General features: G+C 72.1%; 50 protein-coding genes and 2 tRNA genes (1 of these 52 running past the window's edge). 39 read left to right on the forward strand and 13 right to left on the reverse strand.

Annotated features, from left to right (window positions below; genetic code table 11):
* Positions 1-340: 340 nt before the first annotated feature.
* On the reverse strand, positions 341-1633 hold the full coding sequence (locus VHW64_RS14270) for a GNAT family N-acetyltransferase (protein ID WP_329651236.1): 1293 nt from the start codon (positions 1631-1633) through the stop codon (positions 341-343).
* A gap of 74 nt (positions 1634-1707) precedes the next feature.
* Between VHW64_RS14270 and VHW64_RS14275 the strand changes: the two genes are divergently transcribed.
* The 11 genes from VHW64_RS14275 (at position 1708) to clpX (ending at position 12349) form a co-directional block, all read left to right on the forward strand.
* On the forward strand, positions 1708-2199 hold the full coding sequence (locus tag VHW64_RS14275) for a ribose-5-phosphate isomerase (protein WP_329651237.1): 492 nt from the start codon (positions 1708-1710) through the stop codon (positions 2197-2199).
* Positions 2192-3037 (forward strand): Fpg/Nei family DNA glycosylase, encoded by an 846-nt coding sequence (locus VHW64_RS14280; protein ID WP_329651238.1) that lies wholly within the window; start codon positions 2192-2194, stop codon positions 3035-3037. The genes VHW64_RS14275 and VHW64_RS14280 overlap by 8 nt, the downstream gene beginning before the upstream one ends.
* A 28-nt stretch (positions 3038-3065) precedes the next feature.
* Positions 3066-4148, forward strand: a complete 1083-nt coding sequence (locus VHW64_RS14285) for a PP2C family protein-serine/threonine phosphatase (RefSeq protein WP_329651239.1) — start codon at positions 3066-3068, stop codon at positions 4146-4148.
* A gap of 55 nt (positions 4149-4203) precedes the next feature.
* Positions 4204-4274 (forward strand) — tRNA-Gly (locus tag VHW64_RS14290).
* Positions 4275-4285: 11 nt separating this feature from the next.
* Positions 4286-4358: transfer RNA gene (locus VHW64_RS14295), tRNA-Pro, on the forward strand.
* Between the two features lie 55 nt (positions 4359-4413).
* The gene (locus tag VHW64_RS14300) at positions 4414-6660 is read left to right on the forward strand and encodes an EAL domain-containing protein (RefSeq protein ID WP_329651240.1); all 2247 of its coding nucleotides are present in this window, start codon (positions 4414-4416) and stop codon (positions 6658-6660) included.
* A 58-nt stretch (positions 6661-6718) separates the two neighbouring features.
* A complete protein-coding gene (tig, locus tag VHW64_RS14305) occupies positions 6719-8137 on the forward strand; it encodes a trigger factor (RefSeq protein ID WP_329651241.1) in 1419 nt (472 codons plus the stop codon).
* 95 nt (positions 8138-8232) lie between these two features.
* Complete coding sequence (locus VHW64_RS14310) at positions 8233-9603, forward strand: hypothetical protein (RefSeq protein ID WP_329651242.1); 1371 nt, start codon at positions 8233-8235, stop codon at positions 9601-9603.
* A gap of 85 nt (positions 9604-9688) precedes the next feature.
* The gene (locus tag VHW64_RS14315) at positions 9689-10294 is read left to right on the forward strand and encodes an ATP-dependent Clp protease proteolytic subunit (protein ID WP_329651301.1); all 606 of its coding nucleotides are present in this window, start codon (positions 9689-9691) and stop codon (positions 10292-10294) included.
* 1 nt (position 10295) lies between these two features.
* The gene (locus tag VHW64_RS14320) at positions 10296-10904 is read left to right on the forward strand and encodes an ATP-dependent Clp protease proteolytic subunit (protein ID WP_329651243.1); all 609 of its coding nucleotides are present in this window, start codon (positions 10296-10298) and stop codon (positions 10902-10904) included.
* A 161-nt stretch (positions 10905-11065) separates the two neighbouring features.
* Positions 11066-12349 (forward strand): ATP-dependent Clp protease ATP-binding subunit ClpX, encoded by a 1284-nt coding sequence (clpX, locus tag VHW64_RS14325; protein WP_329651244.1) that lies wholly within the window; start codon positions 11066-11068, stop codon positions 12347-12349.
* A 146-nt stretch (positions 12350-12495) separates the two neighbouring features.
* Here the strand turns inward: clpX and VHW64_RS14330 are convergent, their stop codons facing one another.
* The 3 genes from VHW64_RS14330 to VHW64_RS14340 form a co-directional block, all read right to left on the reverse strand.
* On the reverse strand, positions 12496-12624 hold the full coding sequence (locus VHW64_RS14330; protein WP_329651245.1) for a hypothetical protein: 129 nt from the start codon (positions 12622-12624) through the stop codon (positions 12496-12498).
* A 282-nt stretch (positions 12625-12906) separates the two neighbouring features.
* A complete protein-coding gene (valS, locus tag VHW64_RS14335; protein WP_329651246.1) occupies positions 12907-15501 on the reverse strand; it encodes a valine--tRNA ligase in 2595 nt (864 codons plus the stop codon).
* Positions 15502-15574: 73 nt separating this feature from the next.
* Positions 15575-16042, reverse strand: a complete 468-nt coding sequence (locus tag VHW64_RS14340) for a DUF2510 domain-containing protein (protein ID WP_329651247.1) — start codon at positions 16040-16042, stop codon at positions 15575-15577.
* Between the two features lie 179 nt (positions 16043-16221).
* On the opposite strand from VHW64_RS14340, the gene VHW64_RS14345 reads away from it, so the two are divergent.
* The 4 genes from VHW64_RS14345 (at position 16222) to VHW64_RS14360 (ending at position 21096) form a co-directional block, all read left to right on the forward strand.
* A complete protein-coding gene (locus VHW64_RS14345; protein WP_329651248.1) occupies positions 16222-17109 on the forward strand; it encodes a GNAT family N-acetyltransferase in 888 nt (295 codons plus the stop codon).
* A 119-nt stretch (positions 17110-17228) separates the two neighbouring features.
* Positions 17229-19301 carry an acyltransferase family protein gene (locus tag VHW64_RS14350; RefSeq protein WP_329651249.1) on the forward strand — a complete coding sequence of 691 codons (2073 nt, stop codon included), beginning with the start codon at positions 17229-17231 and terminating at the stop codon, positions 19299-19301.
* A 24-nt stretch (positions 19302-19325) separates the two neighbouring features.
* Positions 19326-20729, forward strand: a complete 1404-nt coding sequence (locus tag VHW64_RS14355) for a folylpolyglutamate synthase/dihydrofolate synthase family protein (RefSeq protein ID WP_329651250.1) — start codon at positions 19326-19328, stop codon at positions 20727-20729.
* The gene (locus VHW64_RS14360) at positions 20722-21096 is read left to right on the forward strand and encodes a DUF4233 domain-containing protein (RefSeq protein ID WP_329651251.1); all 375 of its coding nucleotides are present in this window, start codon (positions 20722-20724) and stop codon (positions 21094-21096) included. The genes VHW64_RS14355 and VHW64_RS14360 overlap by 8 nt, the downstream gene beginning before the upstream one ends.
* Before the next feature lie 63 nt (positions 21097-21159).
* On the opposite strand, the gene VHW64_RS14365 is transcribed toward VHW64_RS14360, so the two are convergent.
* A complete protein-coding gene (locus tag VHW64_RS14365; protein ID WP_329651252.1) occupies positions 21160-22497 on the reverse strand; it encodes a PLP-dependent aminotransferase family protein in 1338 nt (445 codons plus the stop codon).
* A gap of 68 nt (positions 22498-22565) precedes the next feature.
* Here VHW64_RS14365 and VHW64_RS14370 point away from each other — a divergent pair, with 68 nt between their 5' ends.
* The 7 genes from VHW64_RS14370 (at position 22566) to rodA (ending at position 29804) form a co-directional block, all read left to right on the forward strand.
* Positions 22566-23228, forward strand: a complete 663-nt coding sequence (locus tag VHW64_RS14370) for a pyridoxamine 5'-phosphate oxidase family protein (RefSeq protein ID WP_329651253.1) — start codon at positions 22566-22568, stop codon at positions 23226-23228.
* Positions 23229-23273: 45 nt separating this feature from the next.
* Positions 23274-23687 (forward strand): nucleoside-diphosphate kinase, encoded by a 414-nt coding sequence (gene ndk, locus VHW64_RS14375; RefSeq protein WP_329651254.1) that lies wholly within the window; start codon positions 23274-23276, stop codon positions 23685-23687.
* Between the two features lie 344 nt (positions 23688-24031).
* Positions 24032-25063, forward strand: coding sequence for a rod shape-determining protein (locus tag VHW64_RS14380; RefSeq protein ID WP_329651255.1), 1032 nt, complete (start codon positions 24032-24034; stop codon positions 25061-25063).
* Positions 25063-25965, forward strand: coding sequence for a rod shape-determining protein MreC (gene mreC, locus VHW64_RS14385; RefSeq protein ID WP_329651256.1), 903 nt, complete (start codon positions 25063-25065; stop codon positions 25963-25965). Before VHW64_RS14380 ends, mreC begins: the two co-directional genes overlap by 1 nt.
* Before the next feature lie 10 nt (positions 25966-25975).
* Positions 25976-26485 carry a rod shape-determining protein MreD gene (gene mreD / locus VHW64_RS14390; protein WP_329651257.1) on the forward strand — a complete coding sequence of 170 codons (510 nt, stop codon included), beginning with the start codon at positions 25976-25978 and terminating at the stop codon, positions 26483-26485.
* The gene (mrdA, locus tag VHW64_RS14395) at positions 26482-28572 is read left to right on the forward strand and encodes a penicillin-binding protein 2 (RefSeq protein ID WP_329651258.1); all 2091 of its coding nucleotides are present in this window, start codon (positions 26482-26484) and stop codon (positions 28570-28572) included. Before mreD ends, mrdA begins: the two co-directional genes overlap by 4 nt.
* A complete protein-coding gene (rodA, locus tag VHW64_RS14400; RefSeq protein ID WP_329651259.1) occupies positions 28569-29804 on the forward strand; it encodes a rod shape-determining protein RodA in 1236 nt (411 codons plus the stop codon). The genes mrdA and rodA overlap by 4 nt, the downstream gene beginning before the upstream one ends.
* A gap of 26 nt (positions 29805-29830) precedes the next feature.
* On the opposite strand, the gene VHW64_RS14405 is transcribed toward rodA, so the two are convergent.
* Both VHW64_RS14405 and VHW64_RS14410 read right to left on the reverse strand, forming a co-directional pair.
* Positions 29831-30217 carry a hypothetical protein gene (locus VHW64_RS14405; protein ID WP_329651260.1) on the reverse strand — a complete coding sequence of 129 codons (387 nt, stop codon included), beginning with the start codon at positions 30215-30217 and terminating at the stop codon, positions 29831-29833.
* Between the two features lie 271 nt (positions 30218-30488).
* A complete protein-coding gene (locus VHW64_RS14410) occupies positions 30489-30866 on the reverse strand; it encodes a hypothetical protein (RefSeq protein ID WP_329651261.1) in 378 nt (125 codons plus the stop codon).
* 145 nt (positions 30867-31011) lie between these two features.
* Between VHW64_RS14410 and VHW64_RS14415 the strand changes: the two genes are divergently transcribed.
* Complete coding sequence (locus VHW64_RS14415; protein WP_329651262.1) at positions 31012-32700, forward strand: MDR family MFS transporter; 1689 nt, start codon at positions 31012-31014, stop codon at positions 32698-32700.
* Positions 32701-32801: 101 nt separating this feature from the next.
* Positions 32802-33722 (forward strand): TIGR03086 family metal-binding protein, encoded by a 921-nt coding sequence (locus tag VHW64_RS14420; RefSeq protein ID WP_329651263.1) that lies wholly within the window; start codon positions 32802-32804, stop codon positions 33720-33722.
* A 4-nt stretch (positions 33723-33726) separates the two neighbouring features.
* Here VHW64_RS14420 and VHW64_RS14425 read toward each other — a convergent pair whose 3' ends face one another.
* Complete coding sequence (locus VHW64_RS14425; RefSeq protein WP_329651264.1) at positions 33727-34812, reverse strand: calcium:proton antiporter; 1086 nt, start codon at positions 34810-34812, stop codon at positions 33727-33729.
* Between the two features lie 34 nt (positions 34813-34846).
* Here VHW64_RS14425 and VHW64_RS14430 point away from each other — a divergent pair, with 34 nt between their 5' ends.
* Both VHW64_RS14430 and VHW64_RS14435 read left to right on the forward strand, forming a co-directional pair.
* Positions 34847-36850 carry a TIGR03960 family B12-binding radical SAM protein gene (locus tag VHW64_RS14430; RefSeq protein WP_329651265.1) on the forward strand — a complete coding sequence of 668 codons (2004 nt, stop codon included), beginning with the start codon at positions 34847-34849 and terminating at the stop codon, positions 36848-36850.
* Between the two features lie 76 nt (positions 36851-36926).
* Positions 36927-37571, forward strand: a complete 645-nt coding sequence (locus VHW64_RS14435) for a class I SAM-dependent methyltransferase (protein ID WP_329651266.1) — start codon at positions 36927-36929, stop codon at positions 37569-37571.
* A gap of 19 nt (positions 37572-37590) precedes the next feature.
* Here VHW64_RS14435 and VHW64_RS14440 read toward each other — a convergent pair whose 3' ends face one another.
* From VHW64_RS14440 to VHW64_RS14455, 4 genes are all read right to left on the reverse strand, one after another.
* Positions 37591-38295: a VOC family protein gene (locus tag VHW64_RS14440; protein ID WP_329651267.1), complete on the reverse strand. Its 705-nt coding sequence runs from the start codon at positions 38293-38295 to the stop codon at positions 37591-37593.
* Positions 38296-38304: 9 nt separating this feature from the next.
* The gene (locus tag VHW64_RS14445; protein ID WP_329651268.1) at positions 38305-39219 is read right to left on the reverse strand and encodes a DMT family transporter; all 915 of its coding nucleotides are present in this window, start codon (positions 39217-39219) and stop codon (positions 38305-38307) included.
* Between the two features lie 84 nt (positions 39220-39303).
* Positions 39304-40341 carry an endonuclease/exonuclease/phosphatase family protein gene (locus VHW64_RS14450; RefSeq protein WP_329651269.1) on the reverse strand — a complete coding sequence of 346 codons (1038 nt, stop codon included), beginning with the start codon at positions 40339-40341 and terminating at the stop codon, positions 39304-39306.
* Between the two features lie 4 nt (positions 40342-40345).
* Positions 40346-41575, reverse strand: coding sequence for an MFS transporter (locus VHW64_RS14455; protein WP_329651270.1), 1230 nt, complete (start codon positions 41573-41575; stop codon positions 40346-40348).
* Between the two features lie 78 nt (positions 41576-41653).
* On the opposite strand from VHW64_RS14455, the gene VHW64_RS14460 reads away from it, so the two are divergent.
* The 3 genes from VHW64_RS14460 to VHW64_RS14470 all read left to right on the forward strand — a co-directional run bounded on the left by VHW64_RS14460 (position 41654) and on the right by VHW64_RS14470 (position 46965).
* The gene (locus tag VHW64_RS14460) at positions 41654-42871 is read left to right on the forward strand and encodes a winged helix DNA-binding domain-containing protein (RefSeq protein WP_329651271.1); all 1218 of its coding nucleotides are present in this window, start codon (positions 41654-41656) and stop codon (positions 42869-42871) included.
* 30 nt (positions 42872-42901) lie between these two features.
* Complete coding sequence (locus VHW64_RS14465) at positions 42902-43624, forward strand: TIGR03936 family radical SAM-associated protein (protein ID WP_329651272.1); 723 nt, start codon at positions 42902-42904, stop codon at positions 43622-43624.
* A 410-nt stretch (positions 43625-44034) separates the two neighbouring features.
* A complete protein-coding gene (locus tag VHW64_RS14470; protein WP_329651273.1) occupies positions 44035-46965 on the forward strand; it encodes an Rne/Rng family ribonuclease in 2931 nt (976 codons plus the stop codon).
* A gap of 6 nt (positions 46966-46971) precedes the next feature.
* On the opposite strand, the gene VHW64_RS14475 is transcribed toward VHW64_RS14470, so the two are convergent.
* A complete protein-coding gene (locus tag VHW64_RS14475) occupies positions 46972-47484 on the reverse strand; it encodes a DUF4232 domain-containing protein (protein ID WP_329651274.1) in 513 nt (170 codons plus the stop codon).
* Between the two features lie 314 nt (positions 47485-47798).
* On the opposite strand from VHW64_RS14475, the gene rplU reads away from it, so the two are divergent.
* From rplU to VHW64_RS14525, 10 genes are all read left to right on the forward strand, one after another.
* Positions 47799-48101: a 50S ribosomal protein L21 gene (gene rplU, locus VHW64_RS14480; RefSeq protein ID WP_329651302.1), complete on the forward strand. Its 303-nt coding sequence runs from the start codon at positions 47799-47801 to the stop codon at positions 48099-48101.
* 11 nt (positions 48102-48112) lie between these two features.
* The gene (gene rpmA, locus VHW64_RS14485; RefSeq protein WP_329651275.1) at positions 48113-48370 is read left to right on the forward strand and encodes a 50S ribosomal protein L27; all 258 of its coding nucleotides are present in this window, start codon (positions 48113-48115) and stop codon (positions 48368-48370) included.
* Positions 48371-48439: 69 nt separating this feature from the next.
* Positions 48440-49999, forward strand: a complete 1560-nt coding sequence (obgE, locus tag VHW64_RS14490) for a GTPase ObgE (protein WP_329651276.1) — start codon at positions 48440-48442, stop codon at positions 49997-49999.
* Entirely contained in the window at positions 49996-51135 is a 1140-nt protein-coding gene (gene proB, locus VHW64_RS14495; protein WP_329651277.1) for a glutamate 5-kinase, read from the forward strand. Before obgE ends, proB begins: the two co-directional genes overlap by 4 nt.
* Positions 51136-51200: 65 nt before the next feature.
* A complete protein-coding gene (locus VHW64_RS14500) occupies positions 51201-52211 on the forward strand; it encodes a hypothetical protein (RefSeq protein WP_329651278.1) in 1011 nt (336 codons plus the stop codon).
* Positions 52212-52389: 178 nt separating this feature from the next.
* On the forward strand, positions 52390-53250 hold the full coding sequence (locus VHW64_RS14505) for a TrmH family RNA methyltransferase (protein WP_329651279.1): 861 nt from the start codon (positions 52390-52392) through the stop codon (positions 53248-53250).
* Positions 53251-53297: 47 nt separating this feature from the next.
* Positions 53298-54503 carry a cysteine desulfurase family protein gene (locus tag VHW64_RS14510; protein ID WP_329651280.1) on the forward strand — a complete coding sequence of 402 codons (1206 nt, stop codon included), beginning with the start codon at positions 53298-53300 and terminating at the stop codon, positions 54501-54503.
* 22 nt (positions 54504-54525) lie between these two features.
* On the forward strand, positions 54526-55641 hold the full coding sequence (gene mnmA, locus VHW64_RS14515) for a tRNA 2-thiouridine(34) synthase MnmA (protein WP_329651303.1): 1116 nt from the start codon (positions 54526-54528) through the stop codon (positions 55639-55641).
* Positions 55638-56651 carry a methionine synthase gene (locus tag VHW64_RS14520; RefSeq protein WP_329651281.1) on the forward strand — a complete coding sequence of 338 codons (1014 nt, stop codon included), beginning with the start codon at positions 55638-55640 and terminating at the stop codon, positions 56649-56651. Before mnmA ends, VHW64_RS14520 begins: the two co-directional genes overlap by 4 nt.
* Positions 56648-57671, forward strand: partial view of a gamma-glutamyltransferase family protein gene (locus VHW64_RS14525; protein WP_329651282.1) — the 5' portion only. The gene runs 761 nt beyond the window's last position; only the first 1024 of its 1785 coding nucleotides appear in the window; its start codon is at positions 56648-56650; its stop codon lies off the right edge, out of view. Before VHW64_RS14520 ends, VHW64_RS14525 begins: the two co-directional genes overlap by 4 nt.

Genomic DNA, 57671 nt, shown 5'->3' on the forward strand with positions numbered 1-57671 from the left:
ACACCGCCTCCGTCGGCAGGTCGGCCGCAGCCGTCAACCCGGCGACCACCCCGGTCAGGAGCTCGCCCAGGCCCGGCGACGCCGGCGGGGGCTCGAGGGAGAGGATGGCCATACCCGTATGCTATCGAACACCTGTTCGAGCCACAAGCACCCGTCCACACCGTGGCCCACACCGTGGTCTGTGATGTCTCAGGACGGGACTTCGGGGACGGTCAGCCTTCCTGCCGGCTCGTGCCGCCCTGACCGACGGCTGGGCTTCCTGCGCTTCCTTGCCACTGCCGTCAGCGACCGGGCGCTTGTCGCCGGCACTCTGGCCCGACCGGCACCCCTGCGGAGCCGATCAGAAGCCGCGCGCGGCGTACGGGCCCACGTCGGTGCGGAAGGCTCGCCAGAGGTCGCGGGCCGCGCCCGGACGGCGCTCGTCGACGACGCCCGCACGCTGCATCTCCGCGAGGTTGGCTCCGCCGAGGTACGCCGCGCCGAGGGAGGTCACGGGTAGCACCAGCTCCGCCTCGTCCTCCGTGGCGGTGGTCTCGGCGACGCCGTCCGCGACCCGGATCCGCCACCTGCCGGCGTTCCAGGGCGCGGACTCGTCGGTGACCTCGACCACCACGTCGCAGTCGGCCTCGTAGCCGCGCGCGGCCAGAGCCGCGGGCAGGTCGACGAGACGCACCCAGAGGCTGTCGTAGGGCTTCACGTCGCCCAGGCCGCGCGGCCCCTGGACCCACGACAGCATCGGGTCGCCCGCTCCGATGCCGTTGACGGTGACGCTGCCGGAGAGGTCGAGGTCGGTGAGCCGCCGGAGCAGGGCCAGGCGAGCAGCCGGTCCGCCGGACAGGCCGTGGACGGAGACCTCGGCCGCGGGCCGGGAGTTCGGCCACTTGTGCTTGCGCCGGAACACGGCGTACCCGACGTCGCGGCCCTCGTGGATCGCGACCATCACCCGGGGCGGCTCGCCCTCACGGCGGTCCTCCTCGGAGACGACGCTGAGGTCCAGGTAGAACTCCGGAGCGCCGACGATCGTGCCGACGTTCGTCGCGAGAAGGTCGAGGTCGACCTGCCGGCGGCGCTCGCCCATGCCCTCGTCGTCGACGGTGCCGAGCCGGGTGGTGATCGCGGTGGCGTCCTCCTCCAGGTGCGGTGCGGTGAACGTCGTGCCGCGTCCGGCCTCGACGGAGAGCTCCAGCGACGCCAGGCCGTAGCCGTGGCGACCGTAGATGCCGGGCTCGCTGGCGTGGAGCGCCGAGACGTGGACGCCCTCGCGGCGGGTCTGCTCGAAGTGGTGGCGCATCATCGCGGTCAGGAGCCCGCGGCGCCGATGGTCGGGATGCACCCCGACCCAGGTGAGCCCCGCGACCGGGACGGCGCGTCCGGTGCCGACGCCGTCGGGCACCGAGAGCTGCATGGGGCGCACGCCGTAGATCCCGGGGTACCTCGTGGGGTCGGACCTCGAGTCGTCGTCCCCGACGACCCGCGCCGCGAACCGCTGGTCCTCCGGCACCCCGCGGGTCTGGACCTCCGCCGACTCGCCGCTCGCGGTGTCGAACCACACCAGCTTGTCGGAGGCGAGGAACCGCGCTGCGTCAGTCGCGCGCTCGACGCGGATCCCGGGTCTTCGTGCGTCGTCGGCCATGTCCTCAAGGAAAGCGGGAGGGTCACGGGCTGTCCATCTAGTTTGCTCGCTGCCGGACCTGGGAAACTGTCGGCATGCGCGTCCACCTGGGCACCGACCATGCCGGTCTCGACCTCAAGAGGCACCTGATCGACCACCTCCGCCAGCAGGGCCACGAGCCGGTCGACCACGGTGCGTTCGTGTTCGACGCCGCCGACGACTATCCGGTGTTCTGCCTGCGCGCGGCGGCCGCGGCCGCGGCCGACCCGGGGAGCCTTGGCGTGGTGATCGGCGGCTCCGGCAACGGCGAGCAGATCGCGGCGAACAAGGTCCACGGCGTGCGTGCCGCGCTCGTGTGGAACGAGGAGACGGCCGTGCTGGCTCGCCAGCACAACGACGCCAACGTGATCTCGGTGGGCGGCCGGATGCACCCGATCGGCGACATGACGCACTTCGTGGACCTGTTCCTGGCGACGGCGTTCACCGGCGAGGAGCGCCACGTACGACGCATCGCGATGCTCACCGACTACGAGCGGACCGGCGACCTGCCGCCGCTGCCCCCCGGCTCGCCGGACGACCGTGCCTGAGGGCCACACGCTCCACCGGCTCGCCACGGCGCTGACCGACGCGTTCGCCGGTCGCCCGGTCCGAGCGAGCAGCCCCCAGGGCCGGTTCGCGGCCGAGGCGGCGCAGATCGACGGCTCGGTGCTCGTGCTCGCCGAGTCGGCGGGCAAGCACCTGTTCGTCGACTTCGACGCCGACCGGGTCGTCCACGTGCACCTCGGCCTGATCGGGGGCTTCGACGTCCAGCGCGACGTCGCCGTGGTCCCGGTGCCGGTGGGGCAGGTCCGGCTCCGCCTGGTCGGCGGGGGAGAGCGGCCGTCGTACGCCGACCTGCGCGGCGCGACCCAGTGCGCTCTGGTGACCTCGGCACGACGGGACGAGATCGTGGCCAAGCTCGGGCCAGACCCGCTGCGCCCGGACGCCGACCCACGGCGCGCCTGGGCGCGGATCAGCCGGAGCCCGCGCGCCATCGGCGACCTGCTGATGGACCAGGCGGTGCTGGCCGGGGTCGGCAACGTCTACCGCGCCGAGGTGCTCTTCCGGCACCGGGTCCACCCGCTCCGCCCCGGCCGCACGCTGCGGTCCGGGCAGTGGCAGGCGATGTGGGCCGACCTCGTCGCATTGCTGGCGGAGGGCGTCCGCACGGGCCGGATCGACACCGTGCGTCCCGAGCACACGCCGGAGGCGATGGGGCGAGCGCCACGGGTCGACGACCACGGCGGCGAGGTCTACGTCTACCGGCGCACGGGGCAGCCCTGCCTGGTCTGCGGGACGACGGTCCGCACCGACGTGCTGGTGGGCCGCAACATCTTCTGGTGTCCCCAATGCCAGCGTAAGTTCCGCTCGCGGGCTCTACAGTGAACCCCTCTCCGAGGACGGGGCCGACGCGATGACACGATCGACCGGGCGGCGTCCTGTCCTCGGCCGGCGTGTCTCGGCGTTCCTCGCCGGCTCCCATCCCGACCGCCTGGTGTTCGCCTCGCTGTTCTTGTTCGCCACCCTGGTCGGCGGCGCGATGCAGCTCCTGCCCAGCCTCGTCTCGACCCCGGCGATCGTGCTGCCCCTGGTGATGGGGGGCCTCTTCCTCGGCCCGCGACCGCTGCCGTGGTTCGTGATCTACAACCTGGCCCTGCTCACACTGGCGCTGCCCAAGGTCCCGAGCTTCTCGAGCCGGTCGGTGTTCACCACCGTGGTGATCTTCCTGCTGGCGTTCATCGTGATGATCACGTCGTTTCGTCGGAGCCGTCTCGGCATCGCGGGGAGCCTCGGCGAGTCGATGCTGGCCGACCTCAGCGACCGCATCCAGGGGCAGGGGGTGCTGCCGACCCTGCCCGTGCCGTGGCACGCCGAGTCGATCATCCGGTCCGCCGGCGGCACCCGGTTCGCCGGTGACTTCTTCGTGGTCGGCGACATCGAGTCCGGTCGTCTGGACGTCTCGGTGGTCGACGTGTCCGGCAAGGGCGACCGGGCGGGCGCGCGTGCGCTGCTGCTGGCCGGGGCGATGGGGGGCCTGGTCACCGCGCTGGAGCCCCGCGCCTTCCTGCCCGCCACGAACGCCTACCTGCTCAACCACCCCTGGCAGGACGGCTTCGCGACCGCGGTCCACCTCAGTGTCGAGCTCCGCTCGGGGGTCTTCCGCGTCTGGACCGCCGGCCACCCGCCCGCCCTCCACTGGCGGGCCGGCGCAGGCCGGTGGACCCCGTTGGAGTCGGAGGGGCCGATGCTGGGGCTGATCCCGGACGCCGAGTTCCACGAGGCGGGCGGGATCCTGCGGTCCGGCGACGCGCTGATGATGTACACCGACGGCATGGTCGAGACCCGCACGACCGACATCGGCATCGGCATCGACCGGCTGATCGGTCAGGCCGACCGGCGGCTGCGCGGCACCTTCGCCGGTGGCGCGAAGACCCTCGTGGACTCGGTGGGCGGTCGGTCCGACGACCGAGCCCTGCTGCTGGTCTGGCGCGACTGATGTGGCACCATGACCTCCGCGCCACGCGCGAGGGGAGACCCTCGCCGGAGCGTGTGCGGACGTAGCTCAATGGTAGAGCCTCAGTCTTCCAAACTGATGACGCGGGTTCGATTCCCGTCGTCCGCTCGCAGTCAGACCGGGGCGTAGCGTAGTGGCTAGCGCGCCTGCTTTGGGAGCAGGAGACCGCAGGTTCGAGTCCTGTCGCCCCGACCCGCACGTCGCGCGTTATCCGGACGCCAGTCGCGTCTTGAGCCAGACTTAAGCCGTGAGGCCGCGGCGACTACTGATGTTCGACACCGTGATGACGGTCGCGGCCACCGTCGCGATCGCGCGCGGATTCTGGATCTGGCACGTCGACGGAGCGCCCCACTGGCAGCCGGTGGCAGTGCTCGGCCTGATGTGCATCCCGCTGCTCACGCGCTACAGCATCACGGTCTCCAAGGATGCCGAGTCCAACGTGATCGGGCTGGTCGCGGCGGTGCTGTTCGCGACCCCGTTCAACCTGCCCGGCCAGCCGGGACACATCTTCCCGCTGTGGGCTGTGCTCGTGATCGCCAGCTCCGTGGTCTTCAAGGGCGGGCTGAGCCAGGGCCTGCCTCGCGCCACCGACGACGTCGTCGCGGGCTGGGCGCTGGTCATGGTGGTGCCGCACGTCGGCTTCGGGCTGCGACCCTTCGACCGGGTCTTCGTCGGTCTCGCGACGTTCGTCGTGGTGGTCGCCGCGGTGTTCTGGGTACGCCGTCGTCTGCGCGGGCAGGCCGAGCCGTCCCGGGCCCTGGACCCGAAGACGACCGCGTTGGCCCTCTTCGGTCTCTATCTGGCGTCGGTCTTCATCGCCGCGTTGCGGCGTTCCTACACCGCGCCCAGCAGCGCCACCACCGCCGAGGTCGCGGTGATGGGCCTCGGCCTCGTCGTGGGTGCGCTCGTGGGCTACTCGGTGAGCCAGAACCTCGTGCGCGGCGTGTCGGTGCTCTCGGAGGCCGCGACCGCCCTGCCCTGGCCCGCGGACGAGATCGACTCGATGGCGAGCAGGCTGGCCCGCTCGGCCATCCGCAGCGCGGATGCCCAGGTGCGGCACGGCCAAGGGCCGCCGGGGACGCTCAACGCTCCCGTCGACGGCGGTCGCTACCTGGTGCTCCAGCGGGCCTCCGGCGACCGTCCGTACACCGCCTCCGAGCAGCGCCTCCTCGAGTCGGTCGCCTCGATGGCGACGGTGTCGCGCTCGGTGAACCAGCGCGAGGCCGGACTGCGCCTGCGCACCGTCACCGACGCGATGACCGGGCTGTGGAACTACTCGATGTTCGTCGAGCTCGCCGAGGAGGCGATCCTCGAGCGCGAGCCCGGCGAGGTCCTCGGTCTGCTCTTCATGGACCTCGACCGCTTCAAGCAGCTCAACGAGGTGCTCGGCCACTTCGACGCCGACCAGGTGCTCCGCGAGATCGCCCGGCGGCTCCAGGACGCCGTGCCGGCGACCGCCTCGGTCGCCCGGTTCGCCGGTGACGAGTTCGCCCTGCTGCTGCGCGATGTCGACCCGTCCTCGCTCGGCGCCACGGTCGAGGGGCTCGTCGCGGCCGTGAGTGCGCCGATCGCGGTCGGCGGGAGGCTGGTCACCGTCCACATCAGCGTCGGTCTGGAGCTGAGTGACTCCGAGACCGACTCGGTCGAGGACGTCATGCGGGTGGCCGAGGAGCACATGCGTCGCGCGAAGCGCGCGGGCCGGGCCACGGCTGCCTCCCGCGACGAGCGCGACCTGGTCGTGACGATGCTGGGCGAGGGCGCGACCGGGGTCGCCTTCCAGCCGATCCTCGACGCCGAGACCGGCGCGCTGTGGGGCTGCGAGGCGCTGCTCCGCGGCCGGGACCCGCTCCTGGGTGGCCTGTCCCCGGTGGCCCTGATCAGCTCTGCCGCGCGGCACGAGGCGCTCGACGAGCTCACCGGCAACGTCGGTGTCGAGGCGCTCGAGGCGATGGAGGGGCTGGGCCGCAGGGTGACCGGGCCGTTGAACCTGACCGTCAACCTGGAGTTCGAGCAGTTCCGCATCGACAACCCCGTCTTCGACCGGCTCAGCCGCTCGCTGGGGGACCGCGACGTCCGACTGGTGCTCGAGCTCTCCGAGCGCAGCTACGGCCGATGGACCAGCCAGCACGACCTCCTCGCGCGGCGCCTCGAGGCCCGGGGGATCGGCTTGGCCGTGGACGACTTCGGCGCCGGCTACGCGACGTTCAGCCTGCTCAACAAGTGGAGCTGGGACGTCGTCAAGATCGACCGGTCGCTGATCATCGCCGAGGACGAGCAGTCACGGGTGCTGTTCGCCAACACCGTGCGTACCCTGCGCGACTTCGGGATGACCACGGTCGCGGAGGGCATCGAGACCCCCGAGCAGCTGGCGGCGGCCCGCGCCGCGGGTGTGAACCTGGTCCAGGGACACCTGGTCAGCGAGCCCGTCGGCATGCCCGAGCTGCTGACGCGGGTGGGTGCCGACGGCGCCGCCCTGGCCTCGGCGCTCGGTTAGGCCGCTTTCACCCGGTGCCCTACGCTGGGAAGTCGCCCAGCATGGAGGAGAACCACCAGTGAAGAGCGCCGTCGAGACCTTGGGCCCGACCCGGGCCAAGCTCACCGTCGAGGTGCCCTTCGAGGAGCTCAAGCCGAGCCTCGACAAGGCCTACCGGACCATCGCCCAGCAGATCAACGTCCCGGGTTTCCGACGCGGCAAGGTGCCTCCCATGGTGATCGACCGGCAGGTCGGCCGCGAGACCGTGCTCCAGGAGGCGATCAACGAGGTCGTCCCGCAGAAGTACGCCGAGGCCCTCCAGTCGCACGACCTCCAGCCGCTGGCGCAGCCCGAGGTCGAGGTCACGCGGATCGATGACAACGAGGCCATCGAGTTCACCGCCGAGGTCGACGTCCGACCCGAGATCACGGTGCCCGACTGGCACGGCCTGGCCGCCGAGGTCGACGACCTCGCGGTCACCGACGACGACGTCGACGAGCAGGTCGAGGCCCTGCGTGAGCGCTTCGGCACCCTGCGCGACGTCGAGCGCGCGGCCACCGACGGCGACTTCGTGACCATCGACCTGGTCGCGACCCGCGACGGCGAGCCCGTCGAGGGCGCCGAGGTCACCGGCATGTCCTACCGCGTGGGACGCGGCGGCATGCTCGAGGGCCTCGACGAGGCGTTGGCGGGCATGAGCGCGGGCGAGGACACGACGTTCAGCTCCCAGCTCGTCGGCGGCGATCTCGTGGGTCAGGACGTCGACGTCCAGGTCCGGGTCACCAAGGTCGCGGAGCAGGAGCTGCCCGAGCTCGACGACGAGTTCGCCCAGCTCGCCTCGGAGTTCGACACGGCAGAAGAGCTCTCTGCCGACGTGCGCACCCGGCTGGGCAACGGCAAGCGACTCGAGCAGGCCGCGGCCGCGCGCGACGCCGTTCTGGAGAAGCTCCTCGAGCAGGTCGAGGTGCCCCTGCCCGAGAGCGTCGTCGCCGACGAGCTCACCGAGCGCCGGCGCGGTGTCGAGCAGCAGCTGGTCTACGCCGGGATCACCCTGGAGAAGTACCTCGAGGACGAGGGCCAGACCCAGGAGGAGTTCGAGGCCGACCTCGACCGGCGGGTTCGCGACGCCGTGGCCGCGCAGTTCGTGCTCGACAAGGTGGCCGACCAGCTCGAGCTCGGGGTCGACCAGCAGGAGCTGATCGAGCACATGACCCGGCGGGCCCAGCAGTCCGGCCAGGACCCGCAGGAGTTCGCCAACCACATGTTCGAGCACAACCACGTCCCCGAGCTCGTGGCCGAGATCCGGCGCGGCAAGGCGCTGGCCCAGATCGTCGAGAGCGCGAGCGTCACCGACACCTCGGGCAACGTCGTGGACCTGGCGCACCTGCGCCCCGACGGCACGCTGGGTGAGCCCGAGGGCGACTCCGGGGGCGACTCCGGGGGCGACTCCGAGGCACGGCCCGAGAGCGACGCCGAAGGCGAGCCCGCCCAGGTCTGAGAACACCTGCAACCAAGCCTGGGCCTCGAAAGTGTGGTGCTCGGTCTCCGTTGTGCCATGGCCGGTGCCCGCCGGCGCCCCTACGTTCTCCAGCCATGGAACGCATACCCCGGGTCCTGCTGACCCTCACGGCCGTCCCGACCCTGATAGCCGGGATGCTGACCCTGGGCCTGGCCGCACCGGCGCTCGCCGACGGCCCGGGGGTCGGGACCCCCGTCATCGTCTCGATGGGAGACTCGTCCGTCTCGGGCGAGGCGGGCCGATGGGCGGGCAACACGACGACGCTTCCCTGGACGCAGGTCGACGCGCTCGGGAGCACGGCCTACTGGGACACGCCGTCCGGCGAGTCCTTGCCCGGTTGTCACCGGTCGAAGTCCGCGGAGGTCCACGTCGGCGTGGATGCGGCCCATGACCAGGTGAACAGCGACAACCTGGCCTGTTCCGGTTCTATGACCACGACCTACGACGTCGACGGCCAGCCGTTCAAGCCCGGTCTCGACAACTTCCTGGACACGTCGGTGCACAACGGCTATAGCCAGTCATTGCTGCTGGCGCAGTACGCGCAGACCCACAACGTCAAAGAGGTGGTGGTGCGAGTCGGTGTCAACAACATCGGCTTCGACACCCTCGTTCCGGCGTGCTTGAAGGCATGGTGGACCTTCGAGCTCGATGTCAGCTTTGGTCTCAATCCCACCAAGTCCCTCTGCTCGCTGGACCCGGACCTGACCCAGCGCTTCACGCCGGCGGCGCAGGCCGAGCTCAAGCAGCAGATCTTCCGGGCGCTTCAGACGGTCGCCTCGGACATGTACGACGTCGGGTACAAGCAGAACATGTACTCGGTCGTCGTGGAGACCTACTGGTCGCCCATTCCTCCCGGCAACCAGATCCGCTATCCCGAAGACAGCCTTCAGCGTCAGACCTATGGCGGTTGTGGAGTCTTCAACGCGGACGCGGACTGGCTGAACAACACAGTGCTTCCGGCACTCAACACTGCCTTGCGCGGCGCGGCAGCACTCTTCGCTGCCGAGCCTTACTACCCGCCGATCCACATCCTGGACGAGCAGTACGTGCTCAATGGTCACCGCCTGTGCGAGAAGACCGACGAGCTGCTCGAGGCTTCGGGTTTCGCCAGGTGGTCCGACCCTGGGGCCATCAACGTGCTCGAGTGGGTCCAACAGTTGAAGACCCTCACCTCGACCGTCGCGCCGTACGACGCCAAGGAAGGGGCACACGCGAACTACTTCGGGCAGCTCGCTGAGCGCGCCTGCCTGCGGATGGAGTACAACAACGGCAATCCCATCGATGCCACCTGCTATCCCGGAGCCTTCTCTTCCCCGCCGTCATGGCCGCAGACGGGGACGTCCACGGCACCGGGGACCGAGTGGAAGGCGCCCCCGATCACGCATCTTGCTGGTGAGCCGGTCATGCACCTCGGGCCGCTGGCCCCCCAGGCCGCGCCCGAGTAGGGACCCAGATCCGCTGTTGGCGAACAGGCCCCCGTTCCGCGTGGAGCCGGGGCCTGTGGCGGCTAGGGTCGCTTGCGTGAACGACATGAACGGCGGCTCCGCGGGCTACGGCCTCGACGACCACATCTACCAGCGGCTGCTCAAGGAGCGGATCATCTTCCTCGGCTCCGAGGTGCGCGACCAGAACGCGAACGCGATCTGCGCCCAGCTGCTCCTGCTCTCGGCGGAGGACCCGAAGGCCGACATCTTCCTGCACATCAACAGCCCGGGCGGCTCGGTCGACGCCGGCATGGCGATCTACGACACGATGAACTACATCCCCAACGACGTCGCGACCGTGGGCATGGGTCTGGCCGCGTCGATGGGCCAGTTCCTGCTGTGCGCCGGCACGAAGGGCAAGCGCTACGCCCTGCCGCACGCGCGCATCATGATGCACCAGCCCAGCGGCGGGATCGGCGGCTCGGCCTCCGACATCAAGATCCAGGCCCAGCAGAGCCTGCTGCTGAAGAAGCAGCTGACCGAGCTCCAGGCCCAACACACCGGTCAGTCCATCGAGCAGATCGAGCTCGACTCCGACCGCGACCGCTGGTTCACCCCCCAGCAGGCACTGGAGTACGGCTTCATCGACAGCGTCATCACCAGCGCCGTCGAGGCCGTCGACGAGGGCCGTCCGGCCCGGAACGAGGACTGAGATGAACTACTACATCCCGCAGTGGGAGGAGCGGACGTCCTACGGCTTCCGCCGGATCGACCCCTATGGCAAGCTCTTCGAGGACCGCATCATTTTCCTCGGCACGCCGATCTCCGACGACGTGGCAAATGCCGTGATGGCCCAGCTGCTGTGCCTGGAGTCGATGAACCCCGACCAGGACGTCCAGATCTACATCAACAGCCCCGGTGGCTCCTTCACGGCGCTGACCGCCATCTACGACACGATGAAGTTCATCAAGCCCGAGGTGCAGACGGTCTGCCTGGGTCAGGCCGCGTCGGCCGCCGCCGTGCTGCTGGCCGCGGGGACCCCGGGCAAGCGGCTCGCGCTGCCCAACAGCCGGATCCTCATCCACCAGCCCTACACCGAGGGCACGGGCGGCCAGATCTCCGACCTCGAGATCCAGGCCAACGAGATCATCAGGATGCGCGAGCTGTTGGAGAAGATGATCGCCGACGCCTCCGGCAAGGACCAGGCCGAGGTCAGCCGGGACATCGAGCGAGACAAGATCCTCACCGCCGAGCAGGCGGTCGAGTACGGCCTGGTCGACGCGGTCCTGAACTCTCGCGCGGGCGTGCCAGCGCTGGCGTGAGAGTGCCCGGCGCGTCGGCCCCGCGAAGGCCGTCCGCCGAGCAAAGATCGCGGGTGGGGTCCTGTCAACGAAGCCGGGACACGGTACCGTCGAAGGACCCCGCGCGACACAGCAGAGGACAGCGCCGGTGCCAAGCCGGCCGAACCGGAGGTTGACTGCCCGTGGCACGTATCGGTGACGGAGGCGACCTGCTGAAGTGCTCGTTCTGCGGGAAGAGCCAGAAGCAGGTCAAGAAGCTGATCGCAGGCCCCGGGGTCTACATCTGCGACGAGTGCATCGACCTGTGCAACGAGATCATCGAGGAGGAGCTCGCCGACGGCTCCGAGGTCAGCCTCGACGAGCTGCCCAAGCCGCGGGAGATCTTCGAGTTCCTCAACTCCTACGTCATCGGCCAGGAGCGGGCCAAGAAGACGCTCGCGGTCGCGGTCTACAACCACTACAAGCGAGTGCAGGCGGGGCTCGCGCCGACCACGGCCAAGCACGCCAAGGACGAGGCCGTCGAGGTGGCGAAGTCCAACATCTTGGTGATCGGTCCCACCGGCTGCGGCAAGACCTACCTCGCCCAGACGCTGGCGCGGATGCTCAACGTGCCCTTCGCGATCGCCGACGCCACGGCCCTGACCGAGGCCGGATACGTCGGCGAGGACGTCGAGAACATCCTGCTCAAGCTGATCCAGGCCGCCGACTACGACGTCAAGAAGGCCGAGACGGGCATCATCTACATCGACGAGATCGACAAGGTCGCCCGCAAGGCCGAGAACCCCTCGATCACCCGTGACGTCTCCGGCGAGGGCGTCCAGCAGGCGCTGCTGAAGATCATCGAGGGCACCACCGCGTCGGTGCCGCCCCAAGGCGGGCGCAAGCACCCCCATCAGGAGTTCATCCAGATCGACACGACGAACATCCTGTTCGTCGTCGGCGGCGCCTTCGCCGGTCTCGAGCACATCATCGAGCAGCGGGTCGGCAAGAAGACTCTCGGCTTCACCGCCGAGGTCAAGGGTGCCGAGGAGCGCGACGCCGACGACCTGCTCGGCCAGGTGCGGCCGGAGGACCTGACGAAGTTCGGCCTGATCCCCGAGTTCATCGGCCGGCTGCCCATGATCGCCACGGTCAACAAGCTCGACGTCGAGGCGCTGATGGAGATCCTGACGGTGCCGCGCAACGCCTTCGTCAAGCAGTACCAGAAGCTCTTCGAGCTCGACGACGTCGAGCTCGAGTTCACCCCCGACGCCATTCGCGCGGTCGCCGTCAAGGCGCTGGAGCGCGGCACCGGTGCTCGCGGTGCCCGGGCGATCCTGGAGGAGGTCCTCCTCCACGTGATGTACGACGTGCCCTCGCGCGACGACATCGCCAAGGTCGTGGTCAGCGCCGAGGTCGTGACCGATGACGAGGCGCCCACGCTCGTGCTCCGCGAGTCCGAGGCGAAGAAGAAGAAGTCGGCCTGACCCCGGGTCGTCGAGGCCCAGATCACGAACCGCCCGCTGATCTGCTCCACCCGCATCTCCCTGCCTTCGCCTGTGCTGGTTGGTCCACCAGTGTGGTCAGCCGCTGGGGATGGAACTTGAGCCGTACGCCGGCGGCCCTCGGGCTCTCACCGGCGGTCGAGCGTCTTCCCCGGCTCGGCCTTCGGCTCGGCACGCCGACGGCGTGCCAGCTCGTGGTCACGGGCACCGATCACCGCGTCGGCAGCGTGCTTCTCGACGTCCGGGAAGTACCCCAATCCGACCCCCGGCCCCGCTGGCCGGCGTGAGCCGGTCGAGGTAGTCCATCCAGGTCATTTCGGACCGTTTCCCCGTCGCGGCCTCGCCGTGAGCCGTGCCGACCCGCGACACTGACCCGGATCGTCACAGGTCCTTGAGGGGGGACACGTCCGTGAGCGCGGATCGCAGAGGGCCGTTGGTGGCGTTCGTCGTCATCGCCATCATCGCAGCGGTGCTGCTGGTGACCTCCGTGCGCAGCCAGGCCGCGAGCGGGCGCCCGCACGGCGTCCCCGCGCGGGTCGTCAGGCCTCCGGGACGACCGTCGCGGTGACGACGATCTCGGCATCCTGCGCCACGACATAGGTCGGAGGAGCCGTCAGGCGGCCCACCCGCATCAGGTCGTCCTCGGCGGACCGGACCGCGTCGGTGGCTGCGGCGGTGCCGGTGATCTCCAGCGCCGACAGCTCGTGACGCATCGACACCTTCGCCGCCGACTTGGCACCCCGGATCCCGACCAGCACGGCCGCCACGGCGTCGAGGACCGACGGGTCGCCTCCGAGGTCACCGAGCTCGGAGGGGTCGGGCCAGCCCGAGCGGTGGATGGACCCCGGCTGCCACCAGGACCACACCTCCTCGGTGACGAACGGCACGACCGGCGCGAGCAGGCGCAGCTGGACGTGCAGCGCGAGCACGAGGGTCGCCTTGGCGGACTGGGTGGAGGCACCGCCCTGGTCGTCGTACGCGCGCTCCTTGACCAGCTCGACGTAGTCGTCGCAGAACTCCCAGAAGAACCGCTCGCTGACCTCGAGGGCGGTGGTGTAGTCGTAGGCGTCGAAGGCGGCTGTCGCCCGCTGCACCACCTCGGCGAGGCGCGCGAGGAGAGCCCGGTCGACCGGCTCGGTGACCGCCGCCGGGTCGGGGCGCGTGGCCCCGACGTTGCCCAGCACGAACTTGGACACGTTGAGGATCTTCATCGCCAGCCGGCGCCCGATCTTCAGCGGGTGCTCGTCGAACGCGCTGTCGAGTCCCGGGCGCAGGGACGCGGCGCGCCAGCGGATCGCGTCACTGCCGTACTGCGCCAGCAGGGCACTGGGCGTCGAGACGCTGCCCCGGGACTTGCTCATCTTCTTGCGGTCTGGGTCGAGCACGAAGCCGGAGATCATGGCGTGCGACCACGGCACGGTGTTGTCCTCGAAGTGGGCCCGGACGACGCGCGAGAACAGCCAGGTGCGGATGATGTCGTGGGCCTGGGAGCACAGGTCCATCGGGTAGACCCGCGACCAGAGGTCCGGGTCGCGCTCCCAGCCGCCCGCGATCTGCGGCGTCAGCGAGGAGGTGGCCCAGGTGTCCATCACGTCCGGGTCGGCGACGAAGCCGCCCGGCTGCCCGCGCTGCGACTCGTCGTACCCCGGGGGGACGTCCTGCGTCGGGTCGATCGGCAAGGTGTCCTCGGCGGCGGCGATCAGCCGGTCGTGCTGCGGCTGGCCATCGGCGTCCAGGGGGTACCAGACTGGGAAGGGCACCCCGAAGTAGCGCTGCCGGCTGATCAGCCAGTCGCCGTTGAGGCCCTCCACCCAGTTGGTGTAGCGGTGGTGCATGTAGGCCGGCGTCCACTCGATCTGGTTGCCGCGCTCGACGAGGGCCGTGCGGAGCTCCTCGTCGCGGCCGCCGTTGCGGATGTACCACTGGAGCGTCGAGACGATCTCGAGCGGCTTGTCGCCGTTCTCGTAGAAGTTCGTCATCCGCATGGTCGGCTTCGGCTCGCCGTCGAGGTCTCCCGCGGCCCGGAGCAGCTCGACCATGGCCTCGCGGGCGGAGAATGCCGTCTTGCCGGCCAGCTCGGCGTACGCCGCGCCGGTGGCGGCCAGCCACGGCGGGGTGTCGGCCTGGAGCCGGCCGTCGCGCCGGATGACGGTGCGCACGGGAAGCTGGAGCTCGCGCCACCACTGGACGTCGGTGAGGTCGCCGAAGGTGCAGCACATCGCGATGCCGGCGCCCTTGTCGGGCTCCGCCGCCGGGTGGGCGAGGACCGGGATCTCGACGCCGAAGACGGGACTGGTCACCGTCGTCCCGAACAACGGCTGGTAGCGCTCGTCGTCCGGGTGGGCGATCAGGGCGACGACCGCGGGGATGAGCTCGGGCCGGGTGGTCTCGATGTGGACCGGGGCGTCGGGACCGTGGAAGGCGACGCGGTAGTAGTGGCCGGGGTACTCCTTGGCCTTCAGCTCGGCTTGTGCGACCGCGGACTGGAAGGTGACGTCCCACAGCGTGGGGGACTCCTGCTGGTAGGCCTCGCCGCGCGCGAGGTTGCGCAGGAAGGCGCGCTGGGAGGTGGTCCGGGTGCTCTCGCCGATGGTGCGGTAGAGGTAGCTCCAGTCCACCGAGAGCCCGACCTGCCGGAACAGCTCCTCGAAGGCCACCTCGTCGTCGGCGGTCAGGCGCTCGCAGAGCTCGATGAAGTTCTGGCGGCCGATCGGGACCTGGCGCTTGGGGTCGGGCTTCTCCGGCGGCGTGAAGCCGGCGTCGTACGGAACGGTCGGGTCGCACCGGACGCCGAAGAAGTTCTGCACCCGGCGCTCGGTGGGCAGGCCGTTGTCGTCCCATCCGATCGGGTAGAAGACCTCCTTGCCGCGCATGCGCTGGTAGCGCGCGACGAGGTCCTTCTGGGTGTAGGAGCAGACGCTGCCGAAGTGCAGCGTGCCCGATGCGGTGGGTGGCGGAGTGTCGATCGAGTAGACCTCCGGACGCTCCTTGGAGCGGTCGAACGCGTAGGTCTGGTCGGCCTCCCACTGCTTGGCCCACTTGCCCTCCAGGCCCTCCAGCGCCGGCTTGTCCGGTACGACGACGGCCGGCTGCTGCGGCGGCGTCGTGGACAGGTGCGGCGGTGTCTGGCTCATGGCCGAAGTCTAGGGAGGCCGGGCAGGGCGCCGAAAATGGGATGACGCCGTCGGCGATCCAGAGCGGGGCGCGTCAGGGCGACGACGAGGTGGTCACCGTGACCGTGGCGGTCGCCGTCGCGGTGGCCGTCTCCGTGGCAGTGACGGACGTGGTCGCGGTCGCGGTCGCCGTCGTCGTGACGGTCGAGGTCGGGGCGGTCGCCGTCGAGGTGGTCGTGGGGGTGGACGAGCCGTGGTTGTTCGCGATCACGACGCCCGCGGTCACACCGACCACCAGGCCGACCAGCACGCCGACGAGGGCGGCCACCCATCCGAAGCTGCTCGTGCCGTTGCTGCGCGACGTGGATGCCGGCGTCGCGACCGACGTCGCGACTGGCTGGGTCCGCGGGAGGACGGCGGTGTCGTCGGGGGCAGGTGCCACTGCCGGGCTCGGCTGCCGATGCTCGGTCCACGCCCCGCCGTCCCAGTACCGCTCGTCGTCGTCGCTCTCGGGGTCGGGATACCAGCCGGCTGGAGGGGTCTCGCCCGTGGTCGGCGTCATGCGCGGAACGCTACCGCGGACTTCCTGGCCTCTCTTGGCACTTCTTGGCCGCTGCAACCCCCAAGAAGTGCCAAATCCCCCGCTTCAGCGGGGGATTTGGCGGCGCACGCGCCACCACCGGGGAGGGGGAGGGGGCTAACTCGGTGGCTGCTGTCGTGAACGCGCTCTAGCGTCGGCGCATGGAGGTGCGCTTCTTCGACGACCCGGCGGCGTTCCTCGAGACGGCCGGTGGGGTGCTGGCCGAGCAGCCCGTGCTGAGCACCGTGATCGCGGGCATCGCCGAGCGGATCAGGGCTCAGCGGGCGGCCGGGCTCCCCTGGCCGGACGGCGTGCCGTGCTGGTTCGCCGCCGTGGTCGAGGACGGGCAGGTCGTGGGGACCGCGATGCGGACCGCGCCCTTCGGCGACTATCCGGCCTACGTCATGCCGATGTCGGAGGAGGCCGTCCACGAGGTGTCACGGTCTCTCCTGGACCGCGGCGAGCCGGTGCTCGCCGCGAACGGCGCGCTGCCCGCTGTCCGGACGTTCTGCGAGGACATGGCGACCGCCACCGGGAAGCGCGCCCGGGTCGCCCAGCACACGCGTCTCTTCGAGCTCGGCGGGCTGGTCGAGCCGGGCCGGGTGCCGGGCGGCCTCCGCCGGGCGCGGGGCGACGAGCTGGGGCTCGTCGCCTCCTGGTACGCCGCGTTCATGGCCGACGCCGACGAGCAGGCGGGCCGCGAGCCGGGTGCGTCGGCACACGAGACGCCGGGCGAGGACGAGCTCGCGCGCCGGATCGAGGGGGGACGCGTGTTCGTGTGGGCCGACGAGCGTGACCGCCCGGTCAACCTCACGGCCGCCACCGCTCCGGCCTACGGCGTCGCCCGGGTCGGCCCGGTCTACACGCCCAAGGAGCAGCGCGGGCACGGGTACGCGAGCGCCGCCGTGCACGCTGTGTCGGCCTGGCTGCGTGGGCGTGGCGAGCGGCCCTGCCTGTTCACCGACCAGGCCAACCCCACGTCGAACAAGATCTACGAGGCGATCGGCTACCGCCCGCTGGTCGACATGGCCAACCTGCTCGTGGAGTAGTCAGGGCGTCGAGTCACAATTTTCACTCCCGCCCCGTGCGTCGCCGCCATCGTCGGCCTCGGCCTTCCTAACGTGGGCGCCAGTCCCGGCCCCGACGGCAGGGCCTGCGAGGGAGACCCATGCCAAGACCGATCCGCGTCGGCGCGCGCTACGTGCCCGCGCTCGACGGCATCCGCGCGCTCGCCGTGCTCGCGGTGCTCGGCTACCACCTCGCCGTGCCGGGCCTCGGCGGCGGTCTCCTCGGGGTGGGCGTCTTCTTCACCCTCAGCGGCTACCTGATCACCCAGATCCTGGTCGACTCGTGGGAGGAGACCGGCTCGTTCCGCCTCCGGCGCTTCTGGCTCGCGCGAGCCCGTCGACTCCTCCCGGCCCTCGCGCTCGTCCTGGTCACCGTGATGTCGGTGACGGCCCTGGCCGACCGGCCGGATCTCGGCAAGCGCTGGGGCGAGACCTGGTCGGCGGCGCTCTACGTCGCCAACTGGCACACGATCGCCCACGGCCAGTCCTACTTCGCGCGCTTCGCCGGCCCGGGCCCGCTGGACCACCTCTGGTCGCTGTCGGTGGAGGAGCAGTTCTACGTCGTCTGGCCGCTGGTGCTCGTGGTCGCCATGCGCCTGCTGCGCCGGGGCCGCCGGCCGGTGTCCCGGTTCACCGCGCTGCTCGCGGTCGCGTCGTTCTGCCTGCTGGCGATGCTCGCGACGCCCGGCCTGGACGACACCCGGGCCTACGAAGGCACCGACACCCGCGCCGGGGGAATCTTGGTGGGGGCGCTCCTGGCCCTGGCCTGGCCCCGGCTCGAGCGGACCCGCTGGCCGCGCCTGACGTCGTTCGGCCTCCAGGTGGGCGCGCTGTCGGGGCTCGGCGCGATCGCCTGGCTGGTGGCGGAGACCGACGAGTACTCCCGCACGATCTACACCTACGGGCTGCCCCTGCTGTCGCTGGCCACCGCCGCTCTGGTCGCGGGGGCGGCCTGGCCGCGCAGCGCGGTGGGCTGGGTGCTCGGCCTGGCCCCCCTGCGCTGGGTGGGGGAGCGGTCCTACGGCATCTACCTGTGGCAGCTGCCGGTGGTCTCCTCGGTCCCGGTCGCGACCGTCGCCGCCCATCGCTGGGCCTGGGGCGCCGGCCTGACGGCGTTCACGCTCCTGCTGGCCGAGCTGTCGTGGCGGTGGGTCGAGGACCCGATCCGGCGCCTCGGGTTCGTCGGGGCGCTGCGGCGGCCCCGGGTCGTCGAGCCGGAGGAGGCGGAGCCGCGTCGTCGCTGGCACACCGCCGTACCGGTCCGCGTGGTCGCCCTCGCCTCGGTGGGGGTGCTGGCCCTCGCCTCGGCACGGCTCGCCGAGCGCGGCTCGTCGGGCAACGACGACCCCGAGGCCCTGCTGAGCGCGCAGTCGTTCAGCTCGACCACGACCGTGACGGCTCCGGCTCGTCCGCGTCCGGGACACGCGGCGCCGCCCGGCCACCAGGCCGGCAACCACCAGGCCGGCAACCACCAGGCCGGCAACCGGGCCGGCAACCCGCCCGACAAGCACCGGCCCACCCGTCACCAGACGCCCGCGGGCCCGCGCACGTCGTGCCGCAGCGACGCGCACATCGGGGAGTCGACGTCCCTGGGCCTGGTGAGCCCGGCCTACCTGCCCGACCCGCGCACCCGGCTGCCCGAACAGCTCGAGCGGGTGGGCGTGCGGACCGTGCGCACCGACATCCTCGGCGCCCGCTCGATCGTGGAGCGGTGGCACGACCAGCCCAACGCGCAGGACGCGGTAGAGGCGATCCGGACCAGCGGCTACCACGGCTGCTGGACGATCGCGATGGGCACCAACGACGCCGCCAACCAGGCCGTCGGGGGCGTCTACTCCTACGCCCAGCGCATCGACCTCCTGATGCACCGCATCGGCGACCAGCCGGTGCTGTGGCTGACGGTGAAGTCGCTCCAGTCCTCCGGGCCCTACGCCGACGCGAACATGCTGCGGTTCGACGACGCCCTGCGGGCTGCGTGCCAGCGGTACCCGAACCTCCGGATCTACGACTGGCGCTCGGAGGTCCGCAGCTCGTGGTTCATCTCCGACGGGATCCACTTCACCAGTGCCGGGTACGCCGAGCGGGCGCGGCGCATCGCCGACGCGCTGGCCCGGGCCTTCCCGGCGCACGGTGGCCCCTCACCGGGGTGCCTGGTCACGTCGGGACTCGGCTGACCCAGCCCTAGACTCGGCCGGGAGATGACCGACGCACCCCTGCCCTCCGACGCCTCCGGGGCCCGCCTCGCCCAGACCTTCGCCGAGGTCGAGGACGCGCTGCTGTCCCGCTGGCCCGAGACCCGGCTCGAGCCGTCCATGGACCGGATCCGGGCGTTCACCCAGCTGCTCGGCGACCCGCAGCGCACCTACCCGGTCATCCACCTGACCGGCACCAACGGCAAGACGTCGACCGCGCGGATGGTCGACACCCTGCTGCGCGCCCACGACCTGCGGACCGGCCGGTTCACCAGCCCCCACCTCGAGCGCCTCAACGAGCGCATCTGCGTGGACGGCGAGCCCTTGACCGACGAGGAGTTCGTGCGCGCCTTCAACGACGTCGCGCCGTACACCCAGCTGGTCGACGCATCCCAGCCCTACCCGTTGAGCTTCTTCGAGACCGTCGTCGCGATGGCCTACGCGGCCTTCGCCGACGCGCCGGTCGACGTCGCCATCGTCGAGGTCGGGCTCGGTGGCCTGTGGGACGCCACCAACGTCGCCGACGGCGTGGTCGCGGTGGTCACGCCCATCGGCGTCGACCACGCCCATCTCCTGGGTGACACCCCAGAGGCGATCGCGGTCGAGAAGGCCGGGATCATCAAGCCCGGAGCGACCGCCGTCCTGACCGAGCAGCTGCCCGGACCGGCCGAGATCCTGCTACGGCGCTGCGCCGAGGTCGGCGCGACGCCGGTCCGCGAGGGTCTCGAGTTCGGCGTGCTCTCGCGGACCCCGGCGGTCGGCGGTCAGCTGCTGACCCTGAAGGGTCTGCGGGCGGAGTACGACGAGATCTTCCTGCCGCTGTACGGCGCTCACCAGGCGCAGAACGCCGTGACCGCGCTGGCCGCGGTCGAGGCGTTCCTCGGCGACCAGCCGCTGGACGCCGAGCTCGTCCGCGAGGCGTTCGCCCGCGTCAGCTCGCCGGGTCGGCTCGAGATCATCCGCCGGAGCCCGATGATCCTGCTCGACGCGGCCCACAACCCCCATGGCGCCGAACGCGCTGCCGCGGCGCTCGAGGACTCCTTCGCCTTCTCGCCGCTGGTCGGGGTCCTCGGCGTGATGGCCGACAAGGAGGCAGAGGGGGTGCTCGCGGCCTTCGAGCCCCACCTGGCCCATGTGGTGTGCACGCAGAGCTCCAGCTCCCGCTCGCTGCCGGCAGCCGAGCTGGCGGTCATCGCCCGGGAGGTCTTCGGCGGCGATCGGGTCAGCATCGCCCCGCGCCTGGCCGACGCCATCGACGAGGCCACCACGCTGGCCGAGGCCGGCGGGACTCACGGCACCTCGATGGGCAGCTCGATCGGCACGGGTGCCGTGCTCATCACCGGGTCGGTGGTGACCGTGGGCGAGGCGCGGGCGATGCTACGTCGCCGCGAACGGCCGGCCGGTGGCTGAGCGCTCACCGCGACGCGGCATGTGCGCGGCGATCCTCGCTCTGGAGGCCGTCGTGCTGGCGCTCACGACGCCGGTGATGATCAACCTCGAGCACGTGGCCTGGCGCACCGCGTGCGTGGTCGGGCTGGGGCTCTGTGTCCTGTGCCTGCTGGTGGCGGGCCTGCTCCGCTTCGAGGCGGCCTACGTCGCCGGCTGGGTCGTCCAGGCGGCGGCGCTCGGGCTCGGCTTCGTGGTGCCGATGATGTTCCTGCTCGGGGCGATCTTCGCCCTGCTATGGGCGATGGCGTACTTCCTGGGACGCAAGATCGAGGACGAGCGCGCGGCGGCGTACGCCGCGTTCGCCCAGGAGCAACAGGCCGATAGGTGAGAGTCAAAGTCTTGTGGGTCGTGACGCTGCCCTGAGGCGGCTACCCGCGCAGGAGCCGGTCGGTCAGACCAGGGCTCGCACGATCGCGGCCAGCGCCCGGTCGAGCTCATCGTCGGTACAGCCGCCGAAGCCGACGATGATCCCGGTCAGCTCCGAGCTGCGGCAGTAGTCGTGCAGGAGCGGCAGATCGAAGCCGGCCGCCCGCGCCGCGGTCGCCACGCGCAGCGCATCGGGCCGGGGCATGGGAACGCAGGCGTACATGCCGGCGACGGGTCCGATCGGGTCGGCGACGCCCGCGAGAGCGGCAACGACCCGCTCCGCACGCGCGGCGTAGGTGCGGCGGGCCGAGCGGACGACCTGGTCGACGTAGCCGTCCCGCAGCAGGGAGAGGAAGGCGCGCTGCACCGGCCAGGCGGCGGTGTCGTGGGTGACCTCGCGACGCGCGAGGATCTGCCGGTGCAGCGCGGACGGGGCGACCAGCCAGCCCAACCGCATGCTCGGGCCCACGGTCTTGCTGGTCGTCCCGAGATAGGCGACGACCTCGCGGTCCAGGGCGGCCAGGGCGGGCACCGGCGCGACGTCGTAGCGGAACTCCGAGTCGTAGTCGTCCTCGACCACGACGGAGCCGGCCGCCCGGGCCGCTCGCAGGAGCCCCAGCCGGTCGGCGCCGGACATGACCGGCCCGAGCGGGTGCTGGTGGGCGGGCGTGACGTAGGCCGCGGCGCAGTCGGTCAGCTCGGTGACCGGTCGGGTGGCCGGCAGGTCGCGGATCTCGCGGCCGGCCGCTCGGATCGCCTCCGCGGCGGCGCGGTACCCGGGGTCCTCGTGCGCGACCGAGCCGGGCGGGAGCGCCGCGAGCACCTGGCCCAGGCCGCCGATGGTGCCCGTGGTCACCACGATCTCGTCGGGGTCGCAGAGCAGGCCGCGGGTGCGGGCCAGATGGCCGGCGAGCTCGGCGCGGAGGTCCACCAGGCCCGCGGGGTCGTCGTACCCCGGTGGCGGGGTGGCGGTCGAGACGTCGCGCCAGGCGCGCCGCCACGCCGCGCGGTGTCGCGGGTCGATCCACGGCGTGCCGGTGTCGAGCCGGAGCAGGCCGGGACGGCTCTGGCGCGGAGGCGACAGCGGACGATGCCGCGGTGGAGCGGCGCCCGCGGCGACGTACGTCCCGGACCCCCGGCGGCTCTCGAGCCAGCCCTCGGCGGTCAGCTGGTCGTAGGCCTGCTCGGTCACGCTCCGGGAGACGCCGAGATCCGCTGCCAGGGCGCGGGTGCTGGGCAGGCGCAGGCCGATCGGGAGACTGCCGGAGACCACCTGCTCGCGCACGCTCGTCGCCAGCTGGCGGACCAGCGGCACGCCCGCCGCCCGGTCGAGGCGGACCGGCACGGGGGAGCTGTGAGGCATGAGTGTCCTGTTCGACCGAGTGACAGGTGGCCCGGTACGGCAGGCCACTTCTGGCCGAGAATAGGCCCATGTCCGCCACGCTGTCCCCGACCCCTCGCACCCAGCTCACCCGTCATCGCGAGCGGGGCAGCGCCGACCGCGCCGACCTGTTCGCCGTCATCCGCGAGGCGCTCGTGTGCCACGTCGGGATCGTCCGCGACGGGGAGCCGGTCGTGCTGCCCTCGATCCACGCCGTCGACCCCGACGGTCCCGACGAGGGAGGGACGCTCTACCTGCACGGCTCGATCGCGGCACCATGGCTGCTCCAGGCCCCCGGCCAGCGGGTCTGCGCGACGTTCACGCTGCTGGACGGCGTCGTGGTGGCGCGCGCGGCGTTCAGCCACTCGATGAACTACCGCTCGGCCGTCGTCTACGGCGCCGCCCGCCGCGTGGACAGCGGGACCGAGCGCGACCACGCGCTCCGGCTGATCGTCGACCACGTCGTCCCCGGCCGCTCGGCCACCCTGCGCGCCAACACCCGCAAGGAGCTGGCGGCCACAGCGGTGGTCGCGGTCTCGCTGGCCGAGGCGTCGGTCAAGGCGCGCACGGGTGGGCCGAAGGACGAGCCGGAGGACGTGGCCGCAGCGACCTGGGCCGGGGTGGTCCCGCTCGCCGTCAGGGCCGGGCGGGTCGAGCCCGACCAGGAGGGTGTCGTGCCCGACGACGTCACCCGCCGGCTGCGCGACTGGTGAGCGCCGGTGGCTGTGCGGGGCCGGGCCCTCGCTACAGTGCCGCCCATGGAGCGCACCCTGGTCCTGGTCAAGCCCGACGGCGTCCGCCGCGGCCTCGCCGGTGAGGTGATCCGGCGGATCGAGGCCAAGGGGTACACCCTGGCCCGGCTCGAGCTGCGCAGCGCCACCCGCGAGCTGCTCGCCGAGCACTACGCCGAGCACGAGGGCAAGCCGTTCTACGAGCCGTTGGTCGAGTTCATGCTGTCGGGTCCGTGCGTCGCCGTGGTCGTCGAGGGCGAACGCGTGATCGAGGGCTTCCGCTCGCTGGCCGGTGCGACCGACCCGACCGTGGCCGCGCCCGGCACCATCCGGGGCGACCTCGGCCGTGACTGGGGGCTCGCGGTCCAGCAGAACCTCGTCCACGGCTCGGACTCCGCGGCGTCGGCCGAGCGCGAGATCGGCATCTGGTACCCCTCCTGACCCTGTCGGCCTGAGTTTCGTCAAATCCCCCGCTGAAGCGGGGGACTTGGCACTTCTTGGCCGCTGCAACCCCCGGGAAGTGTCAGAAGAGGCCAGGAAGTCCACCGTGCGCGGCAAGCACGAGGAGGGCCCCGACGGGCCGTGACCGCGACCTCGGCGGCAGCCGACGACGAGCTGGCTCCTCGCACATTCCGGCTCGCCTGCGGTGTGTCTGCCGGGCACGACGCAGGCTCGCACCTAGCCTGCTGGTGGGTCGTCGGTCTGCGGGTCGGACACGTCGGTCCACGGGACACAGGCGTGTGTCCCTTCCTTCCCCGGAACAACGCACCTGCGAGGCATTGCGCATGGCGAACAGCATCATCGGCCGCGACATGGCGGTCGACCTCGGGACCGCCAACACGCTCGTCTATGTCCGCGGCCGCGGGATCATGTTGGACGAGCCGAGTGTCGTCGCGCTCGACGAGACCACCGGCGAGGTCCTCGCCGTAGGTCACGAGGCCAAGCGGATGATGGGCCGCACCCCCGACAACATCACGGCGCTGCGGCCCATGAAGGACGGCGTGATCGCCGACTTCGAGGCGGCCGAGCAGATGCTGCGGTTCTTCATCCAGCAGGTGCACCGGCGCCGCTACCTCGCCAAGCCGCGGATGGTGGTCTGCGTGCCCAGCGGCATCACCGCGGTGGAGCAGCGCGCGGTCAAGGAGGCGGGGTACCAAGCCGGGGCCCGCAAGGTCTACATCATCGAGGAGCCCATGTCGGCGGCCATCGGCGCCGGACTCCCCGTCCACCAGGCCGCTGGGAACATGGTCGTCGATGTCGGCGGCGGCACCACGGAGGTCGCGGTGATCTCCCTGGGCGGCGTGGTGACCAGCCTGTCGATCCGCACCGCAGGTGACGACCTGGACGCCGCCATCGTGGCCTGGATGAAGAAGGAGCACGGCCTCATGCTCGGCGAGCGCACCGCCGAGGAGGTCAAGATGAGCCTCGGGTCGGCGTTCCCGAGCCCTGACGAGCCGACCGCGGAGGTGCGCGGCCGCGACATGGTCAGCGGCCTGCCGCGCTCGATCCTGGTCAGCAGCGCCGAGGTTCGCAAGGCGCTGGAGGAGCCCCTGCACTCGATCGTGGACGCCGTGCGCGCCACCCTCGACCAGACCCCGCCCGAGCTGGCCGGCGACATCATGGACCGCGGCATCGTACTGACCGGAGGCGGTGCGCTCCTGCGCGGCCTCGACGAGCGCATCCGGCACGAGACCGGGATGCCGGTCCACGTCGCCGAGGACCCGTTGTCCAGCGTGGCGATGGGTGCGGGGAAGTGCGTGGAGGAGTTCGAGGGTCTCCAGCGCGTCCTGGTCTCCGAGCGCCGACGGCGGCTCTGATGCCCGACCGCTTCGACGAGCGGGCCGAGCGCTCCCGCCTGCGCGCACGCATGGCAGCCCTGGTGCTGGCCAGCGTCACCCTGATGGTCCTCGACCACCATCCCGGCACCGGCTCGCCCCTCGAGCCGGCCAGGGACGCGATGGGGTCGGTCCTGGGCCCGGTGGAGTCCGGTGCCTCGGGGGTGACCAGGCCGGTGACCGACCTCGGCGGCTGGTTCACCTCCAAGCGCTCGCTCCAGCACGACGTCGCCAGGCTGGAGTCGGCGAACGCCCGGCTCCAGGCGCGGCAGTCGACCACGACGTACCAGCGCAACCTGCTCGACGAGTACCAGGGACTCACCTCCGCCGCCGACTCGCTGCGCCAGACCCTGGTGCCCGCCCACGTGGTCGCCTACGGCCCGGCGCAGTCCTTCTCGCGCACCGTGACCATCGACGCCGGCTCGGCCGCCGGGATCCGCCCGGACCAGACCGTCCTGAACGACCACGGCCTGGTCGGCCGGGTGCTCCGGGTGACCAGCACGACCGCGACGGTCCTGCTGGTCGTCGACACGGGATCGGTGGTGGGCGGTCGAGACGGGAGCTCGATGCAGGTCGGCTTCGTCAAGGGCCGCGGCGGCCTCGGCAACCACGGCACGCTCGACCTCCAGCTCGTCGACCAGAGCGACCCGCCGGCCACAGGGGACACCATCGTCACCTGGGGGAGCAAGGGTGGCGCACCGTACGTCTCCGGCGTCCCGATCGGGCGGGTCACGGCGGTCTACGCGAGCCCGCGCGAGTCCACGGCCCACGCCGTGATCCAGCCCTTCGTCGACTTCGGCGCGCTCGACCTGGTGGGCGTGGTCGTGCCCTCGGGTACGCACGGCGACCGGGGCGTCATCGCGGCCGACGGGACCCTGCGATGAGGAGACCGCGATGAGCTCTCTGCGCACGGCCGTCGCCGGCCTGCTGGTCGTGGTGGCCCTGATCCTCCAGGTAGCGGTGTTCCCCCACGTGGCCTGGGAGGGCATCGTCCCCGACCTGTGCCTGCTCGTGGTCGTGGCCGCTGCCCTGGTCCGCGGGCCGGCGTTCGCCGCCACGCTCGGCTTCTTCGCCGGGCTGCTGCTCGACCTGGCCCCGCCGGCCGACCACGTCGCGGGCCGCTGGGCGCTGTCGCTGGTCGTCGTCGGCTGTGTCGCGGGCCTGATGCGCCAGGACACCCGGACGCAGCTGAGCACCGTGGTCGCCACGGTCGCCGCGTCGTCGTTCGTCGGCACCTCGGTCTTCGCCCTGACCGGGCTCGTGCTCGGAGACAGCGTGGGGAGCCCGGCCGACCTGGCCAAGGTGATCCTCGTGGCCTTGCTCTGGGACGTCCTCCTGGCCCCCGTGGTGCTTCCGGGCCTGATGCGGCTGCTCACCCGGCTCGAGCCCGCGGGCGCACGATGAACCGGACCGACCTGTCGCGTCTGCGCCTGGTCGTCGTCAGGGTGCTGGTGTTCTCGCTGTTCGCGACCCTGGTCGCGCGCCTGTACTACCTCCAGGTCGTCTCGGGCGACTCCTACCGCAGGGCCGCCGCGTCACAGTCGCTGCGCGAGGTCCTCCAGCAGCCGGAGCGCGGCCTCATCGTCGACGACCAGGGCCGGCCCCTGGTCGCCAACCGGACGGCCTGGGTGGTCTCGGTCGACCGGACCCTGCTCGGCCGGCTGTCGCGCCACGACCGCTCGGTGCTGCTGCGGCGGCTCGCCCACGCCATCCATGCCTCGGCACACGAGATCCGGCACGACCTGGGGACCTGGAACGGCTCGCCGTACCAGCCGGTGCCGGTCGCCAGCGACGTCCGCCAGGCGGTGGCCCTGCGGATCCTCGAGCAGCCCGAGGACTACCCGGCCGTCGTCGCCCAGCAGCAGAGCATCCGCGCCTACCCGCGCCCCTTCGGGGTCAACCTCGCCGACATCGTGGGCTACCTGAGCCCGATCACCGCCGGCGAGCTCAACCGGGCGAAGAAGGATCACGACACGTCGCTGGACGCCGAGAGCACGGTCGGGCGGGCCGGGATCGAGGAGGAGTACGACCGGTACCTGCGCGGGCACCCCGGGTACCAGCGGGTCGCGGTCGACTCCATGGGCCGGGTGCTCGGCCAGGAGGGCCAGGTCCGCAGCCGTCCCGGCGACACCTTGGTCACCTCGATCGACGCCCGGGTGCAGAGCGTGGCCGAGACGGCGCTGCACAACGCGATCACGACGGCTCGCGCGACCTACGACCCCGTCACCCACCGCAACTACCGCGCGGACTCGGGCGCCGCGATCGTCCTCCAGGCCCAGACCGGGCGCGTGGTCGCGATGGCCAGCGAGCCGACGTACAACCCGAACGTGTGGGTGGGGGGCATCACCAAGAGGCAGCTGGCGGCGCTCTACGCACCGCAGGCCGGCGACCCGCTGCTCTCGCGCGCCTACCAAGGGCAGTTCGCTCCCGGGTCGACCTGGAAGCCGATCATGACCGTCGGCGCCTTCAACCACGGCCTCGGCCCGAGCACGCGGCTCGACTGCTCCTCGGGGTTCCAGGTCGGCGGCCGGCTGTTCCACAACTACGAGTCGGAGTCCTACGGGATGATCGACTTCGCCAAGGCGCTCCAGGTCTCCTGCGACACCTTCTTCTACCGCGTGGGCTACCACTTCTGGCAGCTGTTCGGTCAGGACCCCACCAACGTGAACGCACGCGACCCGCTGGTGGCCGAGGCCCAGGCGTTCGGGTTCGGCCGGCGCACGGGCATCGACGTGCCGGGCGAGTCGAGCGGCCGGATCGCCGACCGGCACTGGAAGCTCGCGTACTGGAAGTCGATGAAGGGCTACTACTGCCGCATCGACAGGCACCCGCCGGCCGGTGCCAGCGCCTACCTGCGGCTGTACGCGCACGAGTTCTGCCTCGAGGGGAGCTACTACCGTGCGGGCGACGCGGTGAACTTCGCGATCGGCCAGGGCGACACGCTGGTGACGCCCCTCCAGCTCGCCCGCGCGTATGCCGCGCTCGCCAACGGCGGCACCCTCTACGAGCCCAGGATCGCCAAGGCCATCGTGAGCCCGGACGGCCGCGTCGTGAGGCACATCGCGCCGAAGGTGCAGGGTCACGTGGCTGACCCGGCGCACGCGATCGCCTACGTCGACAACGCGCTGCTCGGCACCGCCGAGACCGGCACCATGGCGTGGAAGATGGAGGGCTTCCCCCTCGACCAGGTCCACATCCGGTCCAAGACCGGGTCGGCGGAGGTCTACGGCAAGCAGTCGACGTCGTGGGTCGCCTCCTACGACCGCAACTACGTCGTGCTGATGATGGTGACCCAGGGCGGCACCGGCTCGGGGACCTCGGGCCCGGGAGTGCGCCGCATCTGGGAGGCGCTGTACGGCGTGCACGGCGACCAGGTCGACCGACGCGACTCCGTGATCCCCGGCGTGGTGGAGCCCGACGCGCTGCCGTCCTTCGAGTCCGACGGGTCGATCCTGCCGCCACGACCACGCACCACCGGGAGGACCCCGTGAGGACCCGACTGCGCACGCCCGGGATCGACCGGGTCCTGATGCTCGCCGTGCTCGCCCTCCTGGTGCTCGGCACCCTGCTCGTCTGGTCGGCGACCTCCCACCGCACCGACCTGACCGGCGGCGACCCCACGGCGTACCTCCGCAAGCAGCTGGTCAACGTCAGCATCGGGCTGGTGCTCATGGTGGTCGTGATGGCCACCGACCATCGATGGGTGCGCATCCTGGCGCCGCTGGTCTACCTCGCCTCGATCGCCGGGCTGGTGCTGGTGCTGGCGATGGGGACCACGATCAACGGCTCGCAGTCGTGGATCGACGTCGGCGGCATGTCGATCCAGCCTTCTGAGTTCGCCAAGCTCGCGGTGGTGATCGGGATGGCGCTCCTGGTGGCCGAACGACGTGAGGGGCGTCGTCACGAGGTCGGCGGGACCGAGGTGGGCGGGATGCTGCTCATCGCCGGCGTGCCGGCAGCCCTGATCATGCTCCAGCCGGACCTGGGGACGCTCCTGGTGCTCTCGGCCACGGTGTTCGGGGTGCTCGCGGTGGCCGGAGCGCCACGCCGGTGGCTGGCGGTCCTGCTGGCGGGCGGGGTCGTCGCCTCGGTCGCGGCGTTCGCGGGGCACGTGCTCAAGCCCTACCAGGTCGACCGCTTCCTGGCTTTCACCAACCCCGACCTCGACCCCCGGGGCGCGGGCTACAACACCGAGCAGGCGCGCATCGCGGTCGGCAACGGCGGGCTCTTCGGGCAGGGGCTGTTCCACGGGACGCAGACGCGGGCCGGCTTCGTGCCCGAGCAGCACACCGACTTCATCTTCACCGTGGCCGGCGAGGAGCTGGGCCTGGTCGGTGCCGCGGTCCTGATAGGCCTACTGGGTCTGGTCATCTGGCGGGCTCTGGCCATCTCGGCGGAGTCCACCGACGCCTTCGGCCGGGTCGCCGCTGCCGGGATCGCCTGCTGGCTGGGCTTCCAGGCGTTCCAGAACATCGGGATGTGCCTGGGCATCATGCCGGTCACCGGAGTGCCGCTGCCGTTCGTGTCGTACGGCGGGTCGTCGATGTTCGCGGTGATGCTGGCCGTCGGGCTGCTCCAGAACATCCACCTGCGCTCGGCGGCCTCGCTGCCGACCCGCTACGCCCGTCCGGTCCGCCAGAGTCGTGCCGCCGGCGGGACGCCGATCTCGCGTCCCGCCGTTCTCACCCGACAGGCAGCCGGGTCTCCAGGCGCGCGGACGTAGCCGCCATGGCGGACGTTTCTCGTTTGCTAGCCCCCCGTGCTCGCGGGCCTGTCGGCGCACCGGGAATGGTTGTCGGGCAGGAGAATGGCCCAGGTGCTGCTACTGCGCTGCGCGATGCAGTAGTTCATCAAGTTGATGCACTGGTCAGTGGTGATGCCGAGGGTGAGACCCAACTGCTGCCGGTGCCCGTCGACCACGCCTGCGATTCCTGAGCAGACGATCTGCTGGTCGAAGAACCACCAGGTGTAGTCGTCCGGGCTGAGCTGGAATGACGCGGTTCCTGCGGTTGGGCCCGAGCCAGCCTCCACCTGAACGGTGTAGGCCTGGGCCGAGCCTGCGGAGGTCAGCACGGTGGTGGCGGCGGCGGTGGTGAGAGCGGCGGCGAGGGCGGCGCGCTTGAGGATGCTGGTCATGGCTGGGTCCTTGTCTCTCGTCGGAGTTCGTGTGATGAGAGTGGCTGCCCGGTGCCTGTCGGCGCTGTCGTCCCGCTGACGTTCGCGAAGAGCTGACCGGGGGACTTCATCGGTTGCCGGCGAGACGCGCGCCGATCGTGGCGGCGTCCGGCGGCGTCTGGCGCTGCCGCTCTCTCTGCAGATCGGGCACGGCGCCTCGCCGGCAAGATCGGGCCTCCTGAACTTGTCGATGGAGGTCGGCCGACGAGCCCCGCCGTCTCCCAGCCCGTCATCACGTCTGGTCGTCGGCGCAGTAGTACGCGTTGTCGGACGGGATGATCAGCCAGGCGTTGCCGCCGAACCGGGTCATGCAGTCGGTCATCCAGAGGATGCACTCGCCCTCGGTGATGCCCAGGTCCAGGCCCAACTTCTGTCGCTGCCCGTTGACCTCATCTTTGATCTGCCCGCACACGATGTGCTGGTCGGCGGTCCAGAAGAGCCAGTCCTCGTAGTCGAGCTGGACTGCCGCGGTTCCGTGCCATGCTTCGTCGCTGCCCGCACCGACCCCCACGTAGTGGGCCTGGGCCGAGCCTGCCGAGGTCAGCACGGTGGTGGCGGCGGCGGCGGTGAGGGCGGCGGCGAGGGCGGCGCGCTTGAGGATGCTGGTCATGGCTGGGTCCTTGTCTCTCGTCGGAGTTCGTGTGATGAGAGTGGCTTCCGGGCGCCTGTCGGCGCTGTCCTCCCGCTGACGTTCGCGAAGGGCTGGTTCGAGGATTCCATCGGTTGCCTGGAGCAACCGTTAGACTCGGTGAACGATGTCGACCCCACAGTCCGCCGCAGCCAGCTCCGCCGAGTCCGGCGAGTACACCCACCGCCAGATCCTGACCATCATCACCGGCCTGATGATGGGCATGTTCCTCGGCGCCCTGGACCAGACCATCGTGTCCACCGCGATCCGGACGATCGCCGACGACCTCGACGGGCTGTCGGTCCAGGCGTGGGTCACCACCGCGTACCTCATCACCTCGACCATCGCGACGCCGATCTACGGCAAGCTCGGCGACATCTACGGTCGCAAGAAGCTGTTCATGTTCGCGATCACCGTCTTCATCGGGGGATCGGCGCTGTGCTCGTTCGCGACCTCGATGTACATGCTCGCGGCGTTCCGAGCCGTGCAGGGCATCGGCGCGGGCGGCCTGTTCACGCTCGTGCTGGCCATCATCGGCGACATCGTGTCCCCGCGCGAGCGGGCTCGCTACACCGGCTACTTCATGGCGACCTTCGGGACGTCGAGCGTCCTGGGTCCGGTCGTGGGCGGGTTCTTCGCCTCCCACGCCGTCATCCTCGGCCTGACCGGCTGGCGCTGGGTCTTCCTGGTCAACGTGCCGATCGGGATCGCGGCGCTGTTCGTGGTCTACCGCACGCTCCACGTCCACCACCACCGGCGTGACGCGCGCATCGACTGGTGGGGCGCCGTCGCTCTCGTGGTCGCCCTCGTCCCGTTGCTCACCATCGCCGAGCAGGGCCGCGACTGGGGCTGGGAGTCCGGCCGCGCGATGCTCTGCTACGTCGTGGGCGTGATCGGGCTCGGCGCCTTCTACGCCGTCGAGCGCCGGATGGGCGACAACGCGATGATCCCCTTGCGGATGTTCGGCATCCGCCCGGTGGCGGTGGGGATCGGCGCCAACGTGATCACCGGCATGGCGCTGTTCGGCGGCATCCTGGTGCTGCCGCTCTACATGCAGATCGTGCACGGCGCCTCGCCGATGCGATCGGGCTTCCTGATGCTGCCGATGGTGGTCGGCATGATGAGCGCCTCGATCATCTCCGGTCAGATCATCTCGCGCACGGGCCGCATCCGGGCGTTCCCGATCTTCGGCTCGGCCCTGGCGGCGCTGGCGCTGCTGGCGCTGTCGCGGATCACCGCCGACACCGCGCTGCCACTGGTGATGGCGCTGATGCTGGTGCTCGGCTACGGCCTGGGCAACTGCATGCAGCCGCTGCTGCTGATCCTCCAGTCCGCGGTCCCGCCGCGCGACATCGGCGTGGCCACGGCCTCCGCGACCTTCTTCCGGCAGATCGGCGGCACGATCGGCGTGGCCGTGTTCTTGTCGGTGCTCTTCGGGCAGGTCGGCGGCCACATCGGTACGGCGCTCCACGACGAGGCGGGCACCCCGGCGTTCCAGCACGCCGTGGCGAACCCTGTGACTCCGCTGGACAAGCAGTTCGCGCAGTCGCTCCAGGGCCACGGCCATGCCACCTTCGTCAGCCAGGTCAACGACGACTCGTCGTTCATCGGCAAGCTGTCGCCGGCGCTGGCCCACCCCTTCAAGGTCGGCTTCGCGCAGTCGATGGACATCGTGTTCCTGTGCGCGGGGCTGATCGGCCTCGTGGCCTTCCTGATCCTGCTGCTCATGCCCAAGGTCGAGCTGCGCGCCACCTCGGCTGGCGCGGCGGTGCGCTCGGAGGCGGCCCCGACGGCGCCGGTGACCGACCAGGTCTGAGTCCGCTCGCAGTACCGCGTCACGCCTGCGGGTGTCAGCATGGGCGCAGGCCCTGTGCACGTCTCGGGCCGGGCGGGGCCGCCGAGAGGCGGGAGACGCTGATGGACCTGAACACGCTGTACCACCGCACCGTGGAAGCCTGGGCCGACCGGGTGAACGCCGTGACGCCCGACCAGTGGGAGGGGCCGACGCCGTGCCGTGCCTGGTCCGTGCGCGACCTGGTCAACCACGTCGTCGCCGAGGACCTGTGGACCGTGCCGCTGATGGCCGGCCGCACCGTCGACGAGGTGGGCGGCGACCGGTTCGAGGGCGACCTGCTCGGCGACGACCCGGTGCGCGCCGCGCTCGGGGCCGCGATGATGGCGACCACGGCGGTCGCCGAGCGGCTCCCCGACGACGGCACGGTCCACCTGTCCTACGGCGAGGAGCACGTGGGCGAGTACGTCCGCCAGCTCGCGGCCGACCACCTCGTCCACTCCTGGGACCTTGGCGTCGCGACCGGCGCCGACACGCGGCTCGACCCGCACCTGGTCGGCGAGATCGCGTCGTGGTTCGCCGACCGGGAGGAGACCTACCGGGGCGCGGGCGCGGTGGGTCCCCGGGGCGTGACCCACGGCGGGGCTCAGGGCGACCTGCTCGCCGGGTTCGGACGAGACGCTTCCTGGGGTGCCAGCCACGCGTCGCTGGCGAGGTTCGGATCGGCCTTCGGCAGCGGCGACGTCGACGCGATCATGGCGCTGATGGCCGACGACTGCGTGTTCGAGGCGACCGGGCCGGCCCCGGACGGTCTGCTCCACCAGGGCGCAGATGATGTGCGTGCGGTCTGGGTCGAGCTCTTCGGCCGCACGCACGGCGCGGCGTTCACCGAGGAGGAGTCCTTCGTCGGTGGCGACCGGGGCGTGCTCCGGTGGCGATTCGACTGGATGGAGGAGGACGGCACGCCCGGGCACGTCCGCGGGGTCGACGTCCTGCGGTTCCGCGACGGCAAGGTCAGCGAGAAGCTGTCCTACGTCAAGGGGTGAGCGCTCAGGGCTGGATCGAGACGGCGACGAACGTCGCGAGCAGCACGAGGTGGAGGGCGCCCTGGAGCGGCTTGGACCGGCCGGGGACGACGGTCAGCGTGCCCACGACCGCGCTGAGGAACAGCAGCACCAGCTGGGTCGGTGCCAGCCCGAGGGTCAGCGGGCCGTCGAGCCAGATCTTGGCCAGCGCGATCGCCGGGATGGTGAGCCCGATCGAGGCGATGGCCGAGCCGTAGGCGAGGTTGAGGGACACCTGGACACGGTCTCGGGTGGCGGCCCGCACCGCCGAGATCGCCTCCGGGAGCAGCACCAGGGTCGCGATGACCACCCCGACGAAGGCGTGCGGGAGGCCGGCGTCCGCGACCGCCTTCTCCAGCGGATGCGACTCGACCTTGGCCAGGCCCACGACGCCCACCAGCGCCGTACCCAGCAGGACCAGGCTGGTCCAGGTCTCACGCGCGGTGGGCGGGTCGGCGTGCACGTCCTCGGCGTCGCCGGGAGCCGAGTCGCCGGTGTCGGGCGGCAGGAAGAAGTCGCGGTGTCGGACGGTCTGGGTGAACACGAAGACCAGGTAGACCGCCAGCGAGACCGCCGCCGCGAACGCGAGCTGGCCCGCGGTGAACGACGGCCCGGGGTTGCTGACGGTGAACGTCGGCAGCACCAGCGTGAGCCCGGCGAGGGTGACCACGGTCGCCAGGGCGGACCCGGTGCCCTCGGGGTTGAACACCGCGAGGTGGTGCTTCAGGGAGCCGACCAGGAGCGACAGGCCGACGATGCCGTTCATGCTCAGCATCACCGCGGCGAAGACCGTGTCGCGGGCCAGGGTCGAGGAGTCCTTGGCGCCGCCGACCATCAGGGTCACGATCAGCGCCACCTCGATCACCGTCACGGCCACGGCGAGCACCAGGGACCCCAGCGGGTCGCCGACCCGGTGCGCGACGACCTCCGCGTGGTGCACCGCCGCCAGCACCGCCGCGACGAGGAAGACGGCCACGACGGCGACCCCGACCGGCCCCTCGGGATGGGTGAGCCAGGCTACGGCGAGCACCACCAGCGAGGTCGGCGGGAGGTAGGTCGTCCACCGGCTCACACGGAGACTGTAGGGGTCTCGCCGCTGCGCCGGGATGCGGACGCGACCCCACGCGCGTCGTAGGCTGGCGGTCGTGCCCGACAGTGTCTTCCCCCGGCTCGAGCCATGGCTGCCGTCGGTGGCCAAGCCGATCCAGTACGTCGGCGGCGAGCTCAACTCCTCGGTCAAGGACTGGGACTGCGCGCCCGACGGGCCGACGGTCCGCTGGGCCCTGATGTATCCCGACGCCTACGAGGTGGGGCTGCCCAACCAGGGCGTCCAGATCCTCTACGAGGTCCTCAACGAGCGCGACTGGATCCTCGCCGAGCGCACGTACGCCGTGTGGCCGGACATGGAGCGAGTGCTGCGCCAGGGCGACGCGCAGGGGCCGATACCCCAGTTCACCGTCGACTCCCACCGGCCGGTGGGCGCCTTCGACGTCTTCGGCATCAGCATCGCCACCGAGCTCGGCTACACCAACCTGCTGAACGCCCTCGACCTCGCCGGCATCCCGCTGCACGCGGCGGACCGCACCGACGACGACCCCGTGGTGCTCACCGGCGGGCACGGGGCGTTCAACCCGGAGCCGATCGCCGACTTCGTCGACGCCGCGGTGCTCGGTGACGGCGAGGAGGTCGTGCTGGCCGTCTCCGAGGTCGTGCGCGAGTGGAAGGCCGAGGGCCGGCCCGGTGGGCGCGACGAGCTGCTCCGCCGGCTCGCGGTCTCGGAGAACATCTACGTCCCCCGGTTCTACGACGTGACCTACGGCGCCGACCACACCATCGAGGCGGTCGTCCCCAACCGTCCCGGCATCCCGTTCCGGGTGCGCAAGCACACCCTGATGGACCTCGACCAGTGGCCCTACCCCGCCAAGCCGCTGGTGCCGCTCGCGGAGACGGTGCACGAGCGGTTCAGCGTCGAGATCTTCCGCGGCTGCACCCGGGGATGCCGCTTCTGCCAGGCGGGGATGATCACCCGGCCGGTGCGCGAGCGGTCGATCGAGACCATCGGCGCGATGGTCGAGACCGGCATCCGGCGCTCGGGCTTCGAGGAGGTCGGGCTGCTCTCTCTCTCCAGCGCCGACCACACCGAGATCGCCGAGGTCGCCCACGGCCTTGCCGACCGCTACGAGGGCTCGAACGTCTCGCTCTCGCTGCCCTCGACGCGGGTCGACGCCTTCAACATCACCCTGGCCGACGAGTTCTCGCGCAACGGCCGCCGGTCGGGGCTGACCTTCGCGCCCGAGGGCGGCAGCGAGCGGATGCGCCGGGTGATCAACAAGGCGGTCACCGAGGACGACCTGATCCGCACCGTCGCCACGGCGTACTCCCACGGCTGGCGGCAGGTGAAGCTCTACTTCATGTGCGGCCTGCCGACCGAGACCGACGAGGACGTGCTGGAGATCGCCGACCTCGCCACCAAGGTGATCGCCAAGGGTCGCGAGGCCAGCGGCCGCAACGACGTGCGGTGCACGGTCTCGATCGGGGGGTTCGTCCCCAAGCCGCACACGCCGTTCCAGTGGGCCGCCCAGCTCGACCACGAGACGACCGACGAGCGACTCCGCCGGCTGCGCGAGGTCGTGCGCGCGGACAAGCGCTACGGGCGAGCGATCGGCTTCCGCTACCACGACGGCAGGCCCGGCATCATCGAGGGGCTGCTCTCGCGCGGCGACCGCCGGGTCGGCCGGGTGATCGAGGAGGTGTGGCGCGACGGCGGCCGGTTCGACGGCTGGAGCGAGCACTTCTCCTACGACCGCTGGGCGGCGGCCTGCGAGCGGGCGCTGGCCGGGACCGGAGTCGACCTCGACTGGTACACCCTGCGCGAGCGCGACTACGACGAGGTGCTGCCGTGGGACCACCTCGACTCCGGTCTCGACAAGGAGTGGCTCTGGTCGGACTGGGAGGACGCCCTCGCCGTCGCGCACGACCCCGACTCCGTCCCGGATGTCGAGGACTGCCGCTGGACGCCGTGCTACGACTGCGGTGTCTGTCCCGAGATGGACACCGAGATCCAGATCGGGCCGACGGGGCGCCAGCTGCTGCCGCTCAGCGTGGTGTGAACCCCAGGGCCTCGACGTCCGGCCGTCCCGGAGGTGCGCAGGAGACAGGCGTCGCCGCCTAGGACAGGCTGTGCCCATGGACGACGACGAGGCGACCATCGGCGACTGGCTGGACGCGGGCACCAGCGACCCCGCGGAGGTCGCAAGCCGCTACGACGCCTGGGCCCACAGCTACGACGACGACCTCGCGTCGTGGCACTACCAGGCTCCCGAGGTGGTGGCTCGCAAGGTCCTCACCGGTCAGCCGGCCGCCGGGTCGGTACTCGACGTCGGGTGCGGCACGGGGCTCGTCGGGCGCGCCCTGCGCGACCTCGGGTTCGCCGGGCACCTCCGGGGCCTCGACATCTCCCAGGAGTCGCTGGCGAGGGCTCGCCAGCGCGGAGCCTACGACGAGCTGGCGCCCGCAGACCTCCAGCGCCGGCTCGAGCTCGAGGACTCCTGCGTCGACGCCGTTTCCTGCGTCGGGGTCATGACCTACCTGCCCGACGTGGAGGGGATCTGGCGTGAGCTTGCCCGGGTGACGCGGCCCGGGGGAGTCGTCGTGGTGACGCAGCGCGAGGACCTGTGGCTCGAGCGCGAGTGCCCGGCGGTCGTCGAGCGCCTCCAGGCCGAGGGGGTCTGGGCCGCGGAGGAGGTCGCCGGGCCGGCGCCGTACCTGCCCGACGGGTACGGCGGGACTCCCGAGGTCGCCTGCTACTACCTCACCGCGCGCGTCACCTGACGGGGCCGGGCGTCGCGAGTCAGCCGAAGACGACGAACTCGTTGCCACCCGGGTCGGTGAGCTCCATGCCACCGTCCCGCTCGCCGGTCCGCGATGCCCCGAGCGCCACGAGTCGCGCGGCCTCGGCGGCGAGGTCGTCGGCCGCCAGCTCGAAGCGCTGCGGGTTGGGACCCATCTTCGCAGCCACCGGCGGCCCACCCCAGGCGACCTTGGTGCCCCCGTCGGGCGACTGCACCGCGGTCTCGTCGTCCTGGTCCCACACCAGGGGCCAGCCCAGGACGCCGTGCCAGAACACGCCGACCTCGCGGCCCCCGTCGCACGCGACCTCACCGAGGTGGCCGCACCCGGCCAGGAAGCGGTTGCCCGGACCGATCACGCAGAAGGCGTTGTCGTCGGGATCTGCCAGGACGACGTGATCCTCCTCGCGAAGCTGGCCGACATCGAGGTGCCGCCCTCCCAGCAGCAGGGCCATCTCGATCGTTCGCCGCTGGTCCTCCGGGTCGGCGCTGGTCAGGTGCAGGTGGAGGCGACGAGGTGCCGACTCACGCGCGAAGACGTCGGTGAACGTCGTGACGAACCGGAGGCCGACCTGGGTGGCGCTGCCCGGGAGCAGGTAGCCGCGCGGGTCTGGCGTGGCCTCCCGCTGGAGGAGGCCTCCCCAGAAGGTCGCGACCTGCGCGGGGTCGTTGGCCTCGAAGGCCACGGCAAGGAGTCGTGACGACATCCGGGCAGGCTACGCGCAGGTGGGGGTGGCCGCGCCGACGATGTCGGTCTCGGCGGGCCGGGCGGGGCGGCCTCGCCGGTTGACCAGGTAGGAGCCGGAGACGACCAGGACGAACCCGACCACGGTCCAGACGGTGACCTGCTCACCGAGGAAGACCGCGCCGGCGACGACCGCGACCGCGGGGTTGAGATAGGTGATGGTGGTGGCGCGGACCGGACCGACCTCGCCCACGAGCGCGAAGAGCAGCATGAACGCCGCCGCCGTGCAGACCGTCGCCAGGGCGAGCACGCACCACACGACCTTGCCCGAGGGCACCGGGCCCGGCACGCCGTCGGACGCCAGCACCACGGGGACGTAGACCAGGGCGGTGACGGTCAGGGCCGAGGCCATGATCCCGATCCCGGGCAGCCCTTGCAGCGGCCGGCTCAAGATGGCCGGACCGGCGGCGTACCCCACCACCACGACACCGACCTCGGCGACGGCGCCCAGGTCTGAGCCGCTCACGTCGAGGCCGACCAGCGCGGCGACGCCGACGAGCCCGAGGGTGAGTCCGAGCCAGGCGCCGGGGGTGAGCCGCTCGGCGCGTCCGGTCGCGAACGCGATCGCCAGGCCCGCCAGCGGGACGGCCGCGACCAGCAGGCCGGTGGTCGAGCTCGGCAGCCGGGTCTCCGCCTCGCCGAGGAACACCCACGGGACGGCGATCTCGACGGTGGCGAACATCAGCAGCCAGCGCCACTGCTGGAGGACGGGTCGCACGGCACCCTGTGCCAGAGCGATCGGCATCAGGACGAGCGCCGCGATCCCGGTGCGGGCGAGCACGAGCTGCGCCGGCGAGATCTCCTCGAGGGCGACCTTGATGAGCAGGTAGGGGATGCCCCACACCAGGCCCAGGGCCAGGAACAGCCCGGCCGCACGACGACTCACCAGGCCATCGTGACCGATGGCGGCGCGAAGCGCCGCAGGTGTCCACCACGGTCAGCGCCCGGTCAGCGCCCGGTCAGCGCCCGGTCAGCACTGGCCGGGCGGCCGGAGCACCAGCTCGGTCCACACCGAGCGGTGGTCGCTGGAGCCGGAGGGGAGCACCTGGGTGCTGTCCGGCACGATCCCGAAGTGGTTGTCGTAGAGGATGTAGTCGATCCGGTTCTCCGGATCGCCCTCCGGCACCGTCAGCCCGAGCCCGGTGCCGCCCTGCTGCTGGGCGTCGAGGAGGTACTGCCGCAGGATCTTGACCGGAAGCTCGGTCGGGCGTGAGTTGAGGTCGCCGGACACGATCACCGGAGTCGTGGCCGTCCGGATGGCGCGAGCGACGGCCTCGGCCTCGCCGACGCGCTCGTCGGCTCCGCGCAGATGCCCCTGGCTGAGGTGCACCGAGAAGAACGAGACCGTGCGCCGGCCGATCCGGAGGTCCGCCTCGAGCAGCCCGCGCGGCTCGGTGTGCGCCGTCCGAGGCAGCCGGGTGTTGTGGCTCGACTCGATCGGGAACCTGCTCAAGATGGCATTGCCGAAGCGCCCGCCCTCGTAGTGGAGGTTGGGGCCGTAGACGGCGCGCATCCCGGTCGCCGCCCCGAGGTACGCCGGCTCGTCGACGTGGTCGCTGCGGTCGGTGCCGCTGTCCACCTCGTTGAGGCTGACGACGTCGGGGTGGGCGGCCTTGATCTCGGCGGCGATGCGGGCCAGGCCGATGCCCCCGTACCGGCTGATCCCGGCATGGATGTTGAACTGCATCACCCGCACGATCTGCGGCGGTCGGATCGGGCAGCCGGGATCGCGGTGGACCTTGACCGGTCGGAGCGGCTCGCGGAGCCGGCGGTGATGGTGGGAGGAGGTATCCGGGGGTGGGGACGTGGGGGCGGTGACCACGGTCGGCGGGCTGCTCGCACCCAGGTTGCTCGGCTTGCCGCCGGGGGAGCCGATCACCCACACCGCGACCCCGAAGGCGGCGACGAGCGCGAGCACGACGGCGACCGCGATGGTGGCCGCGCGCCACGAGCCGGGCGGCGTCAGGTCCAGACGCGGTCCGTGGCGACCCTCGTCGTCGTCCGGCACGCGTTCACTGTGCCGGACTGCTGGTGGAGCCGCGGGTCGGACTGCTGGCGGAGCCCCGCCCGAGCTGGTCCTCGAGGTACGCCGGCCGGCCGGCGTAGGCGCCGGCGACCAGGAGCGGGACCACGAGCGCGAGCAGCAGCCACAGGGGGGCGGTCCAGCCGCCCGTGTGACCGTAGATCGCTCCCATCAGGAAGGGGCCGAGGGCGGCCAGGAGATATCCCAGCGACTGGGTGAACCCCGACAGGGCGGCCGTGCCGTCGGCCGTCCGAGCGCGCAGCCCGATCAGGGTGAGCACGACCGGGAAGACGCAGCAGCCGATCCCGATGAAGACCGCGGCGGGCACCGCCAGGGAGTGCGCGTCGACCAGGAGCATGGCGTAGCCCACGACGTAGCAGGCGATCACGCCGGCGATCAGCCCCACCTGGTTGTCCAGCCGGGCGCACAGCGCGGGCAGCCACAGCGACAGCGGGATGCTGACCGCGGCCACGATCCCGACCAGCAGCCCGGCGTGCTCCGCGCCGTAGCCGTTGTCGCGCCACAGCTGCGCGAACCATCCGAAGATCGAGTACGCCTGGAGCGACTGAAGCCCGAACAGCAGCGCCATGGCCCACCCGATCCGGGTCCGCGCGACCTCGCCGAAGGAGATCGAGCGCCGGTCCCGCTCGAGGTTGCGGTCGTTCGCGGCCAGCCCGAGCCAGGGGACCAGAGCCACCAGCGCGGTGAGGGCCCAGACGCCGAGTCCGCCGCGCCAGCTGCCGTAGACATGGGCGACCGGCACCGTCAGCAGGAACGCCGAGGTGAGGCCCACGGCCAGCGCGGTCGTGTAGATCGCGGTCGCCCGGCCGATCCGGTCGGGGAAGTGCAGCTTGACCAGCGACGGGATCAGCACGTTCGCGGTGGCCATGCCCGCCAGGGCCAGGCCCGAGAGCGCTAGGAAGACCAGCTCGTCATGGGCGGCCGCGCGTCCGGCCAGCCCGACCACGACGGCGGCGAGCGAGGTGCCGATCGCGCGGTGCAGCCCCGCCGCGCGGGCGAACGTCGGCGCCAGGGCACCGAAGACCGCGAAGGCGAGCACGGGCAGCGAGGTCAGCAGACCGGCCTGCGGGTCGGACAGCCCGAGGCCGTCGCGGACCTCCTTCAGCACCGGTCCCACGCTCACGGCCGCGGGCCGCAGGTTGAAGGAGAGCAGGATCAGCCCGGTCAGCACGAGGGTGGATCGACGCGCCGTGGACACCGCCGGATCCTCGCACCCGCCGCCGCGCTCCGTCACATCCGGACCGGACCGTCGGAGCGCTCCGGCAGGATGGTCGGCGTGAGGCAGGGGGACGGCGATCCGGGACGCGTGGCGCGACACATCGACGACGGCGAGCGCCGTCGTCGGCTGGGCGCGCGCCATGGGCTCGCCGCCGGTGTCGGCGGCGGTGTCGACGGATCCCTGGCTGCCGCGCGAGCCGTCGTGTGCCTGCATGCGACGGAGCCCGCGTCGGTGCACCTGTCCGCCTGGGCGCGCAGCGGGGTGGCCCGCGACGAGGTCGACCGGGCGCTGTACGCCGAGCGCTCCGTGGTCAAGCAGCTGGCCATGCGGCGCACCGTCTTCGCCTTCCCGGCCGAGCTGCTGCCGGCAGTCTGGGGCAGCGCGAGCGCCCGGGTCGCGGGTCAGCAGCGACGGCGGCTGGCCCAGGAGATGCAGCGCGCCGGCATCGCGGCGGACGGCGAGACCTGGGCCGAGCAGCAGCTCGAGACCGTCCGCCAGATGATCGCCGACGACGGTCCCCTCACCACCGCACAGGTCCGCGCGGCCCTGCCCGAGCTGGACGCCCGCGTGACCAGGGGGCGGGGCACCTACCAGGCCGACGTGGCGGTGGCCGCCTCGGTGGTCGTCGCGCTGGCCGCCTCGGGCGCCATCGTCCGTGGTGAGAACGACGGCGGCTGGAAGACCTCCCGACCCCGCTGGACCGATGCCGCGCAGTGGCTCGGCGAGCCGCCGGCACCGCTGTCGGAGACCGAGGGGTACGCCGCCTTGGTGGCGGCCTGGCTGCGCGCCTTCGGTCCGGGCACCGAGGCCGACCTCGTGTGGTGGCTGGGCGCCACCAAGGCGGCGGTGCGTCGTGCCCTGTGCGACGTCGACGCCGTGCCGGTCTCGCTCGACAGCGGCGGAGCCGGCTGGGTCCTGCCCGACGATGTCGACCCGGTGCCGGAGCCGGGCTCATGGGTCTCGCTGCTGCCCGCGCTCGACCCGACGACGATGGGGTGGAAGGAGCGTGGCTTCCACCTCGGCCCGCACGCCGAGAGCGTGTTCGACCGCAACGGCAACGGCGGGCCGACCGCCTGGGCCGACGGCCGCATCGTCGGCGTGTGGTGCCAACCCGACGGGGGCGAGGTCGAGGTGGTGCTCGTGGAGGACGTCCCGCCGGCGACGAAGCGGGCGCTCGACGACAAGGCCGCCGAGCTCACCGCCTGGCTCGACGGCGAGGTGGTGCGGTCGATCTACCTCTCACCCCTGGCGCGCACCCACCTCGGTCGGGCGTGAGCGGTCCTTCCGGGTGACTACGCTGACGCGGTGCGCGACCAGCCCGAGCAGCAGGCTCCCCCCGTCCAGCGGTTGCGCGTGCGCTATGCCAAGCGCGGGCGGCTTCGCTTCACCAGCCATCGCGACTTCAGCCGGGCCTTCGAGCGGGCGCTGGTCCGAGCCCGCATCCCGATGGCCTACTCCTCGGGCTTCAACCCCCACCCACGCATCTCCTACGCCGGCGCGTCGCCGACCGGGGCGGCAAGCGAGGCGGAGTACCTCGAGATCGGGCTCGCCGACACCGTCGATCCGGGCGCCCTCGCCGGGGACCTCGACCAGGCGCTCCCCGACGGCCTGGACGTGCTCGAGGTCGTCGTCGCCACCCCGGGCAGTCTCGCCGACCGGCTCCAGGCCAGCCGCTGGCAGATCGACGTCGCCCTGCCGCCCGACACCGTGGCGCCGGCGGTCGCGGCGTTCTGGGACAGCGAGTCGGTGCGCGTCGAGCGGATGACGAAGAAGGGTCTGCGCGCCTTCGACAGCAGGGAGGCGGTGCTGGCCCTGGACGTCGAGGCCCACGACGTCGGTGGGGTCGCGGGCACCCGGATCACGGCGCTGCTGCGACACCTGGTCCCGGCCGTCCGGCCCGACGACGTCCTGGCCGGTGTGAGCCGGGTCGGGGGCCTCGACGACCTGGGCACGCCGTGGGTCACCCGGCTCCAGCAGGGCCCCCTGGACGAGGCGCGCGGCACGATCGGCGACCCGCTGGCGGGCTGAGTTGTGCGCGAGAGTGCTGGGTTGGCCGCACTCGTGTGCGATACTCCAGGGGATCGATCACGCGGCGTGCCGCGAGACCGGTTCGACGACTTCCTCGCCGACCCCCACCTCCCAGGTGGGTGCCGGCACACCGAGTCCAGGTCGTCACCCGACCGCGACGCGGCCGGCTGAGTCGGTGACAGCGACCAGCCCGAGCCCTGCGACCGCGGTCTGTGGATCCTGGACAACCGTGACGCACCTGCGGGGGGTGTCGCCGCCCAGAAGGCTTTGCGTCCTCGACCCTGTCCACGCGGGTCGTCGGCGTCCAACCCCGTCCGGGGCCGCACGCGGCGTCCGGACCGAGGAGCACAGTGCCCGACACCACCGCGGACGATTCCGCGAACACCACCCCCTCTGTCCCATCCACCCCCGTGGGCGCCCCGACCGACGCCCCCGGCGTCGTGGTCACGACGAGGACCCGCAAGCGCGTTGCCAAGGTGGCCGCCCCGGCCGATGGCGGGGACGCCGTGGCGAGCGAGACGCCCGCCCGGACGGCGAAGAAGACGGCCGCGGCGGCCAGGACCTCGAAGACGGCCAAGGCCGCCAAGACGGCCAAGGCCGCCAAGACGGCGGAAGCCGCGGCGACCCCGTCTGCCGACACCGCCCCCGTGACCTCGGACGGCGTCACCGGCCTGACCGGGACCGTGAAGCCGGCCCGGAAGTCCAGCCGCAAGAAGGCCGCGTCGAGCGCGCCGGAGTCGGCGGAGGCCGACGGCGGGTCCGCTGCCGGCGACGACGACGGACGGCCGTCCATGGCCGCGGTCTTCCAGGCGCCTGAGGCGACGACGTCCGCACCGGGGACCGCGAAGAAGAGCTCGGCGAAGAAGACGACCGCGAAGAAGACGACCGCGAAGAAGACGGCCTCGAAGAAGGCCGCCGGCGAGGAGCCGTCCGCGGACGCGGCCGACGCCCCTGCGGGGGCGGCCGGCGACGGCGCCGCCGCTGCCGATGACTCGGACGTCGGCGGGGAGGGTCCCGCACGACGCAAGCGACGCCGCGGAGGGCGCCGTCGTCGCAAGCCGGGCTCGGCAGAGAGCTCCGGTGACGGCTCCGACGAGACCGGCGACGACGAGGGCTCGGCCGACGAGGCCTCCTCGTCTGCCGAGGGCGCCGAGAGCGGCGAGTCAGCCTCGACGAGACGACGCCGTCGACGCCGGCGCGCGGGCGAGGAGAGCGGCGACTCCGCGGACGACCCGGCCAACACCGTCACCCGGGTGCGCAGCGGTCGCAGCGCCGCCGACGAGATCACGGCCGTGAGCGGCTCGACTCGGCTCGAGGCCAAGAAGCAGCGACGCCGAGAGGGCCGTGAGGCCGGACGGCGCCGGGCACCGATCGTCAGCGAGGCCGAGTTTCTCGCGCGTCGTGAGTCGGTGAACCGGGTCATGGTGATCCGGCAGCGCGACGAACTGACCCAGATCGGGGTGCTGGAGGACAATGTCCTGGTCGAGCACTACGTCGCCCGTGAGTCCCAGACGTCGCTGATCGGCAACGTCTACCTCGGCCGCGTACAGAACGTCCTGCCCTCGATGGAGGCGGCGTTCATCGACATCGGCAAGGGTCGCAACGCCGTGCTGTACGCCGGTGAGGTCAACTGGTCGGCCCTGGGACACAAGGACGGCCAGCCGCGCAAGATCGAGTCGGTGCTCTCGTCGGGCCAGACGGTGCTGGTGCAGGTCACCAAGGACCCGATCGGCCACAAGGGAGCACGGCTGACCAGCCAGATCAGCCTGGCCGGGAGGTTCCTGGTCTACGTCCCCGACGGCACCACCAGCGGCATCTCCCGCAAGCTGCCCGACACCGAGCGCAACCGGCTCAAGACGCTCCTGCGCGAGATCGTCCCCGAGCACGCGGGAGTCATCGTCCGGACCGCCGCGGAGGGCGCCTCGGAGGAGGAGCTGACCCGCGACGTCGAGCGCCTGACCTCGCGCTGGGCCGACATCGAGAAGAAGGCCGCCGCCAAGGGCGCCGGTGCGTCGTTGCTGTACGGCGAGCCCGACCTGACCCTGAAGGTCGTCCGCGACCTGTTCACCGAGGACTTCGCCCGCCTGGTGATCCAGGGCGACGACGCCTGGGACACCGTGCAGGGCTACGTCACCCACGTCGCGCCCGACCTCGAGCAGCGCCTCGAGCGCTACCAGCCGACCAAGGGTCAGGACGTCTTCTCGGCGTTCCGCATCGACGAGCAGATCAAGAAGGGGCTGGAGCGCAAGGTCTGGCTTCCCTCCGGTGGGTCGCTGGTCATCGACCGCACCGAGGCGATGACCGTGGTCGACGTCAACACCGGCAAGTTCACCGGCTCGGGCGGCAACCTCGAGGAGACCGTCACCAAGAACAACCTGGAGGCTGCCGAGGAGATCGTGCGGCAGCTCCGGCTCCGCGACATCGGCGGGATCATCGTCGTCGACTTCATCGACATGGTGCTGGAGTCCAACCGCGACCTGGTGCTGCGCCGCCTCGTCGAGTGCCTGGGTCGCGACCGGACCCGCCACCAGGTGGCGGAGGTGACCTCGCTCGGGCTGGTCCAGATGACGCGCAAGCGGATCGGGACCGGGCTGCTCGAGTCGTTCTCCCACGACTGCCCGCAGTGCCACGGGCGCGGGGTCGTCGTCGAGGACGCCCCGGTGGAGCCGAGGAAGACCGAGGAGGAGCCCCGCCGCGCGCGGCGCGGGCGCAGTCGCGGTCGCGGCGACGAAGCGGGTGACAGCCCTGCCGAGCCCCCCAAGCCGCCCTCGCCCAAGGACGTCGCGGCGATGGCGCGCCACCACGACGACGACCACCACCAGGACCACGAGGACCACGAGGACCACGAGGACGACATCCTCGAGGTCGACATCCTCGAGGACCTCCACGAGGTCGACCACGAGCAGCTCGTCGACTCCGACCTGACCGGCTCCGATGTGACCGAGACACCCGAGACGTCCGAGACGACCGAGACCGAGACCGAGACCGAGACCGAGACGACCGGATCCGACGAGACGGCAGCCGAGGCGCCCGCCGAGGGTGCCGACGACTCCTTGACACTCGACGAGGCCGAGCGGCCCGACGACGAAGAGCCCGGGGTCCCCGAAGCGCCGGAGCCGTCCGAGACGCCCCAGGTTCCCGAAGCAGTCGCCCCACCCGTCGAGCCCGAGAAGCCTCGGGTCGTCACCCGGACCCGCCGGCGCGCGGCGACCCGGCCCGCCGGCCCGCCCGCCCCGGCGGAGCCTTCCGGGGCCAGCGCCGATGCCGACGGGCAGGTCACCGAGGGCACGCCCGCGCTGCACGTGCCGGTGAAGCGCAAGGGCGGCACGCGCAAGCGCTGACTAGGGCTACGGCCTGCGGTAGGGCTTGTGGTGGATCAGCTTCACGTGGTGGTTGCGGCACCCGGTGGTCGGGTGGACGACGTACTGCGAGAGCGTCGAGTTGGGCACGTAGATCCGGAAGCCGTCCACGTGCCGGCGGCGACAGGTCTTGCGTGGGTAGTTCAGGGCCGTGACCTCGTCGACCTGGCTGCGCAGCCGCTGCCCGGGCACCAGGACGTAGGTCTTCGCCGCGCCGCCGACGCGGACCGCGGCGGCACCGATCTGCGTGCCGTTCCCGTCGCCGACGTAGGAGATGCCGCCGAACCCACCGGTGGAGCAGGTGTGGCCCGAGGTGTTGCGCAGCACGATCCATCCGTAGGAGTGGCCGGCCCCGTCGTCGGAGTGCCGGTACGACGCGGTGAGGTCGGCGTTGCCGCACGTCGGCGTCGAGGCGGAGGCGAGGGATGCCGGTGCGAGCAGGCCTCCCACGGCGACGGCCAGGCCGGCGCCGCCGGTGAGGAGACGGGTGAGCGTGTTCATGGGTGACCCCCTGGATGAGTACGGTCGCGGTGGGCGAGCGTGCGTGTGTGTGGTGCGGCTCTGGGACGAGCGCAGCGGCTTCCGTGGTTGCCGTGAGCCGGCGGGTTTCTCCGGGCTTCGGCTCGCCGGTGCGCGACGCCTCGTTTTGCGGAGCGTGGAGCGCACGCCGTACCATGAGCCCGCAGGCCGCCCGCGCGACGCGCAGCGGCGTGCCCTCGACCCTCACCCCGCAGCGCCGTCCCGGCGCCGCGGTGCGCTCGGGCCGACCACAGCGTGACCAGAACCTGCCTGACCAGACCTTGGAGGAGACCGCGGTGTACGCGATCGTGCGCGCTGGCAGCCGTCAGCAGAAGGTTGCCGTGGGCGACGTCATCGAGATCGACAAGACCGACGCGGCCGTGGGTGACACCCTGACCCTGCCGGTCCTGATGACCGTCGACGGCGACAAGGTCACCGCCACCGGTCTGGACAAGGCGGGCGTCACCGTCGAGGTCCTCGGCGCCACCAAGGGCCCCAAGATCATCATCCAGAAGTACAAGAACAAGACCGGCTACAAGAAACGCCAGGGTCACCGCCAGAAGTACACGCAGGTCAAGGTCACCGACATCAAGGCCTGAAAGGACATCTGATGGCTCACAAGAAGGGCGCCGCGTCCACCAGGAACGGTCGCGACTCCAACTCCCAGCGTCTCGGCGTCAAGCGCTTCGGCGGTCAGCTCGTCAACGCGGGCGAGATCATCGTGCGGCAGCGTGGCACCCACTTCCACCCGGGCGTCGGGGTGGGCCGAGGCGGCGACGACACGCTGTTCGCCCTGGTCGAGGGCAACGTCCAGTTCGGCACCAGGCGTGGTCGCCGCGTCGTCAACATCGTCCCGGCCGGCCAGTAGCGCCCGCCGACCAAGCAGTGAAGGGCGCCCCGCCTCCGGGGCGCCCTTCCCTCGTTTCAGGAGCACATCGTGGCCGTCCCGTCCTTCGTCGACCGGGTGACGTTGCACGTCTCCGCGGGGCGGGGCGGCAACGGCGTGGCGTCGGTCCACCGCGAGAAGTTCAAGCCACTGGGCGGCCCCGACGGCGGGAACGGCGGACCGGGGGGCTCGGTGATCCTGCGGGTAGACCCCGCGGTGACCACCCTGCTGGACTACCACCACTCCTCCCGCCGCCAGGCTGAGCACGGAGGACACGGCGCGGGCAGCCACCGCAACGGCGCCCACGGTGCCGACCTCGTGCTGCCCGTGCCCGACGGCACCGTCGTGGCCGAGGCGGGTGGGGCGGTCCTCGCCGACCTGGTCGGCGCCGGCACCGAGCTGGTCCTCGCCGAGGGCGGCCGCGGCGGCCTGGGCAACGCCGCACTGGCCAGCTCCAAGCGCAAGGCCCCCGGGTTCGCGCTGCTGGGCGAGCCCGGGAACGAGCTGGAGATCGTCCTGGAGCTCAAGGTCGTGGCCGACATCGGCCTGGTGGGCTTCCCCAGCGCCGGCAAGTCCAGCCTGATCGCGGCGATCTCGCGCGCACGGCCCAAGATCGCCGACTACCCGTTCACCACGCTGGTGCCCAACCTCGGCGTGGTCAGCGCGGGCGACACGACGTACACGGTGGCCGACGTCCCCGGGCTGATCGAGGGGGCCAGCGAGGGGCGGGGTCTGGGACACGAGTTCCTGCGACATGTCGAGCGCTGCGCCGCGATCGTGCACGTGGTCGACACCGCCACGATCGAGCCGGGCCGCAACCCGCTCGACGACCTCGACGTGATCGAGCGCGAGCTCGCGTCGTACGGCGGTCTCGACGACCGTCCGCGGCTGGTCGCGCTGAACAAGGTCGACGTCCCCGACGGTCGCGACATGGCCGACCTGGTCCGCGCCGACCTCGAGGCGCGCGGGCTGCGGGTCTTCTCGGTGAGTGCCGCGTCGGGAGAGGGCCTGCGTCAGCTGACCTTCGCCATGGCCGAGATCGTCCAGGTGGCACGAGCCGCGCGGCCCCGGGTCGCGGCCGAGCGGATCGTGATCCGGCCGCCGTCGGCCGACGGCAGCGACGAGTTCACCGTGACCGAGACCGGCGACCCCTCGACCGGCTCGGGACACCGGGGGTGGCGGGTCCGGGGCACCAAGCCCGAGCGGTGGGTGCGCCAGACCGACTTCAGCAACGACGAGGCGGTCGGCTTCCTGGCCGACCGGCTCAACCGCCTCGGCGTCGAGACCCGGCTGGTCGCGCTCGGGGCCGTCGAGGGTGACGCCGTCCTGATCGGGCACCCCGACAATGCCGTCGTCTTCGACTTCCGGCCGGGGATCGACGCCGGCGTCGAGATGCTGGGTCGGCGCGGCGAGGACCAGCGCTTCGGGGAGCCCCGTCCCGCGGCTCGTCGCCGGCGCGAGATCGACGAGGCGATGCCCGAGCGTGCCGAGGAGGAGGCACGCGCCGACGTGGCCGGGCGCATCGACCGCGCGCGACGCGGCGACGGGCCGATAAGCTACGAGATCGGCACCGCCGACGACCCCGACCTGCTCGACGAGAGCGACCCGTGAACGACGCCGCGTCCCGCTCCGAGCGAGTCCTGGCAGCGCGCCGGGTGGTGGTGAAGGTCGGCTCGTCCTCGCTCACCACCGCCGCGGGAGGCATCGACCCCGCCGCGCTGCGCCGGCTCGTCGCCGTGCTCGCCGGCGCCCGCGCGCGCGGGATCGCGGTGGTCCTGGTGTCGTCGGGGGCGATCGCGGCAGGCCTGGCCCCGCTGCGGCTGGCCCGTCGGCCCCGGGCCCTGCCGACCCAGCAGGCGGCGGCCGCGGTCGGGCAGGGGCTGCTGGTGCACCGCTACACCGAGGAGCTGGCGCGCCACGACCTGGTGACCGGGCAGGTGCTGCTGACCGCCGACGACGTGACGCGGCGCAGCCACTACCGCAACGCCCACCAGACCTTCGCCAAGCTGCTCGAGCTGGGTGTCCTGCCGATCGTGAACGAGAACGACACGGTGGCGACCAGCGAGATCCGGTTCGGCGACAACGACCGGCTCGCCGCGTTGGTCGCCCACCTCGTCCATGCCGACCTGCTGGTGCTGCTGAGCGATGTCGACGGCCTCTACGACGGGCCGCCGGATGCCGCGGACAGCCGGCTCGTGGCCGAGGTCGCACTCACCGACGACCTGGGCCGGGTGCGCATCGGCAGGGCCGGTGCCGCCGGCATCGGCACCGGCGGGATCCGCACCAAGCTCGACGCGGCCCGGATCGCCACCGGCGCCGGGATCCCCGTCGTCCTCACCTCCGCGGCAGATGCCGAGCAGGCACTCGCCGGGGAGCCGGTCGGCACGTTCTTCCATGCGGCGGCGCGACGCCGGCCGACCCGTCAGCTGTGGCTGGCCCACGCGACCGAGCCCAAGGGCGTCCTGCTGCTCGACGAGGGGGCCGTGCGCGCGGTCACCGAGCGGCGTGCCTCGCTCCTGGCCGCGGGGCTGACGGGCTCGACCGGCGTCTTCGCGGCCGGCGACCCCGTCGACCTGGCCGGACCGGACGGCGTTGCGGTCGCCCGCGGCCTGGTGAACTTCGACGCGGAGGAGATCCCGGCGCTGGTGGGCAGGACGTCGGCGATGCTACGGCGCGAGCTCGGCGCGGCGTACGAGCGCGAGGTCGTGCACCGCGACGACCTGGTGCTGCTCCCGAGGCGGGCTTGACCGCACCTGAGACTCACCCGACCCCCACCGGGTTTGCGCGAGCAGCCGGCGGGCAGGATCGTCTCATGACGACGTCTCATCGGCTGCTCGCCGTGGTGGCCTCGCTCGGCATCGCCGGACTGCTGGCGTCCACCACCGAGCCGGTCTCGGCGCGCACGGTCCAGGACCGGTGCCTGGGCAGTGGGGCGGTCCGGGTCTCGGCCCTGCCGTCGCTGGACGCCGCGGGCTGCGCCCTGGCCGGCCGGGTGGTCACCGACGGCCGGGTCTCGCTCGTCGTGCCCCCCGAGGGGATGAGCGTCTCGGGTGAGGGTGTCAGCCGGAGCGGGGCCGCACCCGGGCTCAGCATCGCCAACACCGGCGGCTCGGTGCGCGTCGTGCACCCGACGGCGTCCTCGGCGATCTCGGCGACCTCGGCGGCGGCGGCAGCGGGGGCAGCGGGGGACCGACGGGGAGAGGTCGTCTCGGCAGACCCTCCGGCGTGCGCCGACCCCGCGTTCAACCTCGAGGGCAACACCTGGGCGTCCTCCCTGCGCTACCACGTGAACGTGTCGCGGATGCCGAAGCGCCTGCACGCCAAGACCGTGATCTCCCGGATCCGCACCGGCAACGGCAACATGCGCAAGGGTCGCAACACCTGTCACAAGCCTCGCCTGAAGACGCCCGCCTCGCACTATCTGGGGCGGACCCGGGCCAAGCCGAACATCCACCCGAAGGGCCCCTCCTGCGGCAAGGCCAACACCACCAACGTCGTGGGCTTCGGCAACCTGTCCGGCGACCTGCTGGGCTGGACCTGCTACTGGATCTACCTCAGCTCCCGGCGGATCGCCGGCGCCGACATCATGCTGGACAACGGGAAGTACCTGGTGACCAAGCTGTCCTCGTCGTGTCGGGACAGGTGGGACCTCGAGGGCGCGGTGACCCACGAGTGGGGCCACGCCTACGGACTGGCCCACACCGGTTCCGGCCACGGCAACCTCACGATGCAGCACGAGCTGGCGCCCTGCTCGACCTACGCCCGCACCCTGGGGCTGGGCGACTGGCTGGGCATGAACCAGATGTACGGCCACCGCAAGTGAGCCGCACCCTAATTCAGGTGCGTCCCCCGGCACGCGTAAGTACGGTTCTCGCCATGGGTATCCAGGAGTGACCTCAGCCAGGCGCCGACCGGCGGCCTGACGACCGCGCCCCCACGCGCTCCCTGGCACGGAGCGGGGCCCGCGGTCAGGACGTCACTCCTGCTCGTCGGAGCCCGACATGCCCGCCCCCACCTCCGCAACCCTGCTCGAGCGCCTGCCGGCCGCCGCCCGCTCGCACGACGAGGTGCGTCGCTACTCGCGCGCCCGTCGCAACGTGCTGCCTCGTGCCGACCACGTCACCGCCGTCTCGGGGTCGTGGGCACACGAGGCGGTGCTGAGCACCGACGCCGACGTCGAGGTCGCCCTGTGGTGCCCCGGTGACCCCGCAGCGGCACGGCGACCGGACCCGGACCTCGTGGGCCTCGCCGCGCGGGTCGTCGGTCGGGCCCGGTGGGCCTGTCGCATCTCTGCGCGGGTGCTGACCGGGCTCCAGCCCGGTGCGACGGCTCCGGCGCTGCTCTCGCTGGTGCAGCTCCCGCGGTGGGTCCCGGCCGACGTGCTCACCGAGCAGGCCCGGCTGGTGCTGGTCGCCGACGGCATCGAGTACGCCGGCAACCTCGGCACCCTCGTCCGGACCGTCGACGCGTGCGCCGCCGACGCGCTGCTGCTCACCCGCCCGACGGCGAGGGTGACCCATCCCAAGGCGTTCCTGGCCAGCCGGGGGATGGTGCTGACCACGCCGGTGCTCACCTTCGCGTCCGTGCCGCAGGCCCGCGAGGCTCTCGCCACGGCCGGCTTCACGGCGTACGTCGCCGATCCCGCCGGCGCGACGGCGTACCGCGACGCCGGGCTCGGGACAGGGCGTACGGCGGTGGTGGTGGGCTCCGAGGGAGCCGGGGTCAGCGACGAGTGGCGGTGCGGGCTGACACCGGTGGCGATCCCCATGCACGGCCGCGCGGACTCGCTGAACGTGGCGGCCTCGGCCGCCGTGCTGCTCTTCGAGGCGCGCGCCCGGCTGGACGCGGCGCACCGGCCGTGAGGCGCGGGTTCGCTCGGCCCGGTGCGGCGCCGTAGGCTGGGTGCGACATGGACGCCGTGCCCGATCCCGGCCACACCGAACTCGGCCCGCCGGTCTACCTCGACCACGCCGCGACCACCCCGATGCTCCCGGTGGCGGTCGAGGCGATGACCGCCCACCTGGGCGACGTCGGCAACCCCTCCTCGCTGCACGCCAGCGGGCGAGCGGCGCGTCGTGTGGTCGAGGAGTCGCGCGAGACGATCGCGCAGGCGTTGAACTGCCGCCCCGGCGAGGTGGTCTTCACCTCCGGCGGCACCGAGGCCGACAACCTCGCCCTCAAGGGTCTGTTCTGGTCGCGACGCGATGCGGACCCGGCCCGCGAGCGGATCCTCGTCTCGTCGGTCGAGCACCACGCCGTCCTCGACACGGTGCACTGGCTGGCGACCGAGGAGCACGCGGTGGTCGAGCTGCTGCCGGTCGACGCGCGCGGGCGGCTCGATCTGGCCGCGTACCGCGACGCGGTCGGTCGCGACCCCGCGTCGGTGGCCCTGGTCTCGGTGATGTGGGCGAACAACGAGGTCGGCACCCTCCAGCCGATCGAGGAGATCGTCGCGGTCGCGTCCGCCCATGGCATCCCGGTGCACACCGACGCCGTGCAGGCCGTCGGTGCGGTTCCCGTGGACTTCGCCGCCAGCGGCGTCGACGCACTGACCCTGACCGGCCACAAGCTCGGCGGTCCCTACGGCGTCGGCGCGCTCGTGCTCCGGCGCGAGCTGTCGCTGACCCCGCTCCTGCACGGGGGCGGGCAGGAGCGCGACATCCGCAGCGGCACCCTCGACATGCCCGCGATCGCCGGCTTCGCGACGGCCGTCGAACACGCGGTGAAGGCCCAGCCGGAGTACGCCGAGCGCGTCTCGGCCCTGCGCGACTCCCTGATCGGCGGGGTCACCGCCGTGGTGCCCGACACCCACGTGCACGGCGACATCGACCACCGCCTCCCGGGCAACGCCCACCTCGGCTTTCCCGGCTGTGAGGGCGACTCCCTCCTGATGCTCCTCGATGCGCGCGGGATCGAGTGCTCGACCGGCTCGGCCTGCTCGGCCGGCGTGCCCCAGCCGTCCCACGTGCTGCTCGCGATGGGCTGCAACGAGGAGGGGGCGCGTCACTCGCTGCGGTTCACGCTGGGCCGTACGTCGTCCGCGTCCGACGTCGAGGCCCTGGTCGCGGCGATCGGTCCGGCCGTCGAGCGTGCTCGCGGCGCCCGCCTCCCGTGACCGCGCGATCGGGCCGGCCCCGGTGAAGGTGGTCGCGGCCATGTCCGGCGGCGTCGACTCGGCCGTCGCCGCGGCTCGGGTCCACGATGCCGGACACGACGTCACCGGCATCCACCTGGCCCTGTCGCGCAACCCCGCGTCGTACCGCTCGGGTGCTCGCGGCTGCTGCACGATCGAGGACGCCAACGACGCCCGGCGCGCTGCCGACGTCATCGGGATCCCGTTCTACGTCTGGGACCTCTCGGAGCGCTTCCACCAGGACGTCGTGGAGGACTTCGTGGACGAGTACGCCGCGGGCCGCACCCCCAACCCGTGCCTGCGCTGCAACGAGCGGATCAAGTTCGCCGCCGTCCTCGACCGGTCGCTGGCGCTGGGCTTCGACGCCGTCGCCACGGGCCACTACGCGCGGATCGGCCACGCCGGCGACGGCTCGGTCGAGCTGCACCGGGCCGTCGACGCCGGCAAGGACCAGTCCTATGTGCTCGGCGTGCTCACCCAGCACCAGCTGGCGCACTCGCTGTTCCCGCTGGGAGACACCCCGAAGCCCCAGGTGCGCGTGGAGGCGGCCGAGCGCGGTCTGCTGGTGGCCGACAAGCCGGACTCCCACGACATCTGCTTCGTCGCCGACGGCGACAACGCCGGGTGGCTGCGCGAGAGGCTCGGCGAGCGGGCCCCCAATGACGGCGGAGCGATCGTCGATGCCGAGTCGGGCGCCGAGCTGGGCCGCCACGACGGCACCGTCGGGTTCACCATCGGCCAGCGCAGGGGCCTGCGCCTGGGCCGGCCGGCGGCCGACGGCAAGCCGCGCTTCGTCCTCGACATCGAGCCGGTCTCCGGCACGCTGACCGTGGGTCCGCGCGACGCGCTCACGGTCGACCGGATCACCGCGGACCGGCCGCGCTGGTGCGGCGACGCGCCGGCCGCGGACCAGCAGTTCGAGGCGACCGTCCAGCTGCGTGCCCATGGCACCGAGCACCGGGCCGGGGTGCGCCTCGCCGACGACGAGCTGGTGGAGATCGAGCTGCACGACCCGGCCCAGGGGATCGCCCCCGGTCAGGCCGCCGTGATCTACGACGGACGCCGCGTCGTGGGCTCCGCGACCATCGTCTCCACCGCGCGGGTCGGCGCTCCCGCGTGACCCTCGCGAGCGGCGTCGGCTCCTGGCCGGGCAGCGACGCCGAGGAGTACGCCGAGGCGGTGCGCGTCGTCCTCGGCGAGCTGAGCGACCCGCCCGGGCTGCCCTACCTTCCCGAGCTGCCGGCGCGGGGGCCTGCGGCGGGACTGGTCGGCCGGACCCTCGCCGTGGTCGACACCCTCGGCTTCGACCTCCAGCCGGCCGGCTGGCGGCTCACCGACGGGTCCGGGATCGACCACCGTCGGGCCCGGTCGATGCTCGGGCAGGACCTCGACCAGCTCGAGGACCAGGCCCAGGGCTTCCAGGGGGTGCTCAAGGTCCAGGTGGCCGGGCCCTGGACCCTCGCGGCCAGCGTCGAGAGGCCGCGTGGCGACAAGGTCCTGGCCGACCATGGCGCCCGGCGCGAGCTCGCCCAGGCACTGGCCGAGGGGGTCGCCGTCCACCTCGCCGACGTGCGTCGCCGGGTCGACGCCGAGCATGTCGTCGTCCAGCTCGACGAGCCGGTGCTGCCGGCGGTGCTCGCCGGGAGCGTGCCCACCGCCTCGGGCTTCGGCCGGCACCGGTCGGTCCACCCGCCCGAGGCCGGCGAGGCGCTGGGCTGGGTGCTCGCGCGGGCGGGCGGCGAGCCGTGGGTGCACTCGTGTGCCGCCCAGACGCCGTGGAGCCTGCTCCGCGGCGCGGGTGCGCGCGGGCTCAGCGCCGACCTCGGGGTGCTCGGCGCCGCCGACCTCGACGTGCTGGCCGAGGCGCTGGAGGCGGGCGAGCGGGTGGCCCTGGGCGTCGTCCCGGCCAACGACCCCGACCCGGAGCCCGGCGAGAAGGCGCTGACCGAGCGCGTCCTGCGGCTGCTCGACGTCCTCGGTCTGGACCCCGACGCGGTGGGGGAGCAGCTCGTCGTCACGCCGGCCTGCGGGATGGCCGGCGCGTCCCCGGCCTGGGCCCGGAGGGCGACCGAGCTGTGCGCGGCGGTGGCGCGCAACCTCGCGGCGAGTCCCGCGGGCGAGCCGCGATGACCGAGATGACGACCAGGCCGACGTTGCGTGGCACGTTCGGGATGGTCTCCTCGACCCACTGGCTGGCGTCGCAGTCCGCGATGGCCGAGCTGGAGGCCGGGGGCAACGCCTTCGACGCGGTGGTCGCCGGAGCGTTCGTCCTGCACGTCGTCGAGCCCCATCTGAACGGACCTGGCGGCGAGGTGCCGGCGATCTTCGCCACCGCCGACGACCCGGCGCCCACCGTGCTGTGCGGACAGGGGACGGCGCCGGCGGGCGCGACGGCCGCGCACTTCCGCGAGCTGGGCCTGGACCTCGTGCCGGGCTCCGGGCTTCTGGCCGCCGCGATCCCCGGAGCCGTGGACGCCTGGCTGATGCTGGGCCGAGACCACGGCACCCGGCGGCTGCGCGACGTTCTGGCCTACGCCGAGGGGTATGCGCGCCACGGTCACCCGCTGCTGCCGCGCGCGGCGGCGACCGTCGCCACCATGGAGCAGCTGTTCACCGAGCACTGGCCCACCTCGGCCGGGCTCTGGATCCCCGGCGGTCACCTGCCGCGGCCCTGGGAGCTGGTGACCAACCCGGCGTACGCCGACGTGCTCGAGCGCCTGGTGAGCGAGGCCGAGGCCGCCTCCTGCGACCGTGACGCGCAGTACGACGCGGCCCGGCAGGCGTGGAGCCAGGGGTTCGTCGCCGAGGCGGTCGACGCCTTCGCGACTCAGGCGTTCCAAGACTCCAGCGGGTCACCGCACGCAGGACTGATCACGGGCGCGGACATGGCGGCCTGGAACGCGACGTACGAGCCCGCCGTCACCTACCCGTTCGCGGGCTGTCAGGTGGCCAAGACCGGCCTGTGGGGTCAGGGCCCGGTGCTGCTCCAGTCGCTGGCGATGCTCGACCATCTGCCCGCCTCGGCGCTCGACCCGGACACCGCCGAAGGGGTCCACACGGTCACCGAGGTGCTCAAGCTGGCCCTCGCCGACCGCGAGGCGTGGTACGGCGACGGCAGCGGCGTCCCGGTCTCCGAGCTGCTCGCCTCGG

The organism is Nocardioides sp. (assembly GCF_036267815.1).
Taxonomy (GTDB): domain Bacteria; phylum Actinomycetota; class Actinomycetes; order Propionibacteriales; family Nocardioidaceae; genus Nocardioides.

Bases quoted from the DNA above. Each gene is read 5' to 3' on its own strand.
- VHW64_RS14270 (WP_329651236.1), bottom strand. From the start codon at position 1,633: ATGGCCGACGACGCACGAAGACCCGGGATCCGCGTCGAGCGCGCGACT.
- VHW64_RS14275 (WP_329651237.1), top strand. From the start codon at position 1,708: ATGCGCGTCCACCTGGGCACCGACCATGCCGGTCTCGACCTCAAGAGG.
- VHW64_RS14285 (WP_329651239.1), top strand. From the start codon at position 3,066: ATGACACGATCGACCGGGCGGCGTCCTGTCCTCGGCCGGCGTGTCTCG.
- VHW64_RS14310 (WP_329651242.1), top strand. From the start codon at position 8,233: ATGGAACGCATACCCCGGGTCCTGCTGACCCTCACGGCCGTCCCGACC.
- VHW64_RS14315 (WP_329651301.1), top strand. From the start codon at position 9,689: ATGAACGGCGGCTCCGCGGGCTACGGCCTCGACGACCACATCTACCAG.
- VHW64_RS14320 (WP_329651243.1), top strand. From the start codon at position 10,296: ATGAACTACTACATCCCGCAGTGGGAGGAGCGGACGTCCTACGGCTTC.
- valS (WP_329651246.1), bottom strand. From the start codon at position 15,501: ATGAGCCAGACACCGCCGCACCTGTCCACGACGCCGCCGCAGCAGCCG.
- VHW64_RS14340 (WP_329651247.1), bottom strand. From the start codon at position 16,042: ATGACGCCGACCACGGGCGAGACCCCTCCAGCCGGCTGGTATCCCGAC.
- VHW64_RS14345 (WP_329651248.1), top strand. From the start codon at position 16,222: ATGGAGGTGCGCTTCTTCGACGACCCGGCGGCGTTCCTCGAGACGGCC.
- VHW64_RS14350 (WP_329651249.1), top strand. From the start codon at position 17,229: ATGCCAAGACCGATCCGCGTCGGCGCGCGCTACGTGCCCGCGCTCGAC.
- VHW64_RS14355 (WP_329651250.1), top strand. From the start codon at position 19,326: ATGACCGACGCACCCCTGCCCTCCGACGCCTCCGGGGCCCGCCTCGCC.
- VHW64_RS14365 (WP_329651252.1), bottom strand. From the start codon at position 22,497: ATGCCTCACAGCTCCCCCGTGCCGGTCCGCCTCGACCGGGCGGCGGGC.
- VHW64_RS14370 (WP_329651253.1), top strand. From the start codon at position 22,566: ATGTCCGCCACGCTGTCCCCGACCCCTCGCACCCAGCTCACCCGTCAT.
- ndk (WP_329651254.1), top strand. From the start codon at position 23,274: ATGGAGCGCACCCTGGTCCTGGTCAAGCCCGACGGCGTCCGCCGCGGC.
- VHW64_RS14380 (WP_329651255.1), top strand. From the start codon at position 24,032: ATGGCGAACAGCATCATCGGCCGCGACATGGCGGTCGACCTCGGGACC.
- mreC (WP_329651256.1), top strand. From the start codon at position 25,063: ATGCCCGACCGCTTCGACGAGCGGGCCGAGCGCTCCCGCCTGCGCGCA.
- mreD (WP_329651257.1), top strand. From the start codon at position 25,976: ATGAGCTCTCTGCGCACGGCCGTCGCCGGCCTGCTGGTCGTGGTGGCC.
- mrdA (WP_329651258.1), top strand. From the start codon at position 26,482: ATGAACCGGACCGACCTGTCGCGTCTGCGCCTGGTCGTCGTCAGGGTG.
- VHW64_RS14405 (WP_329651260.1), bottom strand. From the start codon at position 30,217: ATGACCAGCATCCTCAAGCGCGCCGCCCTCGCCGCCGCTCTCACCACC.
- VHW64_RS14410 (WP_329651261.1), bottom strand. From the start codon at position 30,866: ATGACCAGCATCCTCAAGCGCGCCGCCCTCGCCGCCGCCCTCACCGCC.
- VHW64_RS14415 (WP_329651262.1), top strand. From the start codon at position 31,012: ATGTCGACCCCACAGTCCGCCGCAGCCAGCTCCGCCGAGTCCGGCGAG.
- VHW64_RS14420 (WP_329651263.1), top strand. From the start codon at position 32,802: ATGGACCTGAACACGCTGTACCACCGCACCGTGGAAGCCTGGGCCGAC.
- VHW64_RS14430 (WP_329651265.1), top strand. From the start codon at position 34,847: ATGCGGACGCGACCCCACGCGCGTCGTAGGCTGGCGGTCGTGCCCGAC.
- VHW64_RS14435 (WP_329651266.1), top strand. From the start codon at position 36,927: ATGGACGACGACGAGGCGACCATCGGCGACTGGCTGGACGCGGGCACC.
- VHW64_RS14440 (WP_329651267.1), bottom strand. From the start codon at position 38,295: ATGTCGTCACGACTCCTTGCCGTGGCCTTCGAGGCCAACGACCCCGCG.
- VHW64_RS14475 (WP_329651274.1), bottom strand. From the start codon at position 47,484: ATGAACACGCTCACCCGTCTCCTCACCGGCGGCGCCGGCCTGGCCGTC.
- rpmA (WP_329651275.1), top strand. From the start codon at position 48,113: ATGGCTCACAAGAAGGGCGCCGCGTCCACCAGGAACGGTCGCGACTCC.
- VHW64_RS14500 (WP_329651278.1), top strand. From the start codon at position 51,201: ATGACGACGTCTCATCGGCTGCTCGCCGTGGTGGCCTCGCTCGGCATC.
- VHW64_RS14505 (WP_329651279.1), top strand. From the start codon at position 52,390: ATGCCCGCCCCCACCTCCGCAACCCTGCTCGAGCGCCTGCCGGCCGCC.
- VHW64_RS14510 (WP_329651280.1), top strand. From the start codon at position 53,298: ATGGACGCCGTGCCCGATCCCGGCCACACCGAACTCGGCCCGCCGGTC.